Here is a 55,461-nt window from a genome sequence, read left to right as displayed (position 1 = left end):
TCGCCACCGGCGAGCCCTATGAGATCGAATATCGGCTGCGCCATCACAGCGGCGACTATCGCTGGACGCTGGGCCGCGCGCTGCCGATCCGTGACGCGCATGGCGTCATCACGCGCTGGATTGGCACCTGCACCGAAATCCACGAACAGAAGCTGATGATGGAAGAGCGCGAGATGATCGCGCATGAACTCTCGCACCGGATCAAGAATATCTTTTCGGTGATCGCCGGCCTCATCGGCCTGTCGGCGCGTCAGCATCCGGAGATCGGCGACGTGGCCGACGATCTGCGTGATCGCATCCTGGCCCTTGGTCGTGCCCATGACTTCGTGCGCCCCCACAGCGCCGAATCCGCGCCGCAAGTGGGGCAGGGGCATGGCCGCCTGTGGGGCATACTCGAACAGATTTTCGCGCCCTATCGGAGCGATGCCGGATCGCGCATCCTTCTGACCGGCGACGATCCGATGATCGACGACCGCTCCGCCACGCCGCTGGCGCTGCTGTTCCACGAACTCGCCACCAACGCCGCCAAATATGGCGCGCTCTCGGTCCCGTCGGGCCGGGTGCATCTGGATATCGCTCAGGAAGGGCAGTCAGTGCGGATCGACTGGCGCGAAGAAGGTGGGCCGCCGGTCGCGCCATGCGGGCAGGAAGGGTTCGGCAGTCGGCTGATGACGCTCAGCGTCGAACGGCAGCTGGGCGGCAGGATCGTCCGGGACTGGCAGCCCGATGGGCTGCGCCTCAGCCTCTCGATTCCAGCCCGCTCCATGAGCCGGGCGGCGGGAACGGCGTAAAACCGGCGATTTCGGCGGCTGTCAGGTCCGGGTCCTCGGCAGCGGCGAGCTTGAGCGCAGCCGATATGCTGCGCGCTCGAAACGGCTTCGTGATAACCCCCAGCGCCGCGACCGAGGCTTCACCGATTTGCGCCGGATTGGCGGTGACATAAATGACGCGTATGCCGTGGCGGGTGGCAAGCTCCATGCCGATCTGCGGACCGGTCGGTCCATCGCGCAGATTGAGGTCGACAAGCGCGATGTCGCAATCCTGCGCGCTCGCAAGCGCGCCCTCCCGATCGGCGGCGATGGCCCCGACATCGAAACCAGCGTCCTCGACAATCTGTTCGATTTCCAGTGCGACGAAAATCTCGTCTTCGACGATCAGAACTTTCTTGGTCATTCCTCGGTCCGCGAACTTGGAGGGCTTAAATACTGAAGGCGCCTTCAGGTTCCTGCGCGCACTAAAAAATGTTATAGGCTGCATCAAAATGCAGTTTATTCCTGGTTGGTCCACAGCGTCTCGAAGCGCGTGCCCTGCATCAGCAGCACCGATGCGGGATAGCCGCCGTCCGCCGCCTTGCGCGCCGTCTCCGTCGCGGCTTCGACCGCCGCCTTCTGCGTGGCGAAAGGGCCATAATATTTATTGTCGAGGTTGATCTTCCACACCCCCTCATGTTCGAGGACGATGTAACGCGCGTGCGGATAGGTTGGGGCGGTGGACATGGGTCGGAAACCTTAGGACATGGGCAGCGTGATTGCGCCCGTGCGCTTACCGGATGCCTGCCCCGCCATCAACGCGCACAATCAAGCCATCGGCGAGCCACTGGCCCAGCATCCGCCCGGCCTCCGCGGCGCTATCCTCGACGCCCATCTCGTCGGCGAAGATCGCGCATAGAGTGCCGAAACGCTCCCCCGCCCGCGCGGCGCCCAGCAGGCGCGCTTCTTTGTCGTCGGCGGTGCGAAAGCAGGAGACATGGTCGAGCCGCCACACCATCAGCGTTGCCCCTTCCTTTAGGGGCGCGGCCGCCGGCGGCGTCCCGCCTTCCGATAGCGCCGACCAGATTGCCGCGGCGTTGGTGTGCACGTCGCGGGTCAGCAGGCTCGGCGAAAAATGCAGCACGGCCCGATCCCACTCCACCGCGCCCAGCTGGTCCAGTCTGACCGGATCGACGTCGGCCGCCACAAAGGCCTGCGCCAGCGCCTGATCCAGCCAGGCAAGCTCGCCTATGTCCGGATCGTCGGGATAGAGCGCGGTCAGCGTTGCCACGAAGCCGGCCGGGTAGGCGTCCAGCGTCCAGTGCGTAGGCGGCGTCGCATCGATATGGGCCGCCGCTGCCGTCAGGAAAGCCTCATCGCCGATCCACGCATGAACCCGCTCATAGGCTTCGGTCAGGCAGGCGACGAGCTGCGCGCGATAGTTGTTCTGATAGACGGCGAGGCCCGGTCCCGCGCCCTTGCCGATCCGGTCGGCCGCATCGGCATCACTCCGCGCGATCCAGGCGCAGAAATCCTGCTGGATGAGGGCGAGGCTCATGCCGCTTTCCGATCGGGGCGGGCGATCGCGCGCGCCTGATCCAGTTCGGCCAGGAGATGCCCAAGCGGCGGGATCGCGTCGTCGCGCTCGATCATCGTGGCAACCGGACCCAGCCGGGTGATGGCATGGGCATAGAGCGCCCAGACCGCAGGCGGGACCGGCTGGTCATGCGTGTCGATCAGCATGTCGCGGCCCTGGCTATGTCCCGCAAGATGCACCTGCCGCACCCGTTCGGCCGGGACGGCGTCGATATAGGCGACCGGGTCGAAGCGGTGATTGGTCGCGCCGACGAAGATGTTGTTGATGTCGAGCAGCAGGCCGCAGCCGCTGCGCGCGCACATTGCGTCCAGAAATTCCCATTCGGTCATCGTCGACCTGCCGAACGTCACATAGCTCGATGGATTTTCGACCAGCATCGCCCGGCCCAGCACGTCCTGCGCCATGGCGATATTGGCGCATACTAGGTCGAGCGTTTCGCGCGTATAGGGCAGCGGCAACAGGTCGTGCGAACTGAACCCGCGAAATCGCGACCAGCTTAGATGGTCGGACACGAACAGCGGTTCGATCTCGTCCACCAATGCCTTCAGCCGTTGCAGATAGGCGCGGTCCAGCCCGTCGGCGGACCCGATCGACATCGACACGCCATGCAGCGCCACCGGATGCCGTTCCCGTATCTGGCGCAGGATGGCTCGGGGACGGCCGCCGTCGATCATGAAATTCTCGGAGATCACTTCGACGAAATCGACCGGAACATGCGATTCCAGGAAATCGCGATAGTGGTCCTTTCGCAGGCCAAGGCCGAAAATAGGGTCAAGCATCTGCAATCTCCGCGGCAACAGGCTGCCCGGCGGCGGGGTGACCGCCGGGCAAGACCCTCACTGGGCTTCGGTCAGGCTGCCGCCGGCCGCCGTGCAGGCCTTTTCCGACATTTCCTTGAAGCCATCGCCCTTGCAGCTGTTGAGCCCCTTGCAGTCGTGGCTTGCGGTCTTGCAGTCGGACGTGCCCTTGCAGCTGTTGACGCCATAGCAATGCACCAGCTTGGCCTCGTCCTTGGCGAGGGCCGGGGCGGTCGTGGACGCGGTGGCGATCGCCAGCAGCGCGGCGGTGGTGGCGATGCTGACGCCGGACTTTACGGTGATCATGGTGGAATCTCCCAAAGACTGTGCCGTGATGGCATGGGAGAATTCGCAGGCGCCGCCGGTCCGGTTACACGCCCGTGCGAAATTACCAGCGCATCAGCCGGGGACCGATCAGCGCGCCCAATGCGCTCGCCAGCGCGATGCCCAGTGTGTACCAGGTCAGCACGAAAATCGCCGACACTTCGGGGCAATGGATGCAGTAGACCGCCGCGCCGAACGCGCCGGACGCCAGCCCCGCCGCCGCGCCCGCCGCGCGCAGACTGGTCGGCGCGAAATGGCGGTAGGCCCACAACAGCCCAACGAACATCGGCATCGACAGCAGCAGCACGTTGCGCGGGCAATCGCGCCAGCTGCCCCCCAACCACATCGCCAGCCAGTCGCCCGGCGCCGTTCGCGACATTTCCACGATGCCGATCGTCGCCAGCACCATCACGGGGACGCCAAGCAGCCAGAGATGGCGCAGCCGCCCCGGGTCGGGCCGGGCTAACCGTGCTGTCAGCAGGATGGCGCCCAGCCCAAGCGATAGCGTGTAGAGCCACTTTACCCAGAAATGATAGCTCACCAGCGCCACCGACCAGTCCTGCCGCATCCCGAAGGCGATGAGCACAATGGCGATGCTGCCGACCGCGCCCAGCCCCAGCCCCAGCGCGATCCAGCGCGCGACGCTGTGGCGCGGCACCGGCCTGACATCGGCGGCAAGGCGGGCGATCAGTTTTTCCGTGTCCATCAATTCGGCCCCTTGATGCGCGCGGCCAGAGCCTTCAGCCCCCGGTGGACCGATATCTTCACGTCCGATTCTCCGATTCCCATGCGCCGGGCATGGTCGGCGATGCTGTTGCCCTCGACATGGGTGCCGCGGATCGCATCGGCCTGCTTGGGCGGAAGGTCGGCCAGCAGGCGATCGACATCCATGCGCGCAGACACGGCATCCTCGAACCCTTCGGTCACCAATATGTCAGCCACATCCTCCACCGTGCAATGGATGCGGCTGCGGCGGAAATGGTCGATCATCTTGTATCGCGCCACGGCGAACAGCCAGCCGGTAAACGGCCTGTCCCGGTCGTAGGTCGCGCGGCGCACATGCACCGCCATCAGCGTTTCCTGCACGAGATCCTCTATATCGTCGGGCCGGCCGCTCATGCGGCGACGGTAAAAAGACTGCAACAGCGGCACGAGCGCGCGCAACAGCGCGGCATGGGCGTTCGCGTCGCCCTCCAGGCCGCCGATCATCCATAATCGCAACTGCTGCTCGCTTGCTCGCATAGGCGCTCCCCAACCCGCATTCGGGCCAGACCCGCAAAAAGTTACAGCGCCGTAGCCAGGGGCGACAGAAATTTTCCTGTATCGCTCGCGTAACCGAACGCCGCCCTGCTGCGAATTGGCGATCATGGTCCGCCGCCAACGCTGCCGGATCATGGCGCACCCCCCCCCGCGCCGGCCCCTGTTTCAGGAAGGATTTGCCATGTTGAAGACCAACGCCGCCATCGCCGCCACGCTTGCCCTCACGATCGCCGCCGGCGCGGCCCATGCCGCCGACAAGAGGCCGATGGAAAAATGCTATGGCGTCTCGCTCGCCGGCAAGAATGACTGCAAGGCCGGCGCGGGCACCAGCTGCGCGGGCACCAGCAAGGTCGACTATCAGGGCGATGCCTGGAAATTCGTCGCCCAGGGCAGCTGCACGAAGATCAAGACTCCCAAGGGTCTGGGGTCGCTCACGCCCAAGGCGTGATCCAGACGCCCGCGCGTGGCGTCCCCCACGCGCGGGCACAGCCGTAAAGGAGACCTGCCATGTCGCACGCGACCGCGCACTATCGCAGCGCCGCCGATCTTGCCGCCCGCTTTCTGCCCGATCCGCTGCTGCTGCTGGTCGCGCGGCTCGGCGCTGCGTCTATCTTCTTCCTGTCCGGCCGGACCAAGGTGGAAGGGTGGCTGACGATCACAGGCAGCACATATGAATTGTTCCGCACCGAATATGCTCTGCCCCTGATCCCGCCGGAGATCGCCGCCCATGCCGCGACCTATTCGGAGCATCTGTTTTCGACCCTGCTCGCCGTCGGCCTTGCGACGCGGGCCAGCGCGCTGGCGCTGCTCGGTATGACCGCCGTGATCCAGATTTTCGTCTATCCCGATGCCTGGCCCACCCATCTGAGCTGGGCCGGCCTGCTCCTGCCGCTGGTTGCCAAAGGCGCCGGAAATTGGTCGCTCGACGCGCTGATCGGGCGGCGGCTTGATAGTTGAGGCAACGCCGTCTCAGCTCGCAAGCATGTCCGCGCCCTGATTATAATGGTGCCAGGCCATGATCGCGGCCGCGCCGCGATGGGGCCGCCAGGCTTCGGCCAGGGCGCGGACTGTCTTCTCGCTCGGTCGCTCAGGCAGGCCCAACATCCGCCCGATCTCGATCTGCACCGCCAGGTCGCCGGCCGGCCAGATATCGGGCCGGCCCTCGGCGAACAGCAGATAGATTTCCGCCGACCAGCGACCGATACCTTTGATTCGTACAAGCTGCGCGATCGCATCCTCGTCATCCTGCGGCAGCGCATGAAGGTCGAGTTCGCCCGATACCACCAGTTCGGCGAGGCTGCGCGCATAGCCCTGCTTCTGGCGGGACAGGCCGCACGCCCGCAGCGCATCGAAATCCCGCGTCAGCAGCGTTTCGGGTGCGCAGCCTTCGCCCAGTTCCGCCTCCAGCTTGCGCCACACCGCCGCCGCTGCCGCGACGCTCACCTGCTGCCCCACGATCGTGCGCAGCAGCGTCTCATAGCCGGGCGCGCGCACGCGCGGCTCGGGATAGCCCACCCGGCCCAGCGCGGCGACGAAGCCCGGCTCGATGCCCGCGATCGCGTCCAGGCTGGCGCGCAACTGTTCGACGGTGGTGACCATGGCAGCGTTTCCAGCCCTTGATTTCGCGGCGTCCCTCGGCCAGAGCGGCGGGGAAAGTATGAGGGGTTTGGATAGATGCCGAAACTGATCGTGGTCAACCGTGCGGGTGAAGAACAGGCCGTCGATGGCGATAATGGCCTGTCGGTGATGGAGGTCATCCGCGACAATGGCTTTGACGAGCTGCTCGCCCTGTGCGGCGGCTGCTGCTCCTGCGCCACCTGCCACGTCTATGTCGATCCCGATTTTGCCGGCGCGCTTCCTGCCATGAGCGAGGACGAGAATGATCTGCTCGACAGCAGCGACCACCGCACCGACGCCAGCCGCCTGTCCTGCCAGCTGACCCTGACCGATGCGCTCGACGGCCTGCGCGTCACCATCGCGCCGGAAGACTGAGGGGCGAACCCGACAGCGGGGATCACCGCCCCAGCCGCAGCACCGCCATCGGCGCTTCGCTCGTCTGGGGCGTGATCGTCCAGACGATCCGCTTGCCCCGAGCGTCCGCCTGGGCGCCATCCTCCTGATTCTGGCTGACGATCTCCGCATCGGTGGTCAGCGTGAAGCGCCCGTCCAGCGCCTTGGCCGCATCCGGCCCGCCGCCGCCCATTCCCGCCGGCCCCTGGCTCTTGTCGAAGCCGTTGGAAAATCCGGGTGCCTTCACCCGCACGCGTCCGTCGCTCCGCAGTTCCGCCGCGACGAAAGGCAGCACGATCTGCGCGTCGATGTTGAAGGGGAAGAGGAAGGCGTGGGTCAGTGTCCCCTCGATCGCATAGTCGATCTCGAACTTGCGCGCGCCGACGTAGCGGGCAGAGCGGAAGCCCTTTTCCTTGCTCAGCGCGTCGGGATCGCCACCATCTGCGCGTGCTCGTCCTTTTCGTCGGGTGCGCCGAAATCCTCGTCCTTCGCCGCGATCTGAAGCAGGGCAGGGCCAGCCTCCGCCTCGCCGTCCGCTTCCACCGGGGTGACGCCTTCCTTGCCGCTTTCGGACGCGATGATCTCGCTCTTGTAGGCGAAGGCGAAATGGCCGTTGGCGCGGATGTCGAGGGTCGACTCGAACTTTCCCGGCGTCACCAGGCAGGCGGACAGGCCGATCAGCGCGGCGAGCGCCCCCAGCGTGCGAAACAGATATGCCATCGGCCGTTCCCCCAAACGGCCCCCGGCCGCTACCGGCAGGTTGCGGCGTAGAGGGCGATCGCCGCGGCGTTGGAGACGTTCAGGCTCTCCATGCGCGGGCTGATCGGCAGTTTAGCGATAATGTCGCAATGCGCCATGCTGTTGTGGCGCAGCCCTTCGCCCTCGGCCCCCAGCACCAGCGCCACGCGCGATTCCCCGATCGCGTCGGCCAGCACCGTGTCGGCGTCGCCGTCCAGGCCGATGCGCCAGTAACCTGCCTCGGCAATCTCGTCGAGCGCGCGGGAAAGGTTCACCACCCGCACCCAGGGCACCACCTCCAGCGCGCCCGACGCCGCGCGCGCCAGCACGCCCGATTCGGGCGGTGCATGGCGATCCTGCGTCACGATGCACAGCGCGTCGAACGCGGCCGCCGAACGCAGAATCGCGCCGACATTATGCGGGTCGGTCACCTGATCCAGAACCAGGATCGGCCTCTTGTCGTCCTGTCCATCCTCCAGCACATCTCCCAGCCAGACATCGTCCAGCGGCTCGACTTCGGCGACGATTCCCTGATGCGGCGCGTCGGACGGCACCATGCGGCCCATGTCGGCTACGTCGGAATAGACGATTGGCAGCACCGGCGGCAACTCCAGCGCGTTGATCGCCTCGCGCGTGCCCCATATCTTGCGGACGACCCGATTGGGATTGGCGAGCGCGGCGGTCACGGCATGGCGGCCGTAAAAACGGGGAAGATTGCCCTTGGGCTTGGCGGAACGATGCGTCTTTTTCATGGGGACGCTCTTTTCACAGGAGGCCATTGACAGGCAAGCCTCCTTTCGCCATTGAGCCGCCTCCAGCGCGGGAAGCGAGGCTTTCTCTCCCGTGTCAGGCACTGGACAGGTGGCCGAGTGGTTAAAGGCAGCAGACTGTAAATCTGCCCGGGTTTCCCGTACGCTGGTTCGAATCCAGCCCTGTCCACCACCCTCCTTGTAGGGATCGCCAAACATTCCAGAAGCCGGTGTTTCAGGGCGGGGCAGCTCCGCCGGCACCCGCCGCGCATCGTTGCCGATCGCAGCTCGGTTCTGTTTGGCCGCCAAGACCTGTGAGCGTTAAACGTCAGCCTTGTATCGCTACCGTCGGCGCTGGGAAGCTGGGATTCTGCCTGCTGCACCCATGCGGTGAGCCGACGGCCGGCTCCCAAGACCGTCGTAGGCCGTGGGCCGGGCGGAGCGCTATTTCATATATCGAACTCCGTTGCATTAATGAAAATATTTTGACTTTTGGCCTGCTGACCGCGATCCTCGCTGACGCCGATGGCCTCGCGGCGCTGGCGACAGCGAGCAAGGACGCGCGGAGCCAGATCGAATTGATCGTCCTTCCCGATGCTCTGTATGACGATCTCGCCACCGCCGGGCGGTTGCCGCAGGAGCGGGCGCGCACCGTGCCCCTGCGCGAACTGGAGGCGGCCGGACGGGACAGCGGGCGCGCCCTGCCGACCTCCAATCCGCGCGGACTGGCGTCCATCCGGTTCAGTTCGGGCACGACCGGCCTGCCCAAGGGCGTGATGATGGACCATGGCCACATGCTGTCCAACGCGCGCAAGGTCGGCGAACTGCTGGAACTGGGGCAGGATGACGTCCATTATACTTGCTTTCCCTTCCACCATGTCTTCGCGACGGTGATGGGCGTTCTGACGACGCTGTGCGCCGGCGCGACACTGATCGTCGCGCGACGGTTCAGCGCCAGCCGCTACTGGTCGGACCTGCACGAATATGGTGCGACCCGCGCGCATATCCTGGACCCGCTGATCCCGCTGCTGATGAAGCAGCCGGATGGCGCCGCCGACCGGGACCACAAGGTCACGCGGATGTACACCGCTGCGGGCTTCTACCCCGAATTCGAACAGCGTTTTGGCGTCACCATCGTGCCGATCTACGATATGAGCGAATTGACGGTCGTAACGCATTTCCCGCGCGGCGAAGCGCGCCGTCCGGGAAGCTGCGGCAAGGAATCGGGGCTGTTCGAAATCAAGATCGCCGATGAAGACGGTTTCCCCGTCCCGGACGGCACCGATGGCGAAATCTTCGTCCGCCCGCGCTATCCCAATGTCATGTTCCTTGGTTACTATAATGATGCGGAACAGACTGTCGGCGCATGGCGGGACTTGTGGTTCCGAACCGGCGACCGCGCCCGCCGCGACGGGGAAGGCTATTTCTATTTCCTGGGCCGCAGCGGTGATCGCATCCGCAGGCGCGGGGTCAACATATCCGCCGAGCAGATCGAGCAGGTCGCTCTGTCGCATCCGGCGGTTCTGGAATGCGCGGCTATTGCCGTGCCCTCGGACATCAACGAGGACGAAATCAAGCTTTGCCTGAAGCTGGTTCCGGGCGAACCGGGCGATCATGCGGTGCTGGCCGAAGCGATATTGGACAAGCTGCCTCGGACGCTCACCGTCCGCTATTTCGAATTGTATGAAGACCTGCCCAAGACGCAAACCGAAAAGGTGAAGCGGGCCGCGCTGCGCCAGATTGGCGAGCGAGGGCTGACGCCTGGCACCTGGGATCATGGGACAGGCGCCTTCTGGATGGCGGAGGCCAACCGGTGACCGACCCCGGTCAATTTTCTGTCGAAACGATAGAAAGCGGCGCGATCTTCACGATCCATCGGCCCGCGAAGCTCAACGCGCTGACCCGGGCGGTGCTGATGGGCCTGTCGGATTGCCTCGACCGCCTGGAAGGCGAGGGGGCCCGTCTGCTCGTCATCACCGGGGCAGGGGAAAGGGCATTTTGCGCGGGCACCGACCTTGCCGAAATGCAGGGCATGCCGATGGACGCGCGCCTGACCAAGAATGCGATGGCGCGAGACCTGTTCGTGCGGCTCTCACGGTCCCCGCTGGTCTCGGTCGCCGCGATCAACGGCCTTGCGCTCGGCGGCGGACTGGAACTGGCCATGGCCTGCACCCTTCGGATCGCCGTCACGAGCAGCCTTCTCGGCCTGCCCGAAGTGAAACTCGGCCTGCTACCCGCCTATGCCGGAACTCAGTTCCTGCCCGCCATCGTCGGACGCGCGCGGGCGGAGGAGATGATGCTGACCGGGCGCAACATCGACGCGGACGAAGCCGTCGCCATCGGCCTGATCCATCGGACGGTCGCGCCGGATGAGGATGTCGTCGCAGCGGCGATGGCCTTTGGCCGCGAAGTGGTTTGCTACAGTCCGGTCGCGGTCGAGGCGATCCGCGCCTGCCTGGCGGCATCCGGTGCGCAGGTGACCGACGAAGGTCTCGCGGTCGAGGATCGCTATGTGCGGTCGGTCTTCTCGGGGCCCGAGGCTGAGGCGGGCGTGGCGGCGTTCCTTGACCGCCGCAAGGGTGGCTGATGGGCCGGACGGCGGGCGCCGGTACGCCGCGCCGCGCCGCCTGCGATGTCTCTTCGGGGGTCAGCCGTCCTTGTAATAATAGCCATAGCCGTTCAGCGCCGGCGCACCGCCCAGATGGGCGTAGAGAATGCGCGATCCCTCGGGGAAAAAGCCTTTGCGCGTTAGGTCGATGAGGCCCTGCATGGATTTGCCTTCATAAACGGGGTCGGTGATCATCGCCTCCGTGCGCGCCGCCAGGCGGATCGCCGCGTTGGTCTCGTCAGACGGAACACCATATGCCGGATAGGCATAATCAGGGTTGATGACGATCTCGTCTTCGCGCACGCCCCGGCCAAGGCCGACGAGAGTCGCCGTGCTGTCGACGATCTGCCGGACTTGCGCTCGCGTCTGTTCCGGCGTCCCCGACGCGTCGATCCCGATTACTCGATCCGCGCGGTCCTGCGCTGCAAAACCAACGATCATTCCAGCCTGCGTGGACCCTGTGACCACGCATACCACAATGAAATCGAAGGAGAAGCCCAGTTCCGCCTCCTGATGCGCCACCTCCTCCGCGAAGCCGATATAGCCCAGTGCTCCGAATTTGTGCACGGAAGCGCCAGCGGGGATCGCGTAGGGCTTGCCGCCGGCGTCGATCACCGACTGGATCGCATCCTCCCAGCTCTTGCGGATGCCGATATCGAAGCCATCGTCCACCAGCCGGCTGTCTGCGCCCATCAGCCGCGTCATCAGTATGTTGCCGACGCGATCATATGTCACATCCTGGTGCGGAACCCATTTCTCCTGGATCACGACGCATTTCATTCCGATCTTCGCGGCCGTCGCCGCAACCATGCGCGTGTGGTTGGATTGGACGCCGCCGATCGACACCAGCGTGTCGGCGCCCGATGCCAACGCATCCGGCACGATATATTCGAGCTTGCGCAGCTTGTTGCCGCCCATCGCGAGCCCGGAATTGCAATCCTCTCGCTTGGCATAGATTTCGACCTTGCCGCCGAGCGCTTCGCTCAAGCGGGGAAGATGCTCGATCGGGGTGGGACCGAAGGTGAGGGGATAGCGGTCGAACTTCTCGAGTAGGGACATGTAATGCCTCCAGGCGGGGTTGCGCCCCCACATTACCCAGAACTGCATGGAAGGTGCTTTCAATCTTTGACATAGGCCTGTCGTAAGGTACGGAATATTCCGCCATGATAGGACAGAGCCGGACATAGCTATGACAAAAACGGAAGAATCTTCCACAGAAGGTTTAGACAGGATCGACCTGAAGATCCTGCGCGCGCTGCAGCGCGAGGGCCGCCTGACCAACGCCGAACTGGCAAACCGGGTCAATGTGAGCGCGGCGACCTGCCACCGGCGAACCCAACGGCTCTTCGAAAAGGGCTATATCCTCGACGTTCGTGGCCGCGTAGCCCCTGCGGAGGTCGATCTCGGTACGCTGGTCATGGTGGGTGTCGTCCTGGATCGGTCGACGCCTGAGAGTTTCACCGAATTCGAGACCGTCATATTGTCCCTCAAGCAAGTGCTCGACTGCCACCTGGTCGCGGGGGACTTTGATTACCTGCTCAAGATACGCGTCAAGGACATTGCCGATTTCAATGCGCTGCACGGCAGGACGCTCATCGCTCTGCCCGGCGTCCGGCAAATACGGACGTTTTTCGTCATGAAGGAGGTCAAGGACAATGCCCCGCTTTCCTTCTAGTCACGATGATGCCCGCACGGCTTGCATCTTCATGTAGGGGTTCTCGCCATGTCGGCGGACGAAACTCAGATGGGCAGTGCGGTTTTATAAATGACGGGGCGAAGGGCAAAACTGGTCGTCAGTTGCGCGACCCCGACAAGCTTGGTCAGCTTCTGACGCAGGAAATTCTCGAATGCGGCGAGATCGCGGACGACCACTCGCAACTGGTAATCCGCGTCGCCCGTCATCAGATAGCATTCCATGACCTCGGGGAACCGGGCCACGGCCTGTTCGAATTCGGCCAGATAACCATCATTTTGCCGGTCGAGCCGAACCCGGACAAAGCCGGTAACGCCCAGCCCGACGCTGGCGGGATCGACAAGCGCCACATATCCTTTGATGACATTTCCCTCGAGATTCTTCAGCCGCCTGAGGCACGGGCTGGGCGAAAGGCCCACGCGCTCGGAAAGCTGCTGGTTCGTCATTCGACCATCGCCCTGCAATTCGATCAGCATGCGGCGGTCCAGCTCGTCTATGTTCATGTTCGCCAATTCCTGCATCAACGATAGAAGGCATGATATGCCACAAATCGACTTCGTAAAGCATGGCTTTGTAAGGCTATACGCCAGTGTGAGCGATAATCTTCCAATTCCAAACGACATCCAAAGTTGTGCAGACCGGCTGCCCTGAGCATAGCCGTCTTAACGGTAGAATCCGTCCCTCAACCGCACCACGATGGTTCGTCAAACGAGAGAGGCGTCGAGCATAAGCGCGTCTTCGCGGCTTTCGGCCTTTCCGAGCAGCATCTCCGTATGCGCGGCCCCGCTTGGGATCATAGGATAACAATTTTCGAGATTGGCGACCTGGCAGTCGACGAGCACGGGCCCGGCACATGCCAGCATGTCCTGCAAACCGGCCCCGAGCGCCTCGGGATCATCGATCCGGATTCCATGCCAGCCAAAGGCTTCTGCAACGGTCACGAAGTCGGGCAAGGCGTCCGAATAGCTTTCGGCATATCTGCCGCCATAACCGACATCCTGTAATTGCCGCACCATGCCGAGATGCCGGTTGTTGAGCATGAACATCTTGATCGGCAGGCGGTATTGAACGGCTGTCGCCATTTCCTGCATGTTCATCTGAAACGAAGCATCGCCTGTGATTCCGATAACCAGTGCCTGTGGATTGCCGATCTGGGCTCCGATCGCGGCGGGAAGGCCATAGCCCATCGTGCCAAGGCCGCCACTGGTGAGCCATCTGTTGGACGCTTCAAACCCCAGATGTTGCGCCGCCCACATCTGATGCTGGCCAACATCGGTGGCGATGATCGGATCGCGATCCCGAACCATTCGCCCCAGGCACCGGAGCGCCTGCTGCGGCATGATTTCCAGCACGCCGTCATCGAATGCCAGGCAATTCATATCGCGCCATGTTTCAATCCGGTCCCACCAGCGCGCCAGCGAGCGCCGCTGCCGCTTTCCTGCGCGCAGCGCCGTGTTGATCGCTTCGAGCGTTGCGCCCGCATCCGCGACGATGGCCAGATCGACCATGACGTTCTTGTTGATGGAACTGCGGTCGATATCGATGTGAATCTTGCGCGACGTGGGGCTGAAGGCATCGATCCGGCCCGTCACCCGGTCATCGAACCGGGCTCCGATCGCAATGATCAGGTCGGCCTCGTTCATCGCCAGGTTGGCCTCATACGTGCCGTGCATCCCCAGCATCCCGAGCCAACGGCGCGACGAGGAAGGAAACGCGCCCAGCCCCATCAACGTCGAGGTTACCGGCGCGTCGAGCATCGCGGCCAGTTCGCGCAACTGTTCGCTGGCCGATGGGCCGGAGCATATGACGCCCCCGCCCGTATAGAGCACGGGCCGTTCTGCCTGCTCGATCATGGCGACGGCTTGGGTGATGGCGGAGGCGTGCGGGGCAAGGGGAGGCTCGTAGGATGCCCGGGTCCATCGACTGCGCGCCGGTTGCGGAGCGGCGCGCTTGACTTGAACGTCACGCGGCAAGTCGACAACGACAGGCCCCGGCCGCCCCGTTCCGGCAATGGCATATGCCTCCCGAAGGACTGCTTCGAGCTGGCGGATATCCTTAACCAGATAGTTGTGCTTGGTGCAGGGCTGGGTGATGCCGACGGTATCGCATTCCTGAAAGGCATCGGTGCCGATAAGGTGCGTGGGCACCTGACCGCTGAGGAGAAGCAGCGGAATCGAATCCATATAGGCATCGGCAAGGCCCGTGACGCAGTTGGTCAGGCCCGGTCCGGACGTGACGAGCACGACCCCCGGCTTGCCTGTTGAACGGGCATAACCTTCGGCGGCATGCACTGCCCCGGCCTCGTGTCGCACGAGGATGTGCCTGATCTGGTCCTGATGAAGCAGTTCATCATAAATCGGCAGGACCGCACCGCCGGGGTAACCGAATATGACCTCCACCCCGAGGTCGATCAGGGTTTGCAGAAGTATCCGGGCACCGTTCGCATCATCCATTTCGACTCATCCTTTGAGACATTGCGGTCAAGCCCACAAGATTGCGGCCGACCGATTCCAAGTCTCGCCGGGCCGGATTCTAGCGCAGGATGGACGGGCTAATCCTTGCGAATTGCCGGGGCGAACGTTGCTTCGAAGACAGATTCTGCCAATTCGCGGAAGCAGCTTGTAGTAAAATGTCCTGATGTGCCGAAATGGCAAAACGAACTGCTTTGGCGCTCGGTCCATCGCGCGGGAACGCTATGGTGCGATGGCATGGCTGGTCAGCGAACCGGGGCCATGACCCGCCAGATTTTTGAGGATGCAGTAGGGAACCGCTTTCAACAGGTGCTGGACGAACTCCCCCGCCATTCGTCGATCGGCTTTGCCGACGAGAGGGGTGGCAGCGAACCCGCTGGTGCGGTCGATGCCGACGAACATGCCGCCGCAACCACACAACATGGCGGTTTTCGGTTACGCCGCGCTCATCTTATCGACAGGCTGCACATGGCAGTCAGGGCTACCGGCTCTCATCGATGCCCCCGTCAAACCCGATCCGCCTGCACCACCGTCTCCAGCGCCCTTAGTGCCGACAAAATGCGGTTGAGATGCTGCGCGTCCGCCACCTCCAAATCGATGATGTCGGTGTGGAACGGGCCTTCGCGGTTCACCAGCTGAAGGTTCAGAATGTTCGCCTTGGTGGCGCCGAAGACGTTGGCGACCGCGGCCAGCGCGCCGGGCTGGTTCTTCACGATCACGGCGAGGCGCGCGGTGCCGCCCTTGGACTTGCCGTCCCATGCAAGGTCGACCCAGTCGTCGTCCTGCTCGACCTCCAGCGATCGGCAGTCGATGGTGTGGACCTCGATCGGCTCGCCGGTGCGGCGCACGCCGACGATGCGGTCGCCGGGGACGGGGTGGCAGCAATCGGAGAGGCTGTAGGCGATGCCGGGGGTGAGGCCGCGGATCGAGACGGGCTCGTGCTGGCGCGGATGGGCTTCCTCCATGCCTTCGGCCGTGGTGGAGCCGGGGACGAGCGCCTCCATCACCTCATGGTCGAGCACGCGGTGGGTGGCGATGGCGACCATGAGCGCGGCGCGATCCTCCAGCTTCAGGCGCTTCAATGCCGCGGCCAGCGCCTTGTCGCCCAGTTCCTTGGCGAGGTCGGGCGAGAAGCGGCCGACAATCTCCTCATAGAGTTTCTCGCCGAGCTTGATCTCCTCGCCGCGCTGCTTCTGGCGGATATAGCGGCGGATGGCGGCGCGCGCCTTCCCCGTGATGGCAAAGGTCAGCCAGCCGGGCTGCGGCTCCTGCCCCACGGACTTCAGGATTTCAACCTGGTCGCCATTTTCGAGGGAGGTGCGCAGCGGCACGACGCGGCCGTTGACCTTCGCGCCGACGGTCTGGTTGCCAAGGCTCGTGTGGACGGCATAGGCGAAATCGACCGGGGTGGAGCCCTTGGGCAGCTGGTGCAGCTCGCCCTTGGGGGTGAAGGCGAAGATGCGGTCCTGATACATCGCCATGCGGGTATGTTCGAGCAGCTCGTCGGCGTCCTGGCTCTGCTCCAGGATTTCGACGAGGTCGCGCAGCCAGGCGGCGTGATGATCGGCGGCGTCGCCCTGCTGCTTGTAGGCCCAGTGGGCGGCGAGGCCGAGTTCCGCGTCATTATGCATGGCGCGGCTGCGGATCTGCACCTCGATCCGGGCATTGTCTTGGTGGATGACGGTGGTGTGCAGCGACTGGTAGCCGTTGCGCTTGGGCGTGGAGATATAATCCTTGAAGCGGCCGGGCACCATCTTGAAGGTCTGGTGGATGATGCCGAGCGCGCGGTAGCAATCCTCGACGCTTTCGGTGATGACGCGGAATGCCATCACGTCGGTCAGCTGCTCGAAGCTGATATGGCGCTCCTGCATCTTCTTCCAGATGCTGTAGGGATGCTTCTCGCGGCCCGAGACGGTGACCGACAGCCCCTTGCCGGCGAGCAGGAGGTGAAGCTCCGCGCCGATCCGGTCGACCTTGTCATGGCCGCCTTCCTTCAGCTGCTCCAGACGCTTGGTAATGCTGTCATAGGCTTCCGGCTCGATCTCGCGGAAGGCCAGGAGCTGCATTTCGCGCATGAAGTCATACATGCCGATCCGCTCGGCGAGCGGCGCATAGATATCCATCGTCTCGCGGGCGATGCGGCGGCGCTTGTCCGGGTTCTTAATGAAATGCAGCGTACGCATATTGTGCAGCCGGTCGGCGAGCTTGACCAGCAGCACGCGGATATCGTCCGACATGGCGAGCAGGAACTTGCGGAGATTTTCCGCCGCCCGCTCGTTTTCGGACATGGCCTCGATCTTCGACAATTTTGTCACGCCGTCGACCATGCGGGCGACATCGGGGCCGAAGGCGGCCTCGATCTCCTCATGGGTGACGAGCGTGTCCTCGATCGTGTCGTGCAGCAGGGCGGTAACGATCGTCTGGTCGTCTAGGTTGAAGTCGGTCAGGATGCCCGCCACCTCGATCGGGTGGCTGAAATAGGGGTCGCCGCTGGCGCGCTTCTGGCTCCCGTGCTTCTGGACCGAAAACACATAGGCGCGGTTGATCATCGCTTCGTCCGCATTGGGATCGTAGCGCTTCACCCGCTCGACAAGTTCATATTGGCGTAACATCGTTTCCCGATTGTGTTGAACCGCCCTTGCGGTGCAACAAAAAAATCCCATGTTGCAAATATAGGGCGGCACTTTTGCAACAGCCGCCGCTTTGCGCTATGCGTGACTGTCATGACACATAATATGGCCCAGGACCTGGAACAATGTGCTCTCCCCGCCGCGTTGGAGGCGATGGGCGAGCGATGGTCCTTCCTCATCCTGCGCGGCGCGCTGTCGGGCATCCGCCATTTCGAGGAATTTCAGTCCACGCTGGGGATCGCGCGCAACATCCTCGCCAACCGGCTCGCGCGGCTGGTGGAAAACGGCATCATGCTGCGCCAGCCCATGCTCTGCGACCGGCGGAAGGTCGAATATCGGCTGACCGAAAAGGGGCAGGGCTTGGCCCCCGCGATGATCGCGTTGCGTGTCTGGGGAGAGAAATGGGGTTGCGCGCCCCCGTCGTGCCAGGTGCTGGGCGACAGCCGCGACCGCCAGCCGATCCGCGGCGTGGTGATCCAGGCGCATGACGGGCGAGCGCTGGAATTGAGCGATCTCGTCTGGGTATGCGTGGATGAAGTGACGCCGATGACGCAGGAACCGGCGCAGGCGGCATGATGGCGCTGCCCGGCCGCGTGGAGTAGCGGCCGCCCGGCCGATCAGGCGCGCGTCGACCGCGCGGGGCAATGCACCATCTCTTTTCGACCTGTGGGCTTTCTCGTCCGACAAGCGTGCCGACGTGCGCTATTTTTCGCGGAATCATATGGCAATCCTATGCCGCACCCCCTTTTCCCACATGGCAATCGCACGGGGTTTCATGCCATGGCGTGTGCCGACACAGAAACAGGGACGTCCATGACCACCGCCGCGCCGGCTTCAGCCCATTCGCATGCCCCGGGCCGGCTGCCCGCCCTGACGCTCGGCGCACTGGGCGTCGTGTTCGGCGACATCGGCACCTCTCCGCTCTACGCGCTCAAGGAAAGTTTCGTCGGCCATCACCCGCTCGCCGTGGACCAGCCGCATATTTACGGCGTGCTCTCGCTCATCTTCTGGACCATGACCCTCATCGTCACGGTCAAATATGTCTTCATCGTCATGCGCGCCGATAATGACGGGGAAGGGGGCAGCATGGCGCTGCTCGCGCTCGTTTCGCGCACGATGAAGCCGGGCCGCTGGACCCCGCTCGTGACGATGCTGGGGGTCATCGCCACCGCGCTTTTCTACGGCGACGCGATCATCACCCCGGCCATCTCGGTCCTCTCGGCGGTGGAAGGACTCGCCACCGTCGAAGCCTCCTTCGCTGATCTTGTGCTGCCGATCGCCATCGCCATCCTGATCGGCCTGTTCCTGATCCAGAAGCATGGCACCGACAGGGTCGGCATATTGTTCGGCCCGGTGATGGCGGTCTATTTCGTCACGCTCGCAGTGCTCGGCATCCTCAACCTGCTGCGCCACCCGGAAATCATCGGCATCGTCAATCCGCTCTGGGCGATCCACTTCTTCGCGCTCGATCCGAAGCTCGCCTTCCTCGCGCTCGGATCGGTCGTGCTGGCGGTGACGGGGGCCGAAGCGCTCTATGCGGACATGGGCCATTTCGGGCGCAAGGCGATCAGCATCGCCTGGCTCTACGCCGCTTTTCCGTGCCTGCTGCTCAACTATATGGGGCAGGGCGCTCTGCTGCTGGACGATCCCGCCGCCGCGCAAAATCCCTTCTTCCTGCTCGCGCCGGAATGGGCGCGGCTGCCGGTCGTCATCCTTGCGACGCTCGCCACCATCATCGCCAGCCAGGCGGTGATATCCGGTGCCTTCTCGGTCACGCGCCAGGCGGTGCAACTGGGCTTCCTGCCGCGCCTGCGTATCCTCCACACCAGCGCGTCGGCGGCGGGGCAGATTTACGTGCCGCTGATCAACTGGATGCTGCTGATCCTCGTCATCATGCTGGTCATCGGCTTTGGCACGTCCAGCGATCTTGCCGCCGCCTATGGCATCGCCGTCACCGGCACGATGGTCATCACCGCCTGCATGCTGGGCGTTCTGACGTTCAAGGTGTGGCGCTGGCACCCGTTGCTGGCGGGCGGCGTCACCGGCCTGTTCCTGATCATAGACGGCGCCTATTTCCTGTCCAACGCGACCAAGATACCCGATGGCGGCTGGTTCCCGCTGCTGGTCGCGCTCATCGTCTTCGTCCTCCTCACCACCTGGTCGACCGGGCGCAAGCTGATGCGCCGTTACCTCTCGGTAGGGGCGATGGACCTCGATCTCTTCATCCGCTCCACGTCCCAATCGATCAAGCGCGTGCCCGGCACGGCCATCTTCCTCTCCTCCAGCACCGACGGCGTGCCCCCCTCGCTGCTCCACAACGTCAAGCATAACAAGATCTTGCACCAGCGCGTCATCATCCTGACGGTCGTGACCGAATCCGTGCCGCAGCTCCCCATTGATGGCCGGGTCGAAGCGCAGGATTGCGGGGAGGGCTTCTACCGCCTCCGCCTGCGCCACGGCTTCATGGAGGATGTGGACATCCCCGCCGCGATGAAGGCGGTGCAGGATTGCGGCGGCCCGATCGGTGTCATGGACACCACCTATTTCTTGAGCCGCCAGACGCTGATCGCCTCCGACCGTCCCGGCATGGCGATCTGGCGCGAAAAGCTCTTCGCCTGGATGATCCGCAACGCGGAAAGCCCGATGCAGTTCTTCCGCCTGCCAACGAACCGCCTCGTCGAGCTGGGCTCCCAGATCGAGATTTAGCGCTGAAACATCCTCCCCTGTAAGGGGAGGGGGACCACGAAGTGGTGGAGGGGTGTCCCGCTATCGCGAGGGTGATACCCCTCCGTCACGCGCTTCGCGCGCGACACCTCCCCTTACAGGGGAGGAGGGTCTTTTTACCCTCACCCCTTCAAACGATAGCCGATCCCCAGTTCGTTCGCGATCAGCGCCGGGCGTTGCGGATCGTCCTCCAGCTTCTGCCGCAGCCCGCGCACCAGCACGCGCAGATATTCGACATGATGCTCGACCTCGTTGGGCCACACCTGCGCCATGATCTGGCGATGGGTGATGACCCGCCCCGGAAAGCGCGCCAGCTGCGCCAGCACCGCGAATTCCTTGGGCGTCAGGTGCACCTCCTCGCCACGCCGGGTCACGATATGGGCGAGCAGGTCGATCGTCACATCGCCCACCTGGATCGCCGCCGCGCCGCCGTCGCGCGCGACCCGGTTCCGCAGCGCCACCCGCACCCGCGCCAGCAATTCGTCGGTGTCGAACGGCTTGGTCAGATAATCGTCGGCGCCCAGGTCCAGCGCCGCCACCTTCTCGTCGGTCGCCTCGCGCGCCGACACCACGATCAGCGTCGCATCCGACTGCCGCTTGATCAGCGGCACCAGCTCCAGCCCGTCGCGATCGGGCAAGCCTAAATCCAGGAGCACGATATCGGGCGCTTCGCTCGTCAGCAGCGCCATCGCCTCGCGCGCATTCTGCGCCTCCACCGTCGCATGATCGGCGCGCGCCAGCGCGGTCTGGATCAGCCGGCGGATCGGCGGCTCGTCGTCCACGATCAGGACTTTATGGCGGATCTTCATGGGACTTCCCCGTCAGCGATTGTCAATGCGCGCGGAATGCGGATGGTGAAGCAGGCCCCCCTCGGCTCGCTCTCGTTCCCCGCCTCCACCTCCAGCCCCATCGCCTGCGCGAAGCCCTTGACGATGGCAAGGCCAAGGCCCGTGCCATGCCTCGCCCGGTCCGATCCCTCCAGCCGGGTGAAGGTCTCGAACACCCGCGCCTCCTGCCCCGGCGGGATGCCCGGCCCCTCATCGATCACCGACAGCAGCAGCGCGTCGGGCCGGCTGCGGCACCGCACGATGACCGGTGTCCCCGGATCGGCATAGCGCCCCGCATTGTCCAGCAGGTTGATGAGGATATGGTGCAGCAGCACAGGATCGACCCGCACTAGCGGAATGTCGGGCGGGATATCCACCTCCACCTGATGCCCGGCGAGCGACCCGCGCGTGTCATGCACCGCGCCCGCCACCGCGTCGAACAGGTCGGTCGCTTCGGGCTTCATCGGCAGCGCACCGGCCTCCACCCGCGCCATGTCGAGCAGGTTGGCGACGAAGCGATTGAGCCGCCGCGCCTCGCTCTCCACCGTGGCCGCCAGATCGGGGGAGGGGCTGCGCTGCATCTCCTGCGCGGCGGACAGGATCGTCGTCAGCGGCGTCCGCAGGTCATGGCTGACCGACGAAAGCAGGGCGGCGCGCAGCCGGTCGCGCTCGCTGATCTGCTGCGCCTTGGCATGTTCCTCCTCCAGCGCCATCCGGTCCATCGCGATCGATGCCTGGTCAATGAGGCTCATCAGCAGCGATCCCTGGTCGGACCGCAGCGCCGGCCCCGCATCCTCGCGCGCGATGCCCAGCGCGCCCAGCACGCCGCGCCCGGTGCCGAGCGGATGGAACAGCCAGTCGGAGGCGGTCAGTGTCGAGGAGCCGCGCCCGGCCGGCTGGCCGTTATCCATCGCCCATTGCGCCGCCGCCTTCTCGATCTGATCCATGCGGTCGTCGGGCGGATAGGCCGCGCCCAGCGTCGGCCCATCGGGGGAGGGCAGCAGCAGCACCGTGTTCACGTCCAGCAGCCGCGCGACCTCCGCGCAGATCGCTTGCATCAGCGCCTCGCGGCTCGCCGCCGCCGTCAGCTGCCGGGAAAAGCTGGCCAGCGCCGCATTCTGCCGGGCGCTGAACGAAGCCAAGTCCGCCTGCGCCCGCACCCGCGCGCCCAGCTGGCTGGTGACGATCGCGACGCCCAGCAGCACGATGATGCTGATCACATTTTCCGGGTTGCTGACCGTCAGCGTGCCGGTCGGCGGCAGGAAGAAGAAATTATAGGCGAGGCTCGACAGCAGCCCCGCGAACAGCCCGGCGCGCAGGCCGAAGGAGGCGGCGGCGAACATCACCGGCACCAGATAGAGGAGCGATATGTTGCCGAGGTCGATGATCGCCAGCGCCAGCCGCCCCAGCACGGTCATCGCCGCGACCATCAGCGCCGCCCAGATATAGTCGGTCGGCCGCCCCCAATGCCCTTCGCGCTTCCGCCCGCGCGCCGGGCGTGGTGCGCTTTCGGCGGGCAGCACATGCACCGCCATCTGTCCCGCGCCGCGCACCAGTCGATCGACGATCGACCCGTGGCGCAGCTCGAACCACCAGGATCGCGCCGATTTGCCGACGATGATCTGCGTCGCGCGCGCCTCCAGCGCGAAATCGCGCAGCCCCTCGACCGCGTGGGTCGCGGGCACGCTGGCGGTATCCGCGCCCAGCCGCGACGCCAGCGCCAGCGTCTCGGCTAGCTGCGCGCGTTCCGCCTCGCTGAACCCCCGGTCGCGCTGCGTCTCGATATGCACCGCCGTCCAGGGGGCTTTGAGCGCATCGGCCAGCCTTTTGCCTGCCCGCACCAGTCCCGCCGCATGGGGCTGTTCGCTCACCGCGACCACGATGCGCTCGCCCGCCGCGAAATTGCCCGCCAGCGCGTGCGCGCGCACATGCTCCAGCATCTGCGCGTCCACCGCCTGCGCCGCCCGCCGCAGCGCCAGTTCGCGCAGCGCCGTCAGGTTGGATTTGGAAAAGAAATGCGTGAGCGCCCGCGTCGCTTCCTGCGGAATATAGACCTTGCCGGCCTTCAGCCGCTCGATCAGCTCGTCGGGCGGTATGTCCACCACCTCGATCTCGGCCTGCTCCAATATGCTGTCGGGCACCGTCTCGCGCACCCGAACCCGCGTGAAGGAGGCGACGACGTCGTTCAAGCTCTCGACATGCTGGATATTGACCGTCGAATAGACGTCGATCCCGGCGTCTAGCAGTTCCTCGACATCCTGGTAGCGCTTCGGGTGCCGGCTTCCGGGCGCGTTGGTGTGCGCCAGCTCGTCCACCAGCACCAATTGCGGCCGGCGCGCCAGGATCGCGTCGATATCCATTTCCGGCAGGACATGGCCCTGATGCGCTACCTCCCGGCGCGGGATCAGTTCATGCCCCTCGACCAGCGCCTGCGTCTCGCGCCGGCCATGGGTCTCGACCACGCCGACGACGACATCGACGCCTCCCTCGCGCCGCTGCCGTCCGTCGGTCAGCATCTCATAGGTTTTGCCGACCCCCGGCGCCGCGCCCAGAAAGACCTTCAGCCGCCCACGGCCTTCCTGCGCGGCGGCACGCAGAAAGGCTTCGGGGGCAGGGCGGTCGGGCTCGCTCACCGCGCCTGCTTAGCGCCAATCGCGTCCAGCCGTCGATTGAGTTCGAGCAGATTGACGCGCGGCTCGCCGATGAAGCCCAGCAGCGGCCGTTCGACGCTCTCGCTCACCAGCGCCCGCACCGCCGCGCTGTTCATCCCGCGCGCGGCCGCGACGCGATCGGCCTGATAAAAAGCCGCCTCGGGGCTGATATGGGGGTCGAGCCCCGAAGCGGAGGCGGTCACCAGATCGGACGGAACTTGACGATCGGGTGCAGCAGCCTTGAACGTCTGCATGTCGGCGGCGACGCGCTCGGCCAGCGCCCTGGACGCGGGGCCAAGATTGGAACCGGACGAGGCCTGTCCGTCATAGCCCTTGCCCGCCGCCGAGGGCCGCCCGTGGAAATAGCGGTCGGCCGTGAAGGACTGGCCGATCAGCGCCGATCCCACAACCCGGCCGCCTTCGCGCACCAGGCTGCCATTGGCCTGGGCGGGAAACAGCATTTGCGCCACCCCCGTCAGCGCCAGCGGATAGGCGATCCCCAGCAGGAGCGCGAAGAGGATTGTCATCATGATCGCGGGCCGAAGGGCGGATTTCAGGTCTTGGTTCATATACTTATCCTTTCGTGTTCCTGCGAAAGCAGGAACCCAGGGTTCAGATGGATGCCCTGGCACCCTGGGCTCCTGCTTGCGCAGGAGCACCGGTGCGCTCACGCCAACCCCATCCCGTTGACCAGCAGGTCGATGGCCTTGATCCCCGCAAACGGGGCGATCAGCCCGCCGAGGCCATAGATGGCGAGGTTCCGCGCCAGCAGCGGCCCCGCCCCGATCGGGCGATAGGTCACGCCCTTCAGCGCCAGCGGCACCAGGCAGGGGATGATAAGCGCGTTGAAGATGATCGCGGACAGGATCGCGCTTTGCGGCGTCGCCAGCCCCATGACGTTGAGCACCCCCAGCCCCGGATAGAGCGCCACGAACATCGCCGGGATGATCGCGAAATATTTGGCGACGTCATTGGCGACCGAAAAGGTCGTCAGCGCCCCGCGCGTCATCAGCAACTGCTTGCCCAGGCCCACCACCTCGATCAGCTTGGTCGGGTCGCTGTCCAGGTCGACCATGTTGCCCGCCTCGCGCGCGGCCTGCGTGCCGGTGTTCATCGCCACGCCGACGTCAGCCTGGGCGAGGGCAGGGGCGTCGTTGGTGCCGTCGCCGCACATCGCGACCAGCCGTCCGCCTTCCTGTTCCTTGCGGATCAGCGCCAGCTTGTCCTCGGGCGTCGCCTGCGCCAGGAAATCGTCGACGCCGGCCTCGGCGGCGATAGCGGCGGCGGTCAGCGGATTGTCGCCGGTGATCATCACCGTGCGGATGCCCATCGCCCGCAGCTCGCCGAACCGCTCGCGGATGCCGGCCTTGACCACGTCTTTCAGGAAGATCGCGCCCAGCAACCGCCCGTCCTTCGCGACGGCCAGCGGCGTGCCGCCCGCGCGTGCGATCTCGTCGGTGATGCGGCGCAGCTCGGTCGCCGCCGCCGTTTCGCCCGCGCCCGGATTGGCGCGCAGCACCGAATCCACCGCGCCCTTCTGGATCACGCTGCCGTCGATACGGACGCCTGAAATCCGGGTCTGTGCGGTGAAGGGAATGACCTCCGCCCCCTCGGGCAGTCCCTGCGTCGCGGCGCCCGCCTTCTCCCGCGCCAGCATGACGATGGAGCGCCCCTCCGGCGTCTCGTCCGACAGGCTCGCCAGCAGCGCTGCCTCGGCAAGGTCGCTCAGCGACGCGCCACACACCGGCCGGAACTCGCTCGCCTGCCGGTCGCCGACCGTGATGGTGCCGGTCTTGTCGAGCAGCAGCGTATCGATATCGCCCGCCGCCTCGACCGCGCGGCCCGACTTCGCCAGCACATTGAACCGCACCAGCCGGTCCATCCCCGCAATGCCGATCGCCGACAGCAGGGCCGCGATCGTCGTCGGAATGAGGGTGATGAGCAGCGCCGCCAGGATCGCCACCGGCACCTTGCCGCCGGCATAGCTGGCGAAGCTCGGGATCGTCGCCACCGCGATCAGGAAGATGATGGTGAGGCCCACGAGCAGCAATGTCAGCGCGATCTCGTTCGGCGTCTTCTGCCGCTGCGCCCCTTCGACCAGCGCGATCATCCGGTCGAGAAAGCCCTGGCCCGGATTGACCGTCACCCTGACGCGGATCTCGTCGGAAATGACGCGCGTGCCCGCCGTCACCGCCGACCGGTCGCCGCCTGCCTCGCGAATGACCGGCGCGCTCTCGCCGGTGATGGCCGCCTCGTTGACCGAGGCCACGCCGGCGATCACCTCGCCGTCGGACGGGATCAGGTCGCCCGTCTCCACCAGCACGACATCGCCGACCCGCAGGGCGCTCGCCGCCACGCTTTCGTGCGCCGGGCCGTCACCCTTCAGCCGCTTGGCGATCAATTCCGCCTTGGCGGCGCGCAGCGACGCCGCCTGCGCTTTGCCGCGCCCCTCGGCCAGCGCCTCGGCAAAAGTGCCGAACAATACCGTCAGCCACAGCCACACGATCAGCTGCAATTTGAAGCCGGTCGCAAGGCCATCCTGCCCGACCGCCAGCAAGACGGTCAGCAGCACCGCGACGACGGCGGTCACGAACATCACCGGATTGCGGATCAGCTGCGCGGGCGTGAGTTTGCGAAATGCGTCGCCGATCGCGGGAAGGATCAGGTCGGCGGTAAAGAGCGATTTGGACGCCGTGCGTGCCATGTGTTGCTCCGTTCTATCTTAGAAAAGCTGGCCGTTGATCATCGCCAGATGATCGGCGATGGGGCCAAGGGCGAGGCTGGGCAGGAAGGTCAGGCCGCCCACGATCAGCACGATGCCGATCAAAAGGCCCGTCCACAGTGGTCCGGTCGTGGGGAAGCTGCCCGCCGTTTCAGGGGTATAGCGTTTCGCCGCCAGCCCGCCCGCGATCGCCAGCATGGGCACGATGACGAAGAAGCGCCCGATCCACATCGCCACCCCCAACAAGCCATTGTAGAAGGGGGTGTTGGCGCTGAGCCCCGCAAAGGCCGACCCGTTATTCCCGACCGCGCTGGTGAAGGCGTAGAGAATCTCGCTGAACCCGTGCGGTCCCTTGTTGAGCGACCCGGCCAGCCCCGCCTGGGTAACGCTCGCCAGCGCGGTAAGGCCAAGGATCGTAAGCGGCAGCACCGCAATCGCCAGCACGGCCAGCTTCACCTCGCGGCTCTCGATCTTCTTGCCGACATATTCGGGCGTCCGCCCGACCATCAGCCCCGCGACGAACACGGCGAGGATCGCGAACAGCAGGAAGCCGTATATGCCCGCGCCCACGCCGCCGACCACCACTTCGCCAAGCTGGATGTTGAACAGGGGGATCATGCCGCCGAGCGCGGTGAAACTGTCATGCATGGCATTGACCGCGCCGCAGCTCGCCGCCGTCGTGACGGTCGCGAACAAGGCGGAGGCGGCGATGCCGAAGCGCACCTCCTTGCCCTCCATATTGCCGCCCGCCGCGCCCAGCTGATGCAGCACGGGGTTGCCGGCCGCTTCCTGCCAGTAAGTGATGGTGACGCCGATCAGGAACAACGTCATCATCGCCGCCAGGATCGCCCAGCCTTGCCGGGGATTGCCCACCGCCTTGCCGAAGGTCCAGGTGAGGCCCACCCCGATGGCGAAGATCGACAGCATCTGCACGAAATTGGTCAGCGCCGTCGGGTTCTCGAACGGATGCGCGCTGTTGGCGTTGAAGAAGCCGCCGCCATTGGTGCCCAGCATCTTGATTGCCTCCTGGCTGGCCACGGGGCCGAGGGTCAGCGTCTGCCGCGCCCCCTCCAGCGTGGTCAGGTCGACCGAGCTTGCCAGCGTCTGCGGCACCCCGCTCGCGATCAGGAACAGCGCGTAGAGCACGCACAGCGGCAGCAGCAGGTAGAGCGTCACCCGCGTCACATCGGCCCAGAAATTGCCGATCGTCGCCGCGCTCCGCCGCGCGAAACCACGGAACAAGGCGAAAGCGAGCGCGATCCCCGTCGCCGCTGACAGGAAATTATGGATGGCAAGGCCCAGCATCTGGCTGAGGTTCGACATGGTCGATTCCCCGCCATAGCTCTGCCAGTTGGTGTTGGTGGTGAAACTGATCGCCGTATTGAACGCCAGATCCGCGCTCGCCCCCGGAAGCCCGCCGGCGTTGAGCGGCAGCAGCCCCTGCAACCGCAACACGGCGTAGGTCAGCAGCAGCAACGCGAGGTTGAACACCAGCATGTGCAGCGCATAACGCCGCCATCCCTGCTCCTCCTTGGGGTCGATCCCCGACAGCCGGTAGAAACCGCGCTCGACCGGCCCCAGCACCCGATGCAGCGGCGTTGCGCGCCCATCGTAGAGCGCGAACAGCCACAGCCCCACAGGCTTGGTGATCGCCAGCAAGATGCCGACAAAGGCCGCGATCAGCAGCCATCCCTGAATTGCCATGATGCGCCCCTTTCTTAGAAGCGCTCGGGCCGCGCGAGCACGGCGACGAGATAGAGAAGAAGGCCCGTCGCGGTCAGCGCCGCGAGCCACAAGTCGATGGTCATCGCCGCGCCTCCCTCACGCCCGGCCGCACAGGCGCGCATAGGCGACGCTGGCCGCGAACAGGCCCGCGATGACGCCGATCCAGACAAGATCCTGCATGATGAAACTCCCGCGAAACCCCGGCCACGCCCCTGCGCGCCGGTCCGTCCACGGTCAGCCCATTAGTCCCCCCGCGCGTTGAAATGCGAGAGAGGGAGCGGGGAAGGGGCGTAGTGTTTGCGTATGAATGGGCGCGGGCGGTTGCGCGGCTTACGCGATCCCGATGTCGGCAGCAGTGATCTGCGGTATGTTCGACAGGATCGCCACCAGCGTCGGATCGGTCGCTCCCACGCCATCGGCGTCATAATAGAGTCGGCCATTACCCGGGTCGTAGAGGAAATGCTGCTCAGCAGTGCTTGCGCTGCTACCGATCGCAAAGGCGTTGGCGGGCAATGATCCCTGGGCTAACCCACCGAATTCCCGACCTAAAAATATGATGCTGTCCATGCCTGGTTCGAAGTCGGTGATGATGTCGCGCAATACGCTCGATTCCTTGACATCGAACCAGAAGATGTCGCCACCGCTGCCACCAGACAGGCGGTTTGCGCCGCGCCAACCCCATAGCTGGTCATTGCCCGCAGCGCCCGACAATATGTCGTTGCCGCCCTCGCCCCTCAGCCAATTAGAGCCTGCATTGCCCAGGATGATGTCATCGCCATTGAAACCGCCACCGAACAAGTCGTCGGTGCCGGTCAGTTCCAGCCGCTCGAAATTGTCGGGCAGCCAGGCATCGATGGAGGACATGATCGTATCGTAACCCTCACCGGCATATTCACGCAAATTGACCGGATTATCGCCCTCGCTCAGATAATAAATATCGTCCCCAGCGCCACCCCGCGCGGTGCCGCCGCCGCCTCCGGTAACAAGCTGGTCGTTGCCGTCGCCGCCCTCCAGTATGTCGCTACCCGCGCCGCCGTGCAGAGTATCGTTGCCCGCCCCGCCATTCAGCACATCGTCGCCGATGCCGCCGGTTAGTTCGTCATTGCCTACGCCGCTCTTGACCGACAGGCTTTCAAACCCGCGAAATATGCTGTTCGCGATACGGTAGGCGCCATCTCCCGACGGCACGAACAGGATGTTCATGGTCGCCCCGGAGAAATCAAGCGACATGATGTCATTGCCCAGCCCGCCGTTAAGCGTCAGCGTCGCGTCGGTCAGCACCGCATTGCCGTCAATCTCGATTCTGTCAGAGAGGTCGCTCAAAGTGGCGGTAAGCTTTTCGATGCTCGCCAGGCTGACCTGACCCAACCGGCCTGACAAGCCACCGTTGGGGTCGCGTTCCAGACGGGTGTAAATGTAGCTGGTCAGCCCTGAGAGCGTGGCCGTGTCTTGTCCTGCTCCGCCGTCTATATGGACCGACGCGGAATTGGTAACCACGAAACGGTCGTTGCCCCCGCCAGCCTTCACGTCCGCATCGGCCCGGTCGGTCAGGCGGATGACATCATTTCCATCACCAAGCTCGGCATCGACCCCCTCGACATTGACGGCTCTCGATCCATTGCTGAGGGAAGCTGTCTGAGTAAGACCGTTGACGCTCAGTGTCCGGGCCTCGGTCGTTCCTGCGGTCAGGATAATCCAATGGTCCCTGCCTGCACCGCCATCGATGATGTCGCGCCCGCCTTGCGAGGCAACGTAATCGCGGCCACCGCCCATTTTCACCCGGCTGCTGCCGGACGCCAGACTGACCCGATCGCTCCCTTCACCAAGCGCGATGACGTGGTCGCCTGCGCCAAGTTCGAGGTTGTAGTCTTCGAAGCCGGTAAAGCGGCTCCCGAAATTGTTGCTGACGTTTCCGGCCTGATCGACCTTGAAAACCACCCGCCCGATAGGCTGCAGGACAAGATACAAGGTATCGACCCCGCCACCTGCATCGATCCGCACGGACGCCGCTTCCAATTGTGGGGTTTCAACCACCAGGCGGAAGGAATCGTTTCTGATGCCGAACCGGACGTCTAGTATTTCGATCCGAGAAAATTCGACATGGTCATTGGATATCCGCGAGCTCACCACGCCGCTAAATCCATCCGGCCCTAGCGTCGCATAGGGATAGAGCTCAAACGACGAGGCTTTGTAGACACTGTAATCGACCGACAACTTGTCGATGCCAACTCCGCCGTCCACCTTGTCATATCCGCTCTTGGGTCGGAAGAAATCGTCTTGATCGGTCCCGATCAATATGTCGTCGCTGTCGGTTCCGTTGATGATCGCCATGTCGCCCGCTCTCCACCCCGGAACGGGCTAGGGGCAGCCGCCGAAATATTCAAGCCAAGATACTGCATTTGGGCTGGAAAATTGGTAGCGGAGGAGGGACTCGAACCCCCGACACGCGGATTATGATTCCGCTGCTCTAACCGGCTGAGCTACTCCGCCCCATGGGCATCGTCAGGGGCGTCCCCTGCGGTGAGGGCGCGCTATACGCAGGCGGGGCGGGCGGGTCAACGGGGGCGCGCGCCGACCGTTCAAAATTTTCCGCCGCCCGCGCCGCCCGCGCCAGCCGCCCGATTTTCCCTCCCCACGCAACCGCTTGTGCTCCCTCGCGCTTTCCCCATGATTTTTGGCTTGCAATCGCCACCGCGGCGCGCATGAATATTGCAACGCACAACCGGCCGTCCTGGCCGAGGGAGGATCGTCCACTTGCCCTTCCATGAGATGTTTGAGCCTGACGGATCGATACGCCCCTGTTATGACGAAGTGCAGCAATGGGTGGAGCGAACCGGCATCGCCGGGCTCAATCGCCGCATGGATGAGGCGGAGGCGATTTTCCGCCGCATCGGCATCACCTTCGCCGTCTATGGAGAGGGGGGCGATCCCGAACGGCTGATCCCGTTCGACCTGCTGCCGCGCATCTTTACCGCCAACGAATGGCGCATTCTCGACCGGGGCATCCGTCAGCGCGCCCGCGCCTTGAACGCCTTCCTCCACGACGTCTATCATCGCGGCGAAATCGTGAAGGCCGGCATCATGCCCGCCGACATCATCTACCGCAACAGCGCCTATCTCGCCGAAATGGCGGACTTCACCCCGCCGGGGAAGGTCTACAGCCATATCGTCGGCATCGACATCGTGCGGACCGGGCCGGGTAGTTTCGAGGTGCTGGAGGATAATTGCCGCACCCCTTCCGGCGTCTCCTACATGCTCGAAAATCGCGAGATCATGACGCGCATGTTCCCGGAGCTGTTCGCGCAGGGGGTGGTCGCGCCGGTGGACGATTACCCCGCCGAGTTGCTCAAGAGCCTCAAGGAAGTCGCGCCGCCCGCGTGCAAGGGCGATCCCGTCGTCGTCGTCCTGACCCCCGGCTCGCTCAATAGTGCCTATTATGAGCACAGCTTCCTCGCCGACCTGATGGGCGTCGAACTGGTCGAACCCGCCGACCTCTTCGTCGACAATGACCGGGTGTGGATGAAGACGACGCTGGGGCCAAAGGCGGTCGATGTCATCTATCGCCGGATCGACGACGAATATATCGACCCGCTCGTCTTCCGCCCCGACAGCCTGCTGGGCGTCCCCGGCATCTTCAACGTCTATCGCAATGGCGGCGTGACGCTCGCGTCGGCGCCGGGCTCCGGCATCGCCGACGACAAGGCGGTCTATATCTACGTGCCGGAGATGATCCGCTTCTACCTCGGCGAAAAACCGATCCTCGACAATATCCAGACCTGGCAGTGCGGCAAGCCCGACGAACTCGCCTATGTGCTGGAAAACCTCCATGAACTCGTCGCCAAGGAAGTCCATGGTTCGGGCGGCTACGGCATGTTGATCGGCCCCAAGTCCACCCGCGACGAAGTCGCCGCCTATGCCGAACGGATCAAGGCGAACCCGGGCGAATTCATCGCCCAGCCCACGCTCGACCTGTCGACCGTGCCGACGCTGGGACCGGCGGCGGTGGTCGGCCGCCACGCCGATTTCCGTCCCTACTGCCTCGTCGGCAAGCAGATCCGCCTCGTCCCCGGCGGCCTCACCCGCGTCGCGCTGACCGAAGGCTCGCTGGTCGTGAACTCCAGCCAGGGCGGCGGGGTCAAGGACACGTGGGTGTTGCAGGATTGATGATATGCTAAGCCGCACCGCCGAAAATCTGTTCTGGATGGCGCGCTACATGGAACGCGCCGAATCCACCGCGCGCCTGCTCACCATGGGGCAGCGGATGGCGATCCTGCCGGGCGCGCATCATCGCGACGAATGGCGCTCCGTCGCCCGTGCCACCGGCGCGGAGCATCGTTTCCCCGAAGGCAAGACCGTGACCGAAAGCGACGTCGTCGCCTGGCTCATGCTCGACCTCGACAATCCCAGCTCGATCCGCTCCTGCCTCCTCAAGGCCCGGTCCAACGCCAAGTCCGCCCGCACCATGCTGACCCAGGATATGTGGGAAGCGCTGAACGAGGGCTGGCGAAAGCTCGACAGCTACGACCTCGCCGAAGCGCGGCAGCAGCTTCCCACCCTCATCGACTGGGTCAAGACCCGCGTCATGACCTTTCGCGGCGCGGCGGATTCGGGCCAGCTCCGCAATGAAGGCCATGATTTCCTGCGCACCGGCGCGGCGCTCGAACGGGCGCAGATGACGCTGCGCCTGCTCGACGTCAAATATTATGTCCTGCTGCCCGAAACCGAAGTCGTCGGCGGCAATCGCGACCATTATCAATGGACCTCGGTCCTCTACGCGCTGTCGGGCGCGCGCGCCTATCATCATGTCTATGGCGGCACCTACACGCCCTGGCAGATCACCGATTTCCTGATGCTCAATACATTGTTCCCGCGCAGCGTCGCCTTCTGCTACGGCCAGCTTTCCTATCGCCTCGGCCGCCTTGCCGGCTGGCACGACGCGCGCGGCGCCTGCCATGAAACGATCGAGCAGATGGTGACCGAGCAGGAAAGCCTCGACAGTGGCGAAATCTTTCGCCGCGGCCTGCACGAAACCGTGCAGCACGGGCTCAAGATGACCAACCAGCTGGGCTGGGAGATCGCCCAGACCTACCATTTCGGCTAAGCGCGGCATGGGGGAGGGGACCAGCCGATGAAGCTCCTCGTCCGCCATCAGACCGTCTATCGCTACGCCGCGACCGCCGGCCGGGTGGCGATGCGCCTGAAGCTCATGCCGGTCGATACCCCGGCCCAGACCGTCCACGACTGGCGCGTCACCATTAACGACGATCCGCTCCCCGGCTTCCATCCCAACAGCTATGGCGAGCGCGAGGCGATCTGGGTCAGCCACGACCGGCTCGACCATGCGGTGATCGTGGCCGAGGGGCTGGTCGAAACCCGCGAGACCCACGGCGTCGTCGGCCATATCCGCTCCAGCGTGCCCCCCGCCTATTTCCTGCGCGACACGACGCTCACCCGCGCTTCGCCGGAGATCGTGGCGATGGCCCGCGCGGTATCTGGCAGCGGCGGCCCGCTCGCCCGCCTCCATGCGCTTTCCGCCGCCGTGGTCGACGCCGTGACCTATCGCCCCGGCGTCACCTCCGCCGACACCAGCGCGGCGCAGGCCTTCGCGCTCGGCGCGGGCGTGTGCCAGGACCATGCCCAGATCTTCATCGCCGCCGCGCGCAGCACCGGCGTCCCCGCCCGCTACGTCTCGGGCTATCTGCTCGCGGCGGGCGACGATGTGCTGCACGAAACCCATGGCTGGGCCGAAGCCTATCTGCCCGATCTCGGCTGGATCGGCTTCGATCCGTCCAACCGCGTCTGCGTCACCGAACGCTATCTGCGCGTCGCGAGCGGCCTCGACGCGGACGATGCCGCGCCGATCCGCGGATCGGTGACGGTCGCGGGCGACATCAGCATCGACGCCGACGTTCGCATCGCGCAGGCGCAGGAGGGCGTGGAGGAACGGCAGTTGCAGCGCCAGCAGCAACAGACTACCCCCCTCAAGGACGACTGATTCCTTATTCCGGGAGGGCCGGGGGGCCGATGACCTATTGCGTAGCCGTACGCGTGGACCAGGGGCTGGTCATGCTGTCCGACACCCGCACCAACGCGGGCATGGACAATATTGCGCGCTTTCGGAAGAGCTTTACCTATCATGTGCCGGGCGACCGGGCGATCACCATGCTTTGCTCGGGCAACCTGTCCATTACCCAGGGGGTGAAGGCGACGCTCAGCAAGGCGATCAAGGAATCGGCGCTCGATCCCGCCATTGAAACCATCCTCAACTGCGACACGATGCACCGCGTCGCGCAGATCGTGGGCACGGCGATGCAGCAGATGCAGCAACGCTATCGCGAGAATATCGAGATGGGCGGCTCGGGCTCCAGCGCCTCGATCATGATCGCGGGCCAGCGACGGGGCGGGAAACCGCGCCTCTACCTCATCTATTCCGCCGGCAATTTCATCGAGGCGACCGAGGACACCCCCTTCTTCCAGATCGGCGAGCATAAATATGGCAAGCCCATCCTCGACCGCATCATCCGCCGCGACACGACCCTGGAGGACGCGACGAAGGCGGTGCTCGTCTCGATGGACTCGACGCTGCGCTCGAACCTCTCGGTGGGTATGCCCCTCGACCTCACCGTCATCCCCACAGACAGCTACGACTTCCGCGTCCGCACCCGCATCGAACCCGACAATGAAGAGTTCGCCCGCATCTCCCAAAGCTGGGGCGCCGCGCTGCACGCGGGGTTCAGGGATCTGCCCAACGTGCTGGATTGAGGGGGGGCAACACGCCTTGTTCCCCGGCGAAAGCCGGGGCCCAGTTCCGCCCTCCCGACTGGACGTCGCTTCTGCCGGGAACGCGACTTATTGCGCTCAAGTCTAGCCCACCAAACCGTCCCTCAACCCGGCACCTCCACCGGAACCGTCTCCAGCCCCGCAGCCCGCTTCTTGAGCCTCCGGTCGAACGTCAAAAAGGCGCTGCAATGCGCCGACCGCGCCAGATGCAGCGCGTCGGCGAAATCCATCCCGCCCTCCATCCAATCCAGCGCCTGAGCCAGCACGGCCGGCTCCTCGACACGAACCTGCCGCAACCCGGCCAGCCCGCGCAGCGCCGTCGCGATCCGCTCCGGCGCGAAGCTATAACCCGCACGCAACACCCATTCCGCCTCCAGCACGACGGTAAGCCCCAGGAAAATCTCCCCTTCCTCGATCGCGCGGCGGGCGGCATCGGCCTGCGCCGCATCGTCGACGGTCAGCAGGCGGACGACGATATTGGTGTCAATTGCCCGCACGCCGCGCCGCCTCCCGCGCGATCACGGCATCCATCTCCTCGACGGACAAAGCCGGCCGATCCGACCGCAGCGATCCGAACACCGCGTCCATCTGGGTTGCGGAGAAGAGCGGCACGGCCCTGAGTAGAACCCCGTCCGCTGTCTCCTCGACCTCCAGCTTTGTCCCTGCGGCCCAATTTTTCCCGTCGCGGATCGCCTTGGGCAGGATGACCTGCCCCTTGGTCGATATGGTGGTGGTGGCGGTGATCCGGTCATGGACGCCCATGCTTTGCTCCGATGGTAAGATGGAGGTAAGATAGCGTAGGATTAGTGGCGGACAAGAGGCGTTGTCGAGCAACAGTGAATTCAGACACGTTACCGCTAGATTGGCGGGTAATATGTGACTAAACGGGTGATCGCTAACCTTTTAGCATGGGTGGAGAGCGCCCATGTACGCACCGCTTGACGGATGGCTAAGTAAAGATGCTGGCCGGTAGATAAGATGGGGGATCTGTGGCAAAGCCCTTTGCATTCGTGTTGATGCCGTTTGATTCAGCCTTCGACGACATTTACAAGCTAGGCATTCAAGCTGTGGCGACAGAGTGTGGCGTTATCGCCGAGCGCGTCGATGAGCAGACTTATTCAGAGACGATGCTTGAACGTATATATCGACAGATTGAGAATGCCGATTTCGTCATCGCCGACATGACCGGAAAAAATCCGAACGTGTTCTATGAAGTGGGGTATGCCCATGCGCGTGGGAAACTGGTGACGTTGCTTACACAGTTCGCCAGCGACATACCATTCGATTTACTTCACCATCGTCATATTGTTTACAGTGGCTCTATTCAGTCACTAAAAAAGGATCTCAAAGCAGAGATAGAGTGGCTGGTTATCGAATCTGAGAAGCAGAAAACTAGCCCATTCACCATCGCTTTGAAAGATGTGTCTGGTGAGCTTGTCAAGACAGATCGTGTGGCCACGGCTGTTGTTGATTTGACTTTCTCTATCCATAATAAATCTAATAAGAAATCTCCTGACATAGAGGCGATTTATGTCCACACAACTTCCCCATGGAAGCTCAAATGTGATGGAGTTGAATGTCCGTCTGCGCCATTGGAAAATTCATCCAACATAGTTAGACATTTTATTAAATCTCCCGTGCCACGTATATCGCCAGATATGTGGATTCAAATAGCGGTGGAAACGAGAAAAACTATGTGGAATTACTGGGGTGGCGAAGAATGTAAGGAAAAATATCGGATAAGTGGTTATATTTGTTTGGAAATTGTGACAAATGAGGGGTCATTCAAAGAAGATATGTTAGCTGAAACCGAGATCGAGGAAATACCCTTTTAATTGTCTTTGCGAATCTACCAAGATGAAGCGAGCAAGCTATTCAATTGCTCTTTCCTAATAGGATTTCCCATGCTTCATCATCCCCGATGAAGCCCTGCCCACCCCCTCCACACGCGCCAACCCGCAGCCCCTCCGCCGCACCCCCGTGACTTGCCGCCGCGCCCCCGGGACCCACCCGTGACCCAACAGGCGCGTCGCGAGCGCCCAGAAACCCCCGCCACACTGTATACTTCGTAGGAAACCCACCCGCACACCGCCCCCCAAGCCCATCTTCCCAGCCCCCATGCAAATCCATCGCTTGGCACCCTCCACCCCGGTCCCTATCTCTCGTCCCCAACCCGAATCGCACCAGATGAAAGCCTGAGATGAGCGCCACCCACTCCACCCGCATGTTGATCCTGGGCTCCGGCCCCGCCGGCCTGTCCGCCGCCATCTATGGCGCGCGCGCGGGGCTTGCGCCGATTGTGGTGCAGGGGATGCAGCCGGGCGGACAGCTCACCATCACCACCGATGTCGAAAATTATCCCGGCTTCCGCGACGTCATCCAGGGGCCGTGGCTGATGGAGCAGATGCAGGCGCAGGCCGAGCATGTCGGCGCGCAGATGATGTACGACCAGATCGTCGACGTGGACCTTAGCGAACGCCCCTTCCGCCTGCGCGGCGACAGCGGCACGCTCTATGTCGCCGACACGCTCGTCATCTGCACCGGCGCGCAGGCGAAGTGGCTGGGCGTCGAGGGGGAGGAGCATCTTCAGGGCAAGGGCGTTTCCGCCTGCGCCACCTGCGACGGCTTCTTCTATCGCGGCAAGAAGGTGGTGGTGATCGGCGGCGGCAATACCGCGGTGGAGGAAGCGCTCTACCTCACCAACCACAGCCATGACGTCACTCTGATCCACCGCCGCGACAGCCTTCGCGCCGAAAAGATCCTGCAAAAGCGCCTCTTCGCCCACCCGAACATCAAGGTCGTGTGGAACAAGGCGGTCGAGCGCTTCGTCGGCGGCGGCACGCCCGTAGGGCTGGTCGGCGTCGACCTCATCGACACGGTCACGGGCGAGAAGAGCCATATTCCGACCGACGGCGGCTTCGTCGCCATCGGCCACCACCCGGCGACCGAACTCTTCGCCGGCAAGCTGCCCACCGACGAAGGCTATCTGCTGGTCGAAAAGGGCACGACCCGCACCGCCATCCCCGGCGTGTTCGCGGCCGGCGACGTCACCGACAAGATCTACCGCCAGGCCGTCACCGCCGCCGGCATGGGCTGCATGGCCGCGCTTGACGTCGAGAAATTCCTCCAGGACCAGGATTTCGAGGAACTGGTGGAGGCGTAAGCCTTACGCCGCCAGCACATACACCGCCCCGATGGCGGCGCAAACCGCGAGCACCGGCAGCACCGCGACCCTGAACCGGAACACCGCCACCAGTGCCCCGACCGCCAGCACCGCCGCCGGCCAGTCGATCGAACCCAGCGCAGGCAGGTCGATCGCCCCGGTCGGCGTCGGCACGACAATCACCCGGCGGAACAGCGTATGGATCGCGAACCAGAGGGCAAGGTTCAGGATCACGCCCACCACCGCCGCCGTGATCGCGGTCAGCGCCGCCGACAGTGCCGAGTTGCCGCGCAGCCGCTCGATGAAAGGCGCGCCGGCGAAGATCCAGAGGAAGCAGGGGACGAACGTAACCCAGGTCGTCAGCACCGCCCCCAAAGTCGCGGCGACCAGCGGCGGCATCGTCCCGGCGTCGCGGAAGGCGGCGAGGAAACCGACGAACTGCGTCACCATGATCAGCGGCCCCGGCGTCGTCTCCGCCATGCCCAGGCCATCGAGCATCTCGCCGGGCCTCAGCCATCCGAACGTGTCCACCGCCTCCTGCGCTACATAGGCCAGCACCGCATAGGCCCCGCCGAATGTCACCACCGCCATCTGGCTGAAAAAGCCGGCGATCCGCGAAAACACATCGTCGGGCCCCAGAGCCACGAACAGCGCCAGCACCGGCCCCAGCCAGAGCAGCAGCATCACGGAGCAAATCCGCAGCGACCAGCCATAATCGGGCCGGGCATGGTCGGGCAGCGCCTCGCCCAGAGCGGTGTCGCGGTCCTGCACCACCGTCCCGCCCGACGAACCATGCCCCACGCCGCCCTTGAACTGCGCCATGCCGCTGCGTCCGCCGAGGTAACCGATCAGCCCGGCGGAAAGGATTATCAGCGGAAAGGGCGCGTCAAGAAAGAAGATGGCGACAAACGCCGCCACCGCGATCCCGCGCATCGCATTGTTCCTAAGCGCACGCCCGCCCACCCGGGCAACCGCCTGCACCACCACCGCCAGCACCGCCGCCTTCAGCCCGAAGAACAGCCCCTCGATCAGCGGCACATGGCCCAGCAGCACATAGACATAACTCAGCGCCAATATGGCGAGGAAACCCGGCAGCACGAACAGCCCGCCGGCGATCAGCCCGCCCTTGGTGCGGTGGAGCAGCCAGCCGATATAGACGGCCAGCTGCTGCGCCTCCGGCCCCGGCAACAACATGCAGTAGTTGAGCGCGTGGAGAAACCGCGACTCCCCGATCCATTTCTTCTCTTCGACCAGTATGCGGTGCATGACCGCGATCTGACCCGCCGGCCCGCCGAAGCTTAATGCGGCGACCCGCGCCCACACGCGGGTCGCTTCGGATAGCGATATGCCATGGTCGCGGGGCGTAGCGGGCGCGGCGGCAGGCTCGGTCATTTGTCCCTCTTCTTCTGGCTGAAATGGGCATGGAACTGGTCGAGCGCCGCGCCTGCGCGGGCGATGCGCTCCATGTCGTCGTCGGTCGCGGCGCACACGCCCGACAGCATCGCGCCGACCCCGGCCGTCTCGGCGCGGCCGAAACGATCGTCGCCTATGTCGAGATCGTGGATGATCTCGCCGATCACGACCAGAGCGGCATCCTCGGTCAGGCCGGCGCGCAGCACCAGCGTCTCGAAACTGCACCGATCCGCCTCATGGGTGAACTCGGCGTCGGCCATGTCGAAACGCAACTCGCCCGGAGCGGGATCGTAGCTGCGCGTGTCGACGAAGCGGAAACGCGCGTCCGCGTCGATGAACCGCCGGATCAGCCAGGCGCAAGCGACGCGGTCGACATGCACGCCGCTGCGCGTCACCCAGGTGCGGCCCTTGAGGTCGGCGGGGGCAAGGGCGGGGGTCGGCGTGTCGCGGCTGACGTCGGGATGGCAGTAGCGCAGCCGGTCGAGATCGGCGAGCGCGGCCTCCGCCTGCTGCCGGCCATGCGCGCCGAAAAAGTCGATCCGGCCGACGTCGTCCAGCCGTTTCCGCAACCGTGCGATCTCCGCGCCGCTGGCCGGGCCGGTATCTATCAGCCGGCGGGCGGCCTGCGCGATTTCCGCATAATCGGCGTCCCGTGCCGCGTCGAACAGCCGGCGCATATCCTGGTCGCTCTGCCCGGCGATCAGCCGCGCCTCGATCAGCGTCGCCTCGCCGCCGCTCTCCTCGATCTCGCGCAACAGCGCCCGCAGCGCTGCCTCAGCCTCGGGCGAGGGCGGCAGGACATGCACGGCGTTCTTCAGCGGCACCGCGCCGATCGCCTGCAACCGCCGCCATATCCGCACGCGCAGATAGGGCGGCTTGGCTGGCAACTGATGCAGCAGAGCAAGCCAAATCAGGTCGGCTGAGTCCATGATATAGATGTATCACAGGATCATTTCCTATCAAGCAGCTATATCATAGGCATGGCGCGGCATGCCCAAACAACTGTACAAGTCGCTGTACAATTCGACCATCGTGCCGGCCATGGACAGAGCGGCGCGCCCGACCGCGCCGTCCATGGTTGGCGCGTGGCAAAGTTTCGAGAGAGAGATTTGGTGACCCCTACGGGAATCGAACCCGTGTTTCAGCCGTGAGAGGGCCGCGTCCTGACCGCTAGACGAAGGGGCCGTGGCCGCTTGGGCGGCCGGGCAGGGGGAGCGCTTTAGCAGGCGCAGCGCGGGCGTCAAGCGCTCACGTCGAGCGATCCCTAAGAAAAACCGCCCCATGCGAGCATGGGGCGGCCAAGGTTCAGGGAGGAGACGCCTCCAAAGGGGGAGGCGCCCATATGACACACCCGAAAGGGGGGCAGGTGCGCCATATGTTTAGAAGATAGGGCAGGTCGCGCGGCCTTTCAAGGGCAATGCGACCTGCCGTCCATCAATTTTTTCAAGCCCTTCGGCTTAACCCCGCGTTCAGGCGTCGGCGACTTCCAGGCCGACCGGCGCCGGAACCGGCCCCTTGCCCTGCGCGACCTGCGCCTCGAAGACGTCGCGCATCAGTTGCAGCGAAAAGAGATGCGCGTGGATCAGCGGCAACATGCCGTTCTGGTTGATCTTGCGAAGCTGGTCGCCGCGCAGGTCGCGCAGCTTTTCCTCGTTGATCATGCGGAAACCGCGATAGACGAAGGGCTGCTCGTTCAGCGGTGACTGGATCGAGACCTCGCCGTCCATCAGCAGGTCCATGTCCTTTAGATCCTTGACGAACTGGCCGGTGCGGGCGGCGGCCTGCTCGAAATCCTCGCAGAATTTGAGCACGCCCTGGGTCAGCTCGCTGGGCTTGCCGTCGTCGAACAACGGCTGGCCGTCCTCGAACGCGCCGACCGCGGGGCTGGTGGGGTCGAAGCAGAGCGAAAGTTCCTCGCTGTCCGGGCGCAGCTTGGCGAGCATCCAGGGATAGCGGCGGACATAGGCCGGCACATAAGCGGGGCCACGCAGCTGGCCCTGATCATCGACGAAAATATTGACCCCTTCGTTCAGGCCCATCAGCAGCAGCGGCACCGAATCGTCGCCCGACGAAAAGATGATCGGCGCGAAGCGCTGCGCGGGCACGAATTCGTCGACGGTCAGCGGAACCGCATGCTGCGTCACCAGGAAAGGCGCCGATTCGACCTGCCGCACCCTGTAATCGATATGATCGTTGGTGCTGAGCGGCAGAAGATCATTGTAGAAGATCGGCAGGGTATTGGCGGGCGCGCTGGCCATGATCAGGGTCCACTCTTTCGATGTGCCGCCGGTCCGGCCGGCACGGGTAAATATTGCGGCAGGGCGATACTGGCCTTGCCGGCGATAGGCAATCTGTTTGTCGGCGAACGGAGGCTCAGATTTCGTCCGGCAGCGGGATGAGCTTGCCGGGATTGAACAGGCCCTGGGGGTCGATCGCCGCCTTGATCGCACGCAGCGCGCCGATCCGCGCGGGGCTGGACAGGCGGGCGAGTTCGGCGCGCTTCATCTGGCCGATGCCATGTTCGGCCGAGATGGAGCCGCCCGCCGCCACCACGGCGTCATGGACGAAGGCGTTGATCGCCTGTCCCTGTGCCGCGATCCAGGCGGGGCCGTCGCTGGTGCCCTTGGGCGCGCGGACATGGAAGTGGACGTTGCCGTCGCCCAGATGGCCGAAGGAGGAGGCGGTGGTGCCGGCGAAGCGAGCCTCCGCCGCTGCGGCCGCCTCGACCATGAAGGCCGGCATTTTCGCGACCGGCACGCTGATGTCATATTGCAGCGCCGGCCCCTGCGCCCGCTCGGCTTCGGAGAGCGATTCGCGGATGCGCCAGAAGGCGTCGGCCTGCGCTTCGTTGGCGGCGAGGGCGGCGTCGACGGCGATGCCGCGATCGAAGGCGGCGGCAAGCGCCTGCTCCAGCCGCTCCGCCGGGCCGGGCTCGGCCAGGTCAGGATGATCCACCTCGATCAGCACATGCCATGGGGTGCGCGTCTCGACCGGGCTGCGGGTGCCGGGAATGTGGCCGAGGACAAATCCCAGCGTTTCGTCCGCGATTACCTCGAACCCCTCGACGCTATCGCCCAATTGCGCTTCGGCAAGGCGTAGCAGGTCGAGCGCGGCGGCGGGGCTTTCGATCCCCACCCATCCGACCGCGCGGGCGGCGATGGCGGGCGCGAGACGCAGCGCGGCGGCAGTGACGACGCCCAGAGTCCCCTCCGCACCGATCAGCAGCTGCTTGATGTCATAGCCGCGATTATCCTTTCTCAGGGCGTCGAGCCCGTCGAAGATGCTGCCGTCGGGCAGCACCGCCTCCACCCCCTCCACCAGCGCGCGCATCGTGCCGTGGCGCAGCACCTGCGTGCCGCCCGCATTGGTCGAAACGAGACCGCCGATGGTGGCCGATCCCTTCGCGCCCAGGCTCAGGGGGAAGCGGCGGCCGGCGGCCTCGGCGGCGTCGTGCAGGACGCTCAGAATCACGCCGGCCTCGCACACGGCAAGATTGTCCTCGGGCAGCAGGCTGCGGATGCGGTTCATGCGACGCAGCGAAAGGATGAGCGCGGAACCGTCCGCTGGCGGTGTCGCCCCGCCCACCATCGATGTGTTGCCGCCCTGCGGCACCAGCGGCACGCCAAGCTCCGCCGCCAATGCCACGGTCGCCGCGACTTCCGGCGTCGAGGCGGGAGAAAGGATCGCCGCCGCCGCGCCATGATAGCGGCCGCGCCAGTCATGGACCCATGGATCGATGTCGGCGGGATCGGTGACGACGCCCTTGGGGCCAAGCAGGGCGGCGAAGCGGTCGATTATCTGCTGTGCGATCATGGGACGATGCTATGCCCCGGAATTCATCGACGGTTCAACCATCGGTCGATAGCGTCCCACTCCCAAAAGGGGTCCGACTTGTTTTCAACCTTCCTGTTGCTGCTGACCGCGCCTGCGGGGGAGCCCGTGGAGCTGGCGCAACTCACCATCCAGCAACGCGTCATCATCCGTGTGCCCACGGTGCGAAAGGGGCGGGCGCCGGTCCGAATCGACCCGCAAGCGCGCGACGACTGGCGCGAGAAGAAGGGGCCGCGCTGCGTGGCGTTGCGCTCGATCCGGGCGGCGGGCGTGGTGGTGGAAAATGGCGTCGACCTGATCCTGGCCGATAACCACCGCTATCGCGCGCGGCTGGAGCGGGGGTGCGATTCCCTGGGCTTCTACTCGGGCTTCTATGTCGAACCGCACGAGGACGGGTCGCTATGTTCGGGGCGGGACGAGTTGCAGGCGCGCAGTGGCCTTAGCTGCGCGATTGACAGTTTCCGTCGCCTCATCCCCAATGACGAGGATGAATGAGGCGCACACGCGCGAATTTCTTGACAAGTGGCCGGGATTTCCGCAAGGCGCGGCCGATTTCCGTCGCGGACGCGCGGACGGATTCCCTCCTGTCCCGGACGCTTGAATGACTTTTGCCGATCTCGGCCTTTCCGACGAATTGCTCAAGGCCGTGACCGAGTCCGGCTACGACACGCCAACGCCGATCCAGGCGCAGGCGATCCCGTCCGTGCTGATGATGCGCGACATCATCGGCATCGCCCAGACGGGCACGGGCAAGACGGCGGGCTTCGTGCTGCCGATGATCGACATTCTCGCCCATGGCCGCGCCCGTGCGCTGATGCCGCGCAGCCTGATCCTGGAACCGACCCGCGAGCTGGCCGCGCAGGTGGCCGAAAATTTCGAGAAATACGGGAAATATCACAAGCTTTCGATGGCGCTGCTGATCGGCGGCGTGCAGATGGGCGATCAGGTCAAGGCGCTGGAGCGCGGCGTCGACGTGCTGATCGCGACGCCCGGACGGCTGATGGACCTGTTCGGCCGGGGCAAGATTTTGCTCAACGGCTGTTCCATGCTGGTGATCGACGAAGCCGACCGGATGCTCGACATGGGGTTCATCCCCGATATCGAGGAAATCTGCACCAAGCTGCCGTCCCAGCGGCAGACGCTGCTGTTTTCGGCCACCATGCCGCCGGTCATCAAAAAGCTGGCCGACAAATTCCTGTCCAATCCCAAGTCGATCGAAGTGGCGCGGCCCGCGACCGCCTCCACCAACATCACTCAGCATCTGGTGAAGGTCGAATCGCGCAAGAAGCGCGAAGCGCTGCGCGCCATGCTGAAGGCGGAGGAGGTGACCAGCGCGGTCATCTTCTGCAACCGCAAAACGACGGTGCGCGAACTCAACAAGAGCCTCCAGAGCCATGGCTTCCGGTCGGGCGAGATCCATGGCGACATCGATCAGGCGTCGCGCATCGCCGAACTGGAGCGGTTCCGCGATGGTAAGGTCAACATTCTGGTCGCGTCCGACGTCGCGGCGCGCGGCCTGGACATCAAGGGCGTCAGCCACGTCTTCAACTTCGATGCGCCCTGGCACCCCGACGATTATGTCCACCGCATCGGCCGTACCGGGCGGGCTGGGGCGACCGGGGTCGCCTATACGTTCGTGTCCGAAGCCGATGCCGAGGCGATCGACAATATTCAAAAGCTGATCGGCACGAAGATTGCTTACGCGACCGTGCCGGGCGAAACGGCGAAGGCCGATGCGCCTCGCGAGGCGAAGGAGCCGCGTGACGAGCGCGGCCGCTCCCGTCGCGAGGAACGGCCCCGCCGCGACGACCGTCCGCGCGAGGAGAAGCGGGACGCCCCGCGCGACGAGCGCCAGCGCCAGCCCGAACCGCAACGCGCTCCCCGCCGCCGCGATCCCGTGGACGATGGCCCGGACGAAGGCTGGAACGGCCCCGTGCCCGAATTCCTGTCGGTGGGCTTCGGCGAATAAGCCTTACCGCCCCGTCATCGCGCGGGCGTTGGCCAGGAAGGTGCGGCCGATGCGGATGTCCGCGCCGTCGGCCAGCACCGCGAACCATACGCCGCTACCGTCATGGCGCAGCCGCGCGATATGGTCGCGCCGCACGATATGGCTGCGATGCAGGCGCACGAACATCTGCGGGTCCAGCCTCTCCTCCAGGCTGCTGATCGTCTGGTGCAGCAGGTAACTGTGCTTGCCGACATGCAGCCGCATATAGTCGCGCTCCGCCTCGATCCGGTCGATCTGGTCGGCGGCGATGCGGATCAGTTCGGAACGGTGCGGCACCCAGAATTCCTCGGCCCATTCGGGCGCCGGTTCGGCCGGCGGCGCATGGGCGTCGGACGGGCCCTGATTGCGGAGCGCCGCTTCCACCCGGTCGATTGCACGGGTCAGGCGGTCATGCGCGACAGGTTTGAGCAGATAATCGACTGCGGCGAGATCGAACGCCTCGACCGCGAAGCCTTCAAAAGCGGTGACGAAGATCACGGCGGGTCGCATCCCCATGCGCCCGACCGCGCGGGCGACGCCAATGCCGTCGAGCAGGGGCATGGCGATGTCCAGCATGACGAGGTCGGGCTTCAACCCTTCGATCAGCCGCAGCGCCGCCTCGCCATCGGTGGCGGTGCCAACCAGCGCGATGCGCGGCTCGCGGGCGCAGAGCATCTGGAGCCGTTCGACCGCGAGCGGCTCGTCATCGACGATCATGGTGCGGATGGACATGAGTATCAGCAGCCCCGACGGATAATGGGTAGGGTGAGGAGCACGGAGAAACCGTCTCCCTCGCGCGGACCATAGACGATGCGGCCGGACTCGCCAAAGCGCGCCGTCAGCCGATCGCGCACATTGGCAAGGCCGATGCCGCTGCCCGCGTCGCCATCGCTCGGCGGATTGTCGCCATCGTCGGTGACGGCGATGTGCATCAGGTCGCCATCCTCGCGCGCGGTGATGGTGATGGTGACGGGGCTGGAGGTGCGCGAGACGCCATATTTGATCGCGTTTTCGACCAGAGGCTGGAGGATGAGGCCGGGGACGCAGGCGCTCATCAGCGGGTCGGGCACGTCGATCACCGTCATCAGCCGGTCGGGGAAGCGGACCGATTCGATGTCGAGATAGAGCTTTTGGAGATGCACTTCCTCCTCCAGCGGCACATCGTCCAGCGGATCGCCGGTCAGGCTGGTGCGGTAGAAGTTGGAGAGCGACATGATCATCTTTTCCGCCTCGTCCGGGCGGTTCCGCATCACCAGGGTCGACAGCGAATTCAGCGTGTTGAACAGGAAATGCGGGTTTACCTGATAGCGCAGCGATCGCAATTCGGCCTGTTGCGCGGCGCGCTCCAGCCGGGCGGCGCGGCGCTCCGTGCGGTGCGCCTCGCTGGCATAGGAGAGGGCAAGATAGAGGCCGGCCCACGCGGCGAGAAAGAAATAGCGGCTGATCGCATCCTCGACGATCGCAACGAAGACATAGCCCTTCTCGGCCATTTCCGTCTTCAATTCGGCGTCAGGGAAGAGCGACACCGGATCATAGACGTTGAAGACATAGTAGTTGGCCGCAGCCATCGCGAGCGCGAAGGGGGCGGCGAGCGAGAAGGCGGCGACGACGCGGACCAGGAGCGGCTTGCCATCGAATCGGCGCAGGGCGAGGTAGAGGATCCAGGTCACGATGATGCCGATCGTCGCCACCACCATCCTTCGGGCGGCGAGTTCCCATTGCGCGTCGAAGCCGATGACGGCTGCGCGCAGGCTGACGATGACCGTGTAGAAGAACCAGAAACCCAAAATGGAATAGAGAGCGACCGCCGGCGCCACGCCACGCTCGCCGTCTTCGGCGCTATTGTTCATGACGCTCTTCTAGGCCGGGAGGCGCGCGGAGTCTCCACCCCGCTTTGTTGCTGGTCGAAGCGGCGCGGACGTTGGTCGAACGGCCAAAATAGGGAACCGCGCCGCAACGCCGTCCGTTGATCCTTGCGAAGGAGAGAGAGGATGACCGACAAGCAGGACGTGCGCCCGAACAGCCGCGAGGAAGCCGGCGACCGGCGCGAGAGCGACGAACAGGATCATACGCTGGACCGCGACGAAAAGCTGGAGGAGGGGTTGAAGGATTCGATGGACGCCTCCGATCCGCCGTCGACCACCCGGCCCGGCGATCATGGCGATCCGGTGCCCTCGTCGGGCTTTAGCGAAGAGGATAAATAGCGCCCGCGCTGCGGCTATGCTAAACTGCCCGGCGGCAGGCGAAGGCGCCGCCGGACGAGAGGAGAAGCCATCAATGCCGACATCCGCCACTCCCGCTGTCGAACGGATCGCCCGCGTGCTTGCCGGGCGGCAATTGAGCCTGAACGGCGAGGGCAGCGATCCGCATGCGGCGGACAAGGTGGATGCGGCCTGGCGCGATCATGTCGAGGATGCCTATGCCATCCTCCATACGCTGCGCGAGCCGGACGCGCAGATGGCGCAGGCGGGCGACGTCGCGGTGTGGCGCGCGATGATCGGCGCGGTGTTGGGGCGCCGCGCGACGGCTTGAGCGATCGCCACCACGGCGCAACGAATGCCGCGTTGGAGCGGTGTTCTGAAAGTTTATGGGTCAACGCACGATGTGGGCCGGGCTCCATTCATCGCAGTCATCAAAATTTCATGTTGCACCGCACAACGAAATCTGTTCCGTTGCTGAACAGCGGTGGAATAGGCGCTTAAGCCTTCAGTAACCATGGAAGGCGCATATTCCATCCTGCGACTTGAAGTCGGAGGGCATGAATATGGGCACGAGTGCAAGACCGGCGGATGGGGCTGTGACCCTCGCGGAACTGCGAGAATTCGCCAGCTTCCCGTCTGCCACGCAACGCTATATCCGCAGATCGCTGGACATCGGGCTGCATCGCCGTGACGCGATGAAGCTGTGGTCGCGCGACATGGTGGAGGAAGCCTCGATCCGGGCGCAGGCACGGATCTATGGCCGGCTGGACGAAATCAAGTCGCGGGTGCCCGACGACAGTGGCCTCGAACAGGTGGAACCGTTCATGGCGCCGCTGGTGACGATCTCCGCATTCGACCTGGGGCAGAACCGGCTGGGGAGCTTCTCGTCTTATCGCTTCCTATATGAGCGGTTGCTCGGCGCGGGGGCGCGGCCTTGGCTGCCGGGCGCTTTCTGCGCGGCGGCGAGTTTGCCCCATCTTCACCCCGACAAGCGGCGGGTCTTGCTCCAGTCGATCAGCGAAGCGGCGGCGACCGCGGCCGGCTGGTCGAACCGGGAGCCGACCTTCTACCCCGAATGGGTCGAGAAGGTGGACCTGAGCAAGGCGAACTGAGCGGATCATCTGCTCATTGCAAAGAAAAGGCCGCGCGGGGTGGGGGCTCCGACGCGGCTTTTTCGCGCTCTTCACCCGTTCACGATGGTGCCGCCGTTGGGGTGGAGCACCTGCCCGCTCATATAGCTTGAATCGTCGCAGGCGAGGAAGAGGAAGGCGGGGGCGACTTCGTTCGGTTGGCCGGGGCGGCCCATGGGCGTGCCCTCCCCGAAATGTTCGAGCTTTTCGGGCGACGCGCCGCCGCTGGGATTGAGCGGGGTCCAGATCGGCCCAGGGGCGACGGCGTTGACCCGAATGCCGTCCTTCACCAGATTTTCCGACAGGCTGCGGGTGAAGGCGGTGATCGCGCCTTTCGTGCTCGAATAGTCGAGCAGTTCCTTCTCGCCCTGATACATGGTGACGGAGGTACAGTTGACGATCGCCGCGCCGGCCTTGAGGTGCGGGCGCGCCGCCTGCGTCAGGAAGAACATGCCGAAGATATTGGTCTGGAAAGTGCGGCGCAGCTGATCTTCGCTGATATCGATGATGTCCTTGTCCGGATGCTGCTCGCCGGCATTGTTGACGAGGATGTCGAGCCGGCCGAAGCGATTGATCACCTGCGCGACGGCAGCGTCGCAAAATGCCTTGTCGCCGATATCGCCGGCGATCGTCAGCGCCTCGCGCCCTTCGGCCTCCACGATCCGCGCCGTCTTTTGCGCGTCGTCATGCTCGCAAAGATAGAGGATCACGACGTCCGCGCCTTCGCGCGCGTAGAGGGCGGCGACGGCGCGGCCGATACCGCTGTCCGCCCCGGTGATCAGCGCAACCTTGCCCTCCAGTCGGCCCGACCCGGGATAGCGCGGCTCCCATTCGGGCTTGGGTTCCAGGGTCGATTCATGGCCGGGCAGGCCATCCTCGCGGATCATGTCTTCGTAATTGTCGGACATTGGGGTCTCCTTTCATCCCTGGCAACAGCTGGGATGCCGGATGGTTCAGCGCTGGTCCGGCGGGCCCGCCGCGAAAGGGCAGGGGAATAACGCAGGTTAGGGTAGGCGGAGCCGCCGCTGGCGCTATTGACTACAAGCGTAGATGATGCGACTACATCTGTAGATGCAAGGCGACGAGTCGGAAGCGAAACGGTGAGCGAGAAGATCAGCGAAGCGGAACTGGTGGTGATGGAGGCGCTGTGGGAGCAGTCGCCGCAGACGGCCAATGACGTTGCCGATCGCGTCGCGGCCGATCGGGAGTGGAGCCTCCAGACCGTCAAGACCCTGCTGTCGCGGCTGATGAGCAAGGATGTCATCGCCGCCGAGCAGGACGGGCGCCGCTTCCTCTATCGGCCGATGGTGGCGCGCGACGATTATGTCGCGAGCGAATCGGGGCGGCTGGTCAACCGGCTGTTCGGCGGGCGGGTGTCGCCGCTGGTCGCGCAGCTGGCGAGCCAGGATCAGTTGACGGCGGAAGATATCGCCGAGCTTGAGGAAATCCTGAAAGGGTTGAAATCATGAGTGTCTGGATCGCCGAAACGCTGATCGCCACGACCTTGCTGATGGCGCTGGTGATGATGCTCCGCCGGCCAGTGGCGCGTTTCATGGGCGCCGGGGCGGCCTATCTGCTATGGGCGCTGCCGCTCGCGCGGATGCTGCTGCCGGCATTGCCCGAAGACGTCGATCCCTCGCCGCTGCATCTGGCGGTGGACCAGGCGGGGCTGCCCGACATGCTGGGGGGCGCAACGGCTCCCGCGGCCCTGGTGGCCGATACGGGCGGCTTTCCGTGGCTGGAAACCGCGATCGGCGTCTGGTTCGTGGGGCTTGTCGCCTTCCTGATGGTGCAGGCGGTCGGCTATGCCCGCTTCCGCCGCCATATGCTGAAAGGCGCGACGGAGATCGCCGCGGAGAGGCGCATCCGCATCCTCACCAGTCCGCAGGCTTCGGGCCCGCTCGCCTTCGGCATCATCCGCCCCTACATCGTCCTGCCCGCCGATTTCGCGCTACGCTACGATCCACAGGAACAGGATATGGCGATCGCGCATGAGCGGGCGCATCATGAACGCGGCGACCTTGCCGCCAACATGATCGCCCTGCTGCTGCTGGGCGTCCACTGGTGCAATCCGGTCGCCTGGATCGCCTATCGTGCCTATCGCGCCGATCAGGAAACCGCCTGCGACGCGCGGGTGCTCTCGCTCTATGGCCGGGATCAGGCCCATGCCTATGGCCGCGCGATCCTGAAAGCGGCGGGCGGGCGGCAGTTCGCCGGCGCCTGCCACCTCACCCGCATCACCGCCTTGAAAGGGAGGCTGAAAATGCTGTCGAACCATGACATGTCGCTCCGGCGGATCAGCTGGGGCATGGCCGCCGTCGCCCTCGTCACCGCGACGGGCCTCGCGCTCACCGCATCGGGCAGCCGCGCCGCGCAGCAGATGGCGGCGATCACGCAGAAGGTGGAAAGCGCCGACTTTGCGCGCCTCACCGATCTGGTGGCGCAGCCGGCCAAGGCAGAGGCAGCGGCCGCCGTAGCGACCGTTCCCGACGTGCCGACTGTTCCGGACATCCCCGCGACCGCCGATGCCGTCGCGCCGGTTGCGCCGATGGCCCCCATCGCTCCGATTGCGCCGGCCGCAGACATGACCGCGCCCGTGCCGCCGGTGCCGCCCATGCCGCCGGTGGTCCGCAACGAAAAAGGGCGCATCACCGTGACCCATTCGGACGGCCGGGTCGAAACCCATCGCGTGCCGTCCGAAGCGGAGATCGCCCGGATGGTGCCGGTTGTCGATGTGCGCGAAGGCTGCGACAAGGGGCAGCAGCGCACGACCCATCGCGACTATACCGACGCCAGCGGCCAGCGGCATGTCCGGGTCCGCATCTGCATCGCCGACGCGGAGCGTGTGGCGGCGCAGGCCGAGCGGCAGGCCGAACGCGCCGCCCGGATTGCGGAGTGGGAAGCGGACAATGCGGTGCGCATGGCCGAGCGGCATGCCGAGCAGGCGCGTCGCACGGCAAAGGTGACCGCGCTCAGCAATCTGCGGATGGCGCGCTCACAGCTTGCGGGCAACCGTTCCATCCCCGAGGCCGACCGGGCGGAGGCGCTGCGCGATATCGACCAGTCGATCGCGGAGCTGCGCAGCGGGCGGGATTAAGGGGTCAGGATTAAAACCTGGGATTTCCTACGTCTCCAATATCGTCGCCCCAGGCTTGACCCGTGGCCCGGCTTCCTTTTCGAGGAGCCGCGTCGCAAGAAAGCGGGGCCCCGGCTCACGTGCTTTGCGTAAACGGCCGCCGGTTACACTGCCACGATCTCCGGGAGGATCGCGTCGAGCAGCAACATGCCGGCTGGCGCGACCTGAAGCCGGGGGCCGGACTGGCGGACGAGGCCGAGATCGGTCAGTTGCGCCACCGCCTCCGCGTCGACGAGCTGGCGCGGCGGCACGCCTGAACGGGCGGCGACGCGGTCGAGGTCCACGCCCTCACCAAGCCGCAGGCCCATCAGCAGCGCCTCGCGCGCCTGATCCTCCGGGCGCAGCGTCTCTTCGCTCTGGAGGCCATGGCCGTTCCGGGAGACGGCGTTCATCCAGTTTTCCGGCTTCTTGTGGCGCAAAGTCGCCGTGCCGCCACGCCGTCCATGCGCGCCCGGCCCGATCCCGGCATAGTCGCCATAGCGCCAGTAAGTCAGGTTGTGGCGGCTCTCCTGCCCCGGCCGGGCATGATTGCTGATCTCATAGGCCGGGATGCCGGCCGCGCCGGTCATCGCCTGGGTCAGTTCATAGAGGGTCGCGCCATGATCGGGGTCGGCGGGGGTCAGCTTGCCCTGCGCGACCAACGTGGCGAATCGGGTGCCCGGCTCGATCGTGAGCTGGTAGAGCGAGAGATGCCCTGTGCCAAAGGCTAGCGCGCGGGCGAGTTCGGCCTCCCAATCGGCCTCGCTCTGCGCTGGGCGTGCGTAGATGATATCGAAACTCACCCGATCGAACACGCGCTGGGCGGTGTCGAGCGCGGCCAACCCTTCCTTGACGTCATGCGCCCGGCCGAGGAAGTGGAGCGCTTCGTCCTCCAGTGCCTGAAGGCCGAGCGATACACGGTTGACCCCCGCCGCCGCAAGATCCGCGAAGCGCGCCGCCTCGACGCTGTTGGGATTGGCTTCCAGCGTGATCTCGATGTCGGGGGTCAAGCCCCAATGCGCCTGCGCGCCAGTAATCAGCGCCTCGACCAGCGCGGGCGGCATCAGCGAAGGCGTGCCACCGCCGAAGAAGATGGAGGAAAGCGGCCGTCCGCCGGTCAGCGCCGCCTCATGCGCCATGTCGGCGATCAGCGCCGCGCGCCAGGCGTCCACGTCGATCCCCTCGCGCACATGGCTGTTGAAATCGCAATAGGGGCATTTGGAGACGCAAAAGGGCCAGTGGATGTAGAGGGCGAGCGGGTCAGGGGCGGACAGGGTGGGCATGGGCGCGGCCCGCCCTAGAGGCTTTTGCACGGGGAGGCCATCGGCAATGCGGTCGCTGGCCGGGTGGGGATGCCGATGGAGACCGACCGGCATCCCCGTAGTAGAACGGCGGGAATGCGGATCGGTTCGCAATGCGCGTGCCAGAACGGGCGCCGGGGGCCTATTGGCCGACCTTGGAGGTTAACAGATGGTCGCGCCGATAACGGATTGTAAAGCCAGCCGACGCATGGACGCTCAGAACACCGCCGCGACCAGCTTGGCGAAGGCGTCGGCGCGGTGGCTCATCGCATGTTTCTTGGCCGGGTCCATCTCGCCGAAGCTGATGTCGTAGCCCAGCGGCTGGAACATCGGGTCATAACCGAAGCCCTTGTCCCCGCGCGGCGGCCAGACGAGCATGCCGTCGACCCGGCCCTCGAACGCCTCGACATGGCCGTCGGGCCAGGCGAGGGCGAGGGCGCAGATGAAATGGGCGCTGCGGCTGGCGTCCGGGCCTTTCGCTTCGACGCCCTCCCACACCTTTTGCATCGCGACGCCAAAATCCTTGGTCGGCCCGGCCCAGCGCGCCGAGTAGAGGCCGGGGTCGCCGCCCAGCGCCTCGACGCAGAGGCCACTGTCGTCAGCGAGCGCGGGGAGGCCAGAGAGGTCGGCGGCCTGCATCGCCTTCAGCTCCGCATTGGCGATGAAGGTGGTGCCGGTCTCCTCCGGTTCGGGCAGGTCGAGCGACGCGGCGGAGATGGGCTCGATGCCATAGGGGCCAAGCAGCTCGGCGATCTCGCGCACCTTGCCGGGATTGTGGCTGGCGATCACCAGCTTGCCGGGGGCGAGTTTGCGGATCGCCTGCTCCTGTCCGAAATCGTCCGACATATATCATGACCCTGCTATATGTGCTCCTGCGAAAGCAGGAGCCCAAGGTGCGAAGTCACCTCCAGCGACCCTAGGCTCCTGCTTTCGCAGGAGCACGGCATTTAATCAATGTGTTAGCTTTCAGCGCCCCGTCGCGGCATCCTGCGCAGCGAAGATCTTGGCGCAGCCGATGCGGGCAAGGCGCAACAGACGCAGCAGTTCCTCCTCGTCATAGGCCGCGCCTTCGGCCGTCGCCTGCACTTCAGCGAACTTGCCGTCGCCGGTCAGGATCAGGTTGGCGTCGGTTTCGGCATTGCTGTCCTCGGCATAGTCGAGGTCGAGCACGGGCGTGCCTTCATAGATGCCGCAGCTGATCGCGGCGACCTTCTGGATGATCGGGTCTTCGGCGAGCGCGCCCGAAGCCAGCAGCTTGTCCACCGCGATGCGGAGCGCCACCCAGCTTCCCGAAATGGCCGCCGTGCGCGTGCCGCCATCGGCCTGGATCACGTCGCAATCGATCACGATCTGGCGTTCGCCCAGTTTCTTCATGTCCACGACCGTCCGCAGCGATCGGCCGATCAGGCGCTGGATTTCCTGCGTCCGCCCCGACTGCTTGCCCTTCGCCGCCTCGCGGCTGCCGCGCGTATGGGTCGCACGGGGCAGCATCCCATATTCGGCCGTGACCCAGCCCGACCCCTTGCCGCGCAGGAAGGGCGGCACCTTCTCTTCGACCGAAGCGGTGCAGAGCACGCGCGTGTCGCCAAAGCTGACGAGGCAGGAGCCTTCGGCATGGATGGTGAAGCCGGGCTCCATGGTGATGTCGCGCATCTGGTCGGGCGCGCGGCCGGAAGGACGCATATTTTACTCTCCGAAACGGTCAGGAGACGGCGCTTAGCGTCCGGCGGCGTGTCTTGCCAGTGTCCAGCGCGCGATTTCGGGGATATGAGAGCGAACATGAAAATAAAATATCTTGGGATGGCCGCACTGGCGGCGCTGGGCGGGTGCATGGGCAGCGGCGAGACGCTGGAGCCGCCCAAGGTGCCGGGCGACGTCATCCGCTTCACCGCCGGGCGCTGCTTTGGCACCTGTCCCGCCTATTCGGTGCAGGTGTCGCCCGACGGATCGGCGCTGCTGGAGCCGGAGCGCTTCACCTCCGTGCCGGGACCGACCCGTTTCACCGTCACACCGGCGCAATATCGCCGGCTGGTCGCGACGCTCGCGCCCCACCGTCCGGCGATGGGGACGACGCGCAGGATCGAACATGGGCAGGATTGCGACCGCTTCGCCACCGACATGCCGGCCTATTCGATCGAATGGAGCCGGCCGGGGCGGGATACGACCCGGCTCGACTATCAGTCGGGCTGCATGGACGCGCGCTACGGCAAGCTGCGCGTCGCCATCGCGTCGGTGCCCAGGATATTGGAGATCGAACCCATGCTG

Annotated in this window: 56 protein-coding genes, 3 tRNA genes and 1 pseudogene (2 of these 60 running past the window's edge); 24 read left to right on the top strand and 36 right to left on the bottom strand. The window is 65.0% G+C overall.

The window, feature by feature from the left end:
• Window positions 1–791 carry the 3' portion of a PAS domain-containing protein gene (locus ACETPF_RS00810; protein WP_373932369.1) on the top strand. Its footprint begins 736 nt before the window's first position, so 791 of the gene's 1,527 nt are visible here — the last part of the coding sequence; its start codon lies off the left edge, out of view; the stop codon is at window positions 789–791.
• Here ACETPF_RS00810 and ACETPF_RS00805 read toward each other — a convergent pair.
• From ACETPF_RS00805 to ACETPF_RS00775, 7 genes are all read right to left on the bottom strand, one after another.
• On the bottom strand, window positions 739–1,173 hold the full coding sequence (locus tag ACETPF_RS00805; protein WP_373933033.1) for a response regulator: 435 nt from the start codon (window positions 1,171–1,173) through the stop codon (window positions 739–741). The two genes, ACETPF_RS00810 and ACETPF_RS00805, sit on opposite strands and share 53 nt — an antisense overlap.
• A 95-nt stretch (window positions 1,174–1,268) precedes the next feature.
• Window positions 1,269–1,496 (bottom strand): DUF2188 domain-containing protein, encoded by a 228-nt coding sequence (locus tag ACETPF_RS00800; protein WP_373932368.1) that lies wholly within the window; start codon window positions 1,494–1,496, stop codon window positions 1,269–1,271.
• A gap of 46 nt (window positions 1,497–1,542) precedes the next feature.
• On the bottom strand, window positions 1,543–2,307 hold the full coding sequence (locus tag ACETPF_RS00795) for an HvfC/BufC family peptide modification chaperone (RefSeq protein WP_373932367.1): 765 nt from the start codon (window positions 2,305–2,307) through the stop codon (window positions 1,543–1,545).
• Entirely contained in the window at window positions 2,304–3,125 is an 822-nt protein-coding gene (bufB, locus tag ACETPF_RS00790; protein WP_373932366.1) for an MNIO family bufferin maturase, read from the bottom strand. Before bufB ends, ACETPF_RS00795 begins: the two co-directional genes overlap by 4 nt.
• Before the next feature lie 57 nt (window positions 3,126–3,182).
• Complete coding sequence (bufA2, locus tag ACETPF_RS00785) at window positions 3,183–3,449, bottom strand: BufA2 family periplasmic bufferin-type metallophore (RefSeq protein ID WP_373932365.1); 267 nt, start codon at window positions 3,447–3,449, stop codon at window positions 3,183–3,185.
• A gap of 82 nt (window positions 3,450–3,531) precedes the next feature.
• Window positions 3,532–4,173 (bottom strand): DUF1109 domain-containing protein, encoded by a 642-nt coding sequence (locus ACETPF_RS00780; RefSeq protein WP_373932364.1) that lies wholly within the window; start codon window positions 4,171–4,173, stop codon window positions 3,532–3,534.
• Complete coding sequence (locus ACETPF_RS00775; RefSeq protein WP_373932363.1) at window positions 4,173–4,709, bottom strand: sigma-70 family RNA polymerase sigma factor; 537 nt, start codon at window positions 4,707–4,709, stop codon at window positions 4,173–4,175. Before ACETPF_RS00775 ends, ACETPF_RS00780 begins: the two co-directional genes overlap by 1 nt.
• A gap of 199 nt (window positions 4,710–4,908) precedes the next feature.
• Between ACETPF_RS00775 and ACETPF_RS00770 the strand changes: the two genes are divergently transcribed.
• Entirely contained in the window at window positions 4,909–5,175 is a 267-nt protein-coding gene (locus ACETPF_RS00770) for a BufA1 family periplasmic bufferin-type metallophore (protein ID WP_373932362.1), read from the top strand.
• Window positions 5,176–5,234: 59 nt separating this feature from the next.
• Window positions 5,235–5,684 carry a DoxX family protein gene (locus ACETPF_RS00765; protein ID WP_373932361.1) on the top strand — a complete coding sequence of 150 codons (450 nt, stop codon included), beginning with the start codon at window positions 5,235–5,237 and terminating at the stop codon, window positions 5,682–5,684.
• Window positions 5,685–5,696: 12 nt separating this feature from the next.
• Here ACETPF_RS00765 and ACETPF_RS00760 read toward each other — a convergent pair whose 3' ends face one another.
• The gene (locus ACETPF_RS00760) at window positions 5,697–6,326 is read right to left on the bottom strand and encodes a DNA-3-methyladenine glycosylase family protein (RefSeq protein ID WP_373932360.1); all 630 of its coding nucleotides are present in this window, start codon (window positions 6,324–6,326) and stop codon (window positions 5,697–5,699) included.
• 75 nt (window positions 6,327–6,401) lie between these two features.
• Between ACETPF_RS00760 and ACETPF_RS00755 the strand changes: the two genes are divergently transcribed.
• Window positions 6,402–6,719, top strand: a complete 318-nt coding sequence (locus ACETPF_RS00755; RefSeq protein ID WP_373932359.1) for a 2Fe-2S iron-sulfur cluster-binding protein — start codon at window positions 6,402–6,404, stop codon at window positions 6,717–6,719.
• 22 nt (window positions 6,720–6,741) lie between these two features.
• Here the strand turns inward: ACETPF_RS00755 and ACETPF_RS00750 are convergent.
• A pseudogene (locus tag ACETPF_RS00750) lies at window positions 6,742–7,457 on the bottom strand (hypothetical protein).
• Window positions 7,458–7,486: 29 nt separating this feature from the next.
• Window positions 7,487–8,227, bottom strand: a complete 741-nt coding sequence (rlmB, locus tag ACETPF_RS00745; protein ID WP_373932358.1) for a 23S rRNA (guanosine(2251)-2'-O)-methyltransferase RlmB — start codon at window positions 8,225–8,227, stop codon at window positions 7,487–7,489.
• 103 nt (window positions 8,228–8,330) lie between these two features.
• On the opposite strand from rlmB, the gene ACETPF_RS00740 reads away from it, so the two are divergent.
• The 3 genes from ACETPF_RS00740 to ACETPF_RS00730 all read left to right on the top strand — a co-directional run bounded on the left by ACETPF_RS00740 (window position 8,331) and on the right by ACETPF_RS00730 (window position 10,811).
• Window positions 8,331–8,417 (top strand) — tRNA-Tyr (locus ACETPF_RS00740).
• Window positions 8,418–8,709: 292 nt separating this feature from the next.
• On the top strand, window positions 8,710–10,041 hold the full coding sequence (locus ACETPF_RS00735) for an AMP-binding protein (protein ID WP_373932357.1): 1,332 nt from the start codon (window positions 8,710–8,712) through the stop codon (window positions 10,039–10,041).
• Window positions 10,038–10,811 (top strand): enoyl-CoA hydratase/isomerase family protein, encoded by a 774-nt coding sequence (locus tag ACETPF_RS00730; protein ID WP_373932356.1) that lies wholly within the window; start codon window positions 10,038–10,040, stop codon window positions 10,809–10,811. The genes ACETPF_RS00735 and ACETPF_RS00730 overlap by 4 nt, the downstream gene beginning before the upstream one ends.
• A gap of 60 nt (window positions 10,812–10,871) precedes the next feature.
• Here ACETPF_RS00730 and ACETPF_RS00725 read toward each other — a convergent pair whose 3' ends face one another.
• Window positions 10,872–11,891, bottom strand: coding sequence for a 1-aminocyclopropane-1-carboxylate deaminase (locus tag ACETPF_RS00725; RefSeq protein WP_373932355.1), 1,020 nt, complete (start codon window positions 11,889–11,891; stop codon window positions 10,872–10,874).
• Window positions 11,892–12,021: 130 nt separating this feature from the next.
• Here ACETPF_RS00725 and ACETPF_RS00720 point away from each other — a divergent pair, with 130 nt between their 5' ends.
• A complete protein-coding gene (locus ACETPF_RS00720; protein WP_373932354.1) occupies window positions 12,022–12,507 on the top strand; it encodes an Lrp/AsnC family transcriptional regulator in 486 nt (161 codons plus the stop codon).
• A gap of 65 nt (window positions 12,508–12,572) precedes the next feature.
• Here the strand turns inward: ACETPF_RS00720 and ACETPF_RS00715 are convergent, their stop codons facing one another.
• The 4 genes from ACETPF_RS00715 to ACETPF_RS00700 form a co-directional block, all read right to left on the bottom strand.
• Entirely contained in the window at window positions 12,573–13,028 is a 456-nt protein-coding gene (locus ACETPF_RS00715; RefSeq protein WP_373932353.1) for an Lrp/AsnC family transcriptional regulator, read from the bottom strand.
• A gap of 201 nt (window positions 13,029–13,229) precedes the next feature.
• Entirely contained in the window at window positions 13,230–14,978 is a 1,749-nt protein-coding gene (ilvB, locus tag ACETPF_RS00710) for a biosynthetic-type acetolactate synthase large subunit (RefSeq protein WP_373932352.1), read from the bottom strand.
• Window positions 14,979–15,218: 240 nt separating this feature from the next.
• Window positions 15,219–15,398: a hypothetical protein gene (locus tag ACETPF_RS00705; RefSeq protein ID WP_373932351.1), complete on the bottom strand. Its 180-nt coding sequence runs from the start codon at window positions 15,396–15,398 to the stop codon at window positions 15,219–15,221.
• Between the two features lie 104 nt (window positions 15,399–15,502).
• Complete coding sequence (locus tag ACETPF_RS00700; RefSeq protein WP_373932350.1) at window positions 15,503–17,608, bottom strand: RelA/SpoT family protein; 2,106 nt, start codon at window positions 17,606–17,608, stop codon at window positions 15,503–15,505.
• A 111-nt stretch (window positions 17,609–17,719) separates the two neighbouring features.
• Here ACETPF_RS00700 and ACETPF_RS00695 point away from each other — a divergent pair, with 111 nt between their 5' ends.
• Both ACETPF_RS00695 and ACETPF_RS00690 read left to right on the top strand, forming a co-directional pair.
• Complete coding sequence (locus tag ACETPF_RS00695; RefSeq protein ID WP_373932349.1) at window positions 17,720–18,202, top strand: winged helix-turn-helix transcriptional regulator; 483 nt, start codon at window positions 17,720–17,722, stop codon at window positions 18,200–18,202.
• Between the two features lie 237 nt (window positions 18,203–18,439).
• On the top strand, window positions 18,440–20,332 hold the full coding sequence (locus ACETPF_RS00690) for a potassium transporter Kup (RefSeq protein ID WP_373932348.1): 1,893 nt from the start codon (window positions 18,440–18,442) through the stop codon (window positions 20,330–20,332).
• A 140-nt stretch (window positions 20,333–20,472) separates the two neighbouring features.
• On the opposite strand, the gene ACETPF_RS00685 is transcribed toward ACETPF_RS00690, so the two are convergent.
• The 8 genes from ACETPF_RS00685 to ACETPF_RS00650 form a co-directional block, all read right to left on the bottom strand.
• Window positions 20,473–21,159, bottom strand: coding sequence for a response regulator (locus tag ACETPF_RS00685; protein ID WP_373932347.1), 687 nt, complete (start codon window positions 21,157–21,159; stop codon window positions 20,473–20,475).
• The gene (locus ACETPF_RS00680; protein WP_373932346.1) at window positions 21,156–23,810 is read right to left on the bottom strand and encodes a DUF4118 domain-containing protein; all 2,655 of its coding nucleotides are present in this window, start codon (window positions 23,808–23,810) and stop codon (window positions 21,156–21,158) included. The genes ACETPF_RS00685 and ACETPF_RS00680 overlap by 4 nt, the downstream gene beginning before the upstream one ends.
• A complete protein-coding gene (kdpC, locus tag ACETPF_RS00675; protein WP_373932345.1) occupies window positions 23,807–24,397 on the bottom strand; it encodes a potassium-transporting ATPase subunit KdpC in 591 nt (196 codons plus the stop codon). The genes ACETPF_RS00680 and kdpC overlap by 4 nt, the downstream gene beginning before the upstream one ends.
• 98 nt (window positions 24,398–24,495) lie before the next feature.
• Window positions 24,496–26,532: a potassium-transporting ATPase subunit KdpB gene (gene kdpB / locus ACETPF_RS00670; protein ID WP_373932344.1), complete on the bottom strand. Its 2,037-nt coding sequence runs from the start codon at window positions 26,530–26,532 to the stop codon at window positions 24,496–24,498.
• Between the two features lie 18 nt (window positions 26,533–26,550).
• On the bottom strand, window positions 26,551–28,254 hold the full coding sequence (kdpA, locus tag ACETPF_RS00665; RefSeq protein WP_373932343.1) for a potassium-transporting ATPase subunit KdpA: 1,704 nt from the start codon (window positions 28,252–28,254) through the stop codon (window positions 26,551–26,553).
• Window positions 28,255–28,268: 14 nt separating this feature from the next.
• A complete protein-coding gene (gene kdpF, locus ACETPF_RS00660) occupies window positions 28,269–28,358 on the bottom strand; it encodes a K(+)-transporting ATPase subunit F (protein WP_328275128.1) in 90 nt (29 codons plus the stop codon).
• Between the two features lie 247 nt (window positions 28,359–28,605).
• Window positions 28,606–30,606: a calcium-binding protein gene (locus ACETPF_RS00655; RefSeq protein ID WP_373932342.1), complete on the bottom strand. Its 2,001-nt coding sequence runs from the start codon at window positions 30,604–30,606 to the stop codon at window positions 28,606–28,608.
• Between the two features lie 82 nt (window positions 30,607–30,688).
• A tRNA-Met gene (locus ACETPF_RS00650) sits at window positions 30,689–30,765 on the bottom strand.
• A 264-nt stretch (window positions 30,766–31,029) separates the two neighbouring features.
• Here ACETPF_RS00650 and ACETPF_RS00645 point away from each other — a divergent pair.
• The 4 genes from ACETPF_RS00645 to ACETPF_RS00630 are packed head-to-tail and all read left to right on the top strand — an operon-like array spanning window position 31,030 to window position 35,037.
• Window positions 31,030–32,439, top strand: coding sequence for a circularly permuted type 2 ATP-grasp protein (locus ACETPF_RS00645; protein ID WP_373932341.1), 1,410 nt, complete (start codon window positions 31,030–31,032; stop codon window positions 32,437–32,439).
• 4 nt (window positions 32,440–32,443) lie between these two features.
• On the top strand, window positions 32,444–33,376 hold the full coding sequence (locus ACETPF_RS00640; protein ID WP_373932340.1) for an alpha-E domain-containing protein: 933 nt from the start codon (window positions 32,444–32,446) through the stop codon (window positions 33,374–33,376).
• Window positions 33,377–33,403: 27 nt separating this feature from the next.
• Entirely contained in the window at window positions 33,404–34,270 is an 867-nt protein-coding gene (locus ACETPF_RS00635; protein ID WP_373932339.1) for a transglutaminase family protein, read from the top strand.
• Between the two features lie 29 nt (window positions 34,271–34,299).
• Window positions 34,300–35,037: a proteasome-type protease gene (locus ACETPF_RS00630; RefSeq protein ID WP_373932338.1), complete on the top strand. Its 738-nt coding sequence runs from the start codon at window positions 34,300–34,302 to the stop codon at window positions 35,035–35,037.
• 122 nt (window positions 35,038–35,159) lie between these two features.
• On the opposite strand, the gene ACETPF_RS00625 is transcribed toward ACETPF_RS00630, so the two are convergent.
• A complete protein-coding gene (locus ACETPF_RS00625) occupies window positions 35,160–35,552 on the bottom strand; it encodes a type II toxin-antitoxin system VapC family toxin (protein ID WP_373932337.1) in 393 nt (130 codons plus the stop codon).
• Window positions 35,539–35,817 (bottom strand): AbrB/MazE/SpoVT family DNA-binding domain-containing protein, encoded by a 279-nt coding sequence (locus tag ACETPF_RS00620; protein WP_373932336.1) that lies wholly within the window; start codon window positions 35,815–35,817, stop codon window positions 35,539–35,541. The genes ACETPF_RS00625 and ACETPF_RS00620 overlap by 14 nt, the downstream gene beginning before the upstream one ends.
• 227 nt (window positions 35,818–36,044) lie before the next feature.
• On the opposite strand from ACETPF_RS00620, the gene ACETPF_RS00615 reads away from it, so the two are divergent.
• Both ACETPF_RS00615 and trxB read left to right on the top strand, forming a co-directional pair.
• The gene (locus ACETPF_RS00615; RefSeq protein WP_373932335.1) at window positions 36,045–36,890 is read left to right on the top strand and encodes a hypothetical protein; all 846 of its coding nucleotides are present in this window, start codon (window positions 36,045–36,047) and stop codon (window positions 36,888–36,890) included.
• 365 nt (window positions 36,891–37,255) lie between these two features.
• On the top strand, window positions 37,256–38,218 hold the full coding sequence (trxB, locus tag ACETPF_RS00610) for a thioredoxin-disulfide reductase (RefSeq protein WP_373932334.1): 963 nt from the start codon (window positions 37,256–37,258) through the stop codon (window positions 38,216–38,218).
• Window positions 38,219–38,221: 3 nt separating this feature from the next.
• On the opposite strand, the gene chrA is transcribed toward trxB, so the two are convergent.
• The 5 genes from chrA to ACETPF_RS00585 all read right to left on the bottom strand — a co-directional run bounded on the left by chrA (window position 38,222) and on the right by ACETPF_RS00585 (window position 43,444).
• Entirely contained in the window at window positions 38,222–39,610 is a 1,389-nt protein-coding gene (chrA, locus tag ACETPF_RS00605; protein WP_373932333.1) for a chromate efflux transporter, read from the bottom strand.
• Window positions 39,607–40,560: a chromate resistance protein ChrB domain-containing protein gene (locus ACETPF_RS00600; protein WP_373932332.1), complete on the bottom strand. Its 954-nt coding sequence runs from the start codon at window positions 40,558–40,560 to the stop codon at window positions 39,607–39,609. Before ACETPF_RS00600 ends, chrA begins: the two co-directional genes overlap by 4 nt.
• A gap of 181 nt (window positions 40,561–40,741) precedes the next feature.
• Window positions 40,742–40,816, bottom strand: a tRNA-Glu gene (locus ACETPF_RS00595).
• A 284-nt stretch (window positions 40,817–41,100) separates the two neighbouring features.
• Window positions 41,101–41,889 carry a SapC family protein gene (locus tag ACETPF_RS00590; protein ID WP_373932331.1) on the bottom strand — a complete coding sequence of 263 codons (789 nt, stop codon included), beginning with the start codon at window positions 41,887–41,889 and terminating at the stop codon, window positions 41,101–41,103.
• 115 nt (window positions 41,890–42,004) lie between these two features.
• Window positions 42,005–43,444 (bottom strand): FAD-binding oxidoreductase, encoded by a 1,440-nt coding sequence (locus tag ACETPF_RS00585; protein ID WP_373932330.1) that lies wholly within the window; start codon window positions 43,442–43,444, stop codon window positions 42,005–42,007.
• Window positions 43,445–43,522: 78 nt separating this feature from the next.
• Here ACETPF_RS00585 and ACETPF_RS00580 point away from each other — a divergent pair, with 78 nt between their 5' ends.
• Together ACETPF_RS00580 and ACETPF_RS00575 are read left to right on the top strand one after the other, a co-directional pair.
• Window positions 43,523–43,957: a hypothetical protein gene (locus ACETPF_RS00580; protein ID WP_373932329.1), complete on the top strand. Its 435-nt coding sequence runs from the start codon at window positions 43,523–43,525 to the stop codon at window positions 43,955–43,957.
• A 106-nt stretch (window positions 43,958–44,063) separates the two neighbouring features.
• The gene (locus ACETPF_RS00575) at window positions 44,064–45,431 is read left to right on the top strand and encodes a DEAD/DEAH box helicase (protein WP_373932328.1); all 1,368 of its coding nucleotides are present in this window, start codon (window positions 44,064–44,066) and stop codon (window positions 45,429–45,431) included.
• Between the two features lie 3 nt (window positions 45,432–45,434).
• Here ACETPF_RS00575 and ACETPF_RS00570 read toward each other — a convergent pair whose 3' ends face one another.
• Together ACETPF_RS00570 and ACETPF_RS00565 are read right to left on the bottom strand one after the other, a co-directional pair.
• The gene (locus ACETPF_RS00570; RefSeq protein WP_373932327.1) at window positions 45,435–46,181 is read right to left on the bottom strand and encodes a LytR/AlgR family response regulator transcription factor; all 747 of its coding nucleotides are present in this window, start codon (window positions 46,179–46,181) and stop codon (window positions 45,435–45,437) included.
• A gap of 5 nt (window positions 46,182–46,186) precedes the next feature.
• Window positions 46,187–47,299 (bottom strand): sensor histidine kinase, encoded by a 1,113-nt coding sequence (locus ACETPF_RS00565; protein WP_373932326.1) that lies wholly within the window; start codon window positions 47,297–47,299, stop codon window positions 46,187–46,189.
• A 141-nt stretch (window positions 47,300–47,440) separates the two neighbouring features.
• Here ACETPF_RS00565 and ACETPF_RS00560 point away from each other — a divergent pair, with 141 nt between their 5' ends.
• The 3 genes from ACETPF_RS00560 (at window position 47,441) to ACETPF_RS00550 (ending at window position 48,762) form a co-directional block, all read left to right on the top strand.
• Window positions 47,441–47,653 (top strand): hypothetical protein, encoded by a 213-nt coding sequence (locus ACETPF_RS00560; protein WP_373932325.1) that lies wholly within the window; start codon window positions 47,441–47,443, stop codon window positions 47,651–47,653.
• 73 nt (window positions 47,654–47,726) lie between these two features.
• On the top strand, window positions 47,727–47,981 hold the full coding sequence (locus ACETPF_RS00555; protein WP_373932324.1) for a hypothetical protein: 255 nt from the start codon (window positions 47,727–47,729) through the stop codon (window positions 47,979–47,981).
• 232 nt (window positions 47,982–48,213) lie between these two features.
• Complete coding sequence (locus tag ACETPF_RS00550; RefSeq protein ID WP_373933032.1) at window positions 48,214–48,762, top strand: hypothetical protein; 549 nt, start codon at window positions 48,214–48,216, stop codon at window positions 48,760–48,762.
• Window positions 48,763–48,833: 71 nt separating this feature from the next.
• Here ACETPF_RS00550 and ACETPF_RS00545 read toward each other — a convergent pair whose 3' ends face one another.
• Window positions 48,834–49,688 carry a glucose 1-dehydrogenase gene (locus ACETPF_RS00545; RefSeq protein ID WP_373932323.1) on the bottom strand — a complete coding sequence of 285 codons (855 nt, stop codon included), beginning with the start codon at window positions 49,686–49,688 and terminating at the stop codon, window positions 48,834–48,836.
• A gap of 192 nt (window positions 49,689–49,880) precedes the next feature.
• Between ACETPF_RS00545 and ACETPF_RS00540 the strand changes: the two genes are divergently transcribed.
• Window positions 49,881–50,249 (top strand): BlaI/MecI/CopY family transcriptional regulator, encoded by a 369-nt coding sequence (locus tag ACETPF_RS00540; protein WP_373932322.1) that lies wholly within the window; start codon window positions 49,881–49,883, stop codon window positions 50,247–50,249.
• The gene (locus tag ACETPF_RS00535; RefSeq protein ID WP_373932321.1) at window positions 50,246–51,877 is read left to right on the top strand and encodes a M56 family metallopeptidase; all 1,632 of its coding nucleotides are present in this window, start codon (window positions 50,246–50,248) and stop codon (window positions 51,875–51,877) included. The genes ACETPF_RS00540 and ACETPF_RS00535 overlap by 4 nt, the downstream gene beginning before the upstream one ends.
• A 143-nt stretch (window positions 51,878–52,020) precedes the next feature.
• On the opposite strand, the gene hemW is transcribed toward ACETPF_RS00535, so the two are convergent.
• The 3 genes from hemW to rph all read right to left on the bottom strand — a co-directional run bounded on the left by hemW (window position 52,021) and on the right by rph (window position 54,879).
• Window positions 52,021–53,178: a radical SAM family heme chaperone HemW gene (gene hemW / locus ACETPF_RS00530; RefSeq protein WP_373933031.1), complete on the bottom strand. Its 1,158-nt coding sequence runs from the start codon at window positions 53,176–53,178 to the stop codon at window positions 52,021–52,023.
• A gap of 234 nt (window positions 53,179–53,412) precedes the next feature.
• Window positions 53,413–54,042, bottom strand: coding sequence for an RdgB/HAM1 family non-canonical purine NTP pyrophosphatase (gene rdgB, locus ACETPF_RS00525; protein ID WP_373932320.1), 630 nt, complete (start codon window positions 54,040–54,042; stop codon window positions 53,413–53,415).
• Between the two features lie 120 nt (window positions 54,043–54,162).
• Entirely contained in the window at window positions 54,163–54,879 is a 717-nt protein-coding gene (gene rph, locus ACETPF_RS00520) for a ribonuclease PH (protein WP_373932319.1), read from the bottom strand.
• 96 nt (window positions 54,880–54,975) lie between these two features.
• Here rph and ACETPF_RS00515 point away from each other — a divergent pair, with 96 nt between their 5' ends.
• Window positions 54,976–55,461 carry the 5' portion of a DUF6438 domain-containing protein gene (locus ACETPF_RS00515; protein WP_373932318.1) on the top strand. It continues 24 nt past the right edge of the window, so the window shows 486 of its 510 coding nt (coding positions 1–486); its start codon is at window positions 54,976–54,978; its stop codon lies beyond the right edge, outside the window.

It is taken from the genome of Sphingobium agrisoli (assembly GCF_041877245.1).
GTDB lineage: Bacteria > Pseudomonadota > Alphaproteobacteria > Sphingomonadales > Sphingomonadaceae > Sphingobium.
This window is presented reverse-complemented; position numbering and strand designations above follow the sequence as displayed.

Coding starts and splice junctions, on each gene's coding strand:
- kdpA (WP_373932343.1), bottom strand. CDS start 28,254: ATGGCAATTCAGGGATGGCTGCTGATCGCGGCCTTTGTCGGCATCTTG.
- kdpF (WP_328275128.1), bottom strand. CDS start 28,358: ATGACCATCGACTTGTGGCTCGCGGCGCTGACCGCGACGGGCCTTCTT.
- ACETPF_RS00720 (WP_373932354.1), top strand. CDS start 12,022: ATGACAAAAACGGAAGAATCTTCCACAGAAGGTTTAGACAGGATCGAC.
- ACETPF_RS00765 (WP_373932361.1), top strand. CDS start 5,235: ATGTCGCACGCGACCGCGCACTATCGCAGCGCCGCCGATCTTGCCGCC.
- ACETPF_RS00635 (WP_373932339.1), top strand. CDS start 33,404: ATGAAGCTCCTCGTCCGCCATCAGACCGTCTATCGCTACGCCGCGACC.
- ACETPF_RS00585 (WP_373932330.1), bottom strand. CDS start 43,444: ATGATCGCACAGCAGATAATCGACCGCTTCGCCGCCCTGCTTGGCCCC.
- ACETPF_RS00690 (WP_373932348.1), top strand. CDS start 18,440: ATGACCACCGCCGCGCCGGCTTCAGCCCATTCGCATGCCCCGGGCCGG.
- kdpB (WP_373932344.1), bottom strand. CDS start 26,532: ATGGCACGCACGGCGTCCAAATCGCTCTTTACCGCCGACCTGATCCTT.
- ACETPF_RS00590 (WP_373932331.1), bottom strand. CDS start 41,889: ATGGCCAGCGCGCCCGCCAATACCCTGCCGATCTTCTACAATGATCTT.
- ACETPF_RS00770 (WP_373932362.1), top strand. CDS start 4,909: ATGTTGAAGACCAACGCCGCCATCGCCGCCACGCTTGCCCTCACGATC.
- rph (WP_373932319.1), bottom strand. CDS start 54,879: ATGCGTCCTTCCGGCCGCGCGCCCGACCAGATGCGCGACATCACCATG.
- ACETPF_RS00780 (WP_373932364.1), bottom strand. CDS start 4,173: ATGGACACGGAAAAACTGATCGCCCGCCTTGCCGCCGATGTCAGGCCG.
- ACETPF_RS00725 (WP_373932355.1), bottom strand. CDS start 11,891: ATGTCCCTACTCGAGAAGTTCGACCGCTATCCCCTCACCTTCGGTCCC.
- ACETPF_RS00640 (WP_373932340.1), top strand. CDS start 32,444: ATGCTAAGCCGCACCGCCGAAAATCTGTTCTGGATGGCGCGCTACATG.
- ACETPF_RS00685 (WP_373932347.1), bottom strand. CDS start 21,159: ATGAAGATCCGCCATAAAGTCCTGATCGTGGACGACGAGCCGCCGATC.
- ACETPF_RS00550 (WP_373933032.1), top strand. CDS start 48,214: ATGGGCACGAGTGCAAGACCGGCGGATGGGGCTGTGACCCTCGCGGAA.
- ACETPF_RS00560 (WP_373932325.1), top strand. CDS start 47,441: ATGACCGACAAGCAGGACGTGCGCCCGAACAGCCGCGAGGAAGCCGGC.
- ACETPF_RS00760 (WP_373932360.1), bottom strand. CDS start 6,326: ATGGTCACCACCGTCGAACAGTTGCGCGCCAGCCTGGACGCGATCGCG.
- ACETPF_RS00805 (WP_373933033.1), bottom strand. CDS start 1,173: ATGACCAAGAAAGTTCTGATCGTCGAAGACGAGATTTTCGTCGCACTG.
- ACETPF_RS00555 (WP_373932324.1), top strand. CDS start 47,727: ATGCCGACATCCGCCACTCCCGCTGTCGAACGGATCGCCCGCGTGCTT.
- ACETPF_RS00705 (WP_373932351.1), bottom strand. CDS start 15,398: ATGTTCGTCGGCATCGACCGCACCAGCGGGTTCGCTGCCACCCCTCTC.
- ACETPF_RS00630 (WP_373932338.1), top strand. CDS start 34,300: ATGACCTATTGCGTAGCCGTACGCGTGGACCAGGGGCTGGTCATGCTG.
- ACETPF_RS00700 (WP_373932350.1), bottom strand. CDS start 17,608: ATGTTACGCCAATATGAACTTGTCGAGCGGGTGAAGCGCTACGATCCC.
- hemW (WP_373933031.1), bottom strand. CDS start 53,178: ATGCCCACCCTGTCCGCCCCTGACCCGCTCGCCCTCTACATCCACTGG.
- chrA (WP_373932333.1), bottom strand. CDS start 39,610: ATGACCGAGCCTGCCGCCGCGCCCGCTACGCCCCGCGACCATGGCATA.
- ilvB (WP_373932352.1), bottom strand. CDS start 14,978: ATGGATGATGCGAACGGTGCCCGGATACTTCTGCAAACCCTGATCGAC.
- ACETPF_RS00715 (WP_373932353.1), bottom strand. CDS start 13,028: ATGAACATAGACGAGCTGGACCGCCGCATGCTGATCGAATTGCAGGGC.
- ACETPF_RS00695 (WP_373932349.1), top strand. CDS start 17,720: ATGACACATAATATGGCCCAGGACCTGGAACAATGTGCTCTCCCCGCC.
- ACETPF_RS00570 (WP_373932327.1), bottom strand. CDS start 46,181: ATGTCCATCCGCACCATGATCGTCGATGACGAGCCGCTCGCGGTCGAA.
- ACETPF_RS00800 (WP_373932368.1), bottom strand. CDS start 1,496: ATGTCCACCGCCCCAACCTATCCGCACGCGCGTTACATCGTCCTCGAA.
- rlmB (WP_373932358.1), bottom strand. CDS start 8,227: ATGAAAAAGACGCATCGTTCCGCCAAGCCCAAGGGCAATCTTCCCCGT.
- rdgB (WP_373932320.1), bottom strand. CDS start 54,042: ATGTCGGACGATTTCGGACAGGAGCAGGCGATCCGCAAACTCGCCCCC.
- kdpC (WP_373932345.1), bottom strand. CDS start 24,397: ATGAACCAAGACCTGAAATCCGCCCTTCGGCCCGCGATCATGATGACA.
- ACETPF_RS00600 (WP_373932332.1), bottom strand. CDS start 40,560: ATGGACTCAGCCGACCTGATTTGGCTTGCTCTGCTGCATCAGTTGCCA.
- trxB (WP_373932334.1), top strand. CDS start 37,256: ATGAGCGCCACCCACTCCACCCGCATGTTGATCCTGGGCTCCGGCCCC.
- ACETPF_RS00545 (WP_373932323.1), bottom strand. CDS start 49,688: ATGTCCGACAATTACGAAGACATGATCCGCGAGGATGGCCTGCCCGGC.
- ACETPF_RS00755 (WP_373932359.1), top strand. CDS start 6,402: ATGCCGAAACTGATCGTGGTCAACCGTGCGGGTGAAGAACAGGCCGTC.
- bufA2 (WP_373932365.1), bottom strand. CDS start 3,449: ATGATCACCGTAAAGTCCGGCGTCAGCATCGCCACCACCGCCGCGCTG.
- ACETPF_RS00575 (WP_373932328.1), top strand. CDS start 44,064: ATGACTTTTGCCGATCTCGGCCTTTCCGACGAATTGCTCAAGGCCGTG.
- ACETPF_RS00620 (WP_373932336.1), bottom strand. CDS start 35,817: ATGGGCGTCCATGACCGGATCACCGCCACCACCACCATATCGACCAAG.
- ACETPF_RS00535 (WP_373932321.1), top strand. CDS start 50,246: ATGAGTGTCTGGATCGCCGAAACGCTGATCGCCACGACCTTGCTGATG.
- bufB (WP_373932366.1), bottom strand. CDS start 3,125: ATGCTTGACCCTATTTTCGGCCTTGGCCTGCGAAAGGACCACTATCGC.
- ACETPF_RS00655 (WP_373932342.1), bottom strand. CDS start 30,606: ATGGCGATCATCAACGGAACCGACAGCGACGACATATTGATCGGGACC.
- ACETPF_RS00565 (WP_373932326.1), bottom strand. CDS start 47,299: ATGAACAATAGCGCCGAAGACGGCGAGCGTGGCGTGGCGCCGGCGGTC.
- ACETPF_RS00795 (WP_373932367.1), bottom strand. CDS start 2,307: ATGAGCCTCGCCCTCATCCAGCAGGATTTCTGCGCCTGGATCGCGCGG.
- ACETPF_RS00775 (WP_373932363.1), bottom strand. CDS start 4,709: ATGCGAGCAAGCGAGCAGCAGTTGCGATTATGGATGATCGGCGGCCTG.